Below are 56,291 nucleotides of genomic sequence, written 5' to 3' on the forward strand. Positions count from 1 at the left end.
CGACGGTCGACCGTCGTGGGATGACAGCCGAGCACGTTCGCCAGCGAGCAGACGTCGATCGGACCCCCCTCGGCAAGCGCTATCAGCAGAGCCTCACTGGAGTCGGAGTCCATGGTACTGTTACACAATAACATGGAACAACTGGATATAATCGTTTGGGAACTCACCGACCGTGACATGGCATGACGCGCTCACGCCCGGCGTGACGGTCTCGTCGTTCGCCGCTCGGAGGGTGTTCGTCTCGACCCGAGACGGCTACTCGCCTCTCCGGTTTCGAGTGATGTCGTACACTCCGTGCGGATCCCACCGCTGGCCGGTTACTTTCTGGAAGACGTATCGGCGCGCGTCGTCGATGAACAACTGTCTCGATTCTCTGCTCATAATTGCACTTGTTGCTCCGTACACTAAAATAGTTTCCTTCACGAACGTTATGGCGAATATTTGCACACGGTTCTCGTATCGCCTCGTGTCGTCTACCACTCTCACGGAGCGGCGGTCCGTCGCCGTCGTCACCGATCTCGCCGACGTCGGAGTACGCACCGCTCCTCGGATCGACCCGTCGTTCGTCGAGCCACTCTTCTGGAAGGTGACTATCCCGGCCCGTATCTGCGACTCGGTAGCGAGATATCGCCGTCGCACTCGACTCCCTCGCTCGGAATCGGCAGGACCTGCTGTGACGAGTAGAACGCCTCGACACCATCGTGACGAGGTTAGTCACGACCACCGTCACCAACGACGTCGGCAACGGCTCTTTCGCAGACAAAAGAAAGTGGAATATCCTCGCTCGGAATATCTCGCCCGCGACAGAACGTACCGTGTCGGTTTCGCTCATTCGACGCGCTGGCGAGCCACTCGGCGAGCGGGCCGCTGTCGCGTGTCCGGCCGCGAAACGTCGGTCATGGGCAAGAGAAGTGACCAGTGAGCGCGGTCCTGAGAACCGATGACCAACACATTCTGAACCTGCGAGTATACGACGACATACGTACGACCGTCGTGTTCTGACCTACGTTCGGCATCGGCTGTCGTCTCGGTTCGGTTCGGTTCGACGTCGCCCGCCCGACGATCACTCGACAGCGGAACGTGCTCGAAGAGTCGCTCAGACTCTTTCAGCACGCGGTAGCGCGGAGCCTCCTTTCTCAACGAGCGTCGAAGACGCAAGTAGGGAGGAGAGGAAGCGCGTTTCGCAACAGTCAACACCGCCCACGTCAATCTATGACATACTGCCGTCCTCGCACAAGCCGGGGTCGGGAGGAGCCACCAGTAAACTGGCTCCTGTGGTGCGATTCCAACGCACCCCGTACTCGGGAACGACGACCGCGAACGGGTGGAAGTTCCGTCCCCTGATTGGGGGGAGAGCGTGAGAACACCGGAAATTAAATCGGCGGGACAATCCACAAAACGGGTCCGGTAAGTACGAACCGCAGCAACAACTCCGGTTCGTTGCCCACTTTGGGGACGGTAATAGGAAGCCGGGCCGCGTCCATGCATGGGGTCGCGGGACACAATGTCGTTACGGGAAAGCCCCGTCCTCAAGGAGTGACCGACCGCCGCAAGGCGGGAGAGAGCGAGTAGGGCGGGGTAGTTTACTCGTCTGAACCGTCGCGCGGAACATCGAAATCGTAAAGAAGGTTACTAGGCAATTAGCTCCCACCGTAGACGTCCGTCGACCGAACAGGGTGTTTCAGCGTCGCTCGACGAGAGATGTCGATTCACGTCGGCGGCCACGTCGCCTGCGGTCGGAGACCACTGGGGGTATCTACGACGAGATGGTGTCACACACGGACGTCTCGAACGTCGTCTTGATCACGGTCGACTCGCTTCGAGCCGACGCCGTCGGCGCGTACGACGACGACCGACACACGCCGGTGATGGACGCTCTCGCTGCGCGTGGCACCGTGTTCGACCGAGCGTTCGCGACTGGTAACTGGACGCCCTTCTCGTTCCCCTCGATTCTCGCCTCGCAGCCGGTGTTCGCGGAGTCGGACCGGATCGGCATCGCCGAGACCCCGTCTCTCGCGTCGGTGCTGTCGGACGCCGGCGTCGCGACGGCCGGGTTCAACGCGTCGAACGGCTTTCTCACGTCGCACTGGGGGTACGACGAGGGGTTCGACGAGTTCGAACCGTTCGTCGCGAACGTCGGTTCCAACCTCTACAGTCGCTATCTCGCGACGCATCCGACGGTCGAAGCGTGGCTCCAGTTGCTGACCTCACCTGTTCGACGTGCTGGCTCGTGGCTCCGAGGGGAGACCGACGACCGACCGTTCCTGGATACGTCGAGGATGTTCGACGTCGAACACGCGGCGACGTCGTTCGTCGAGGAGACGGACTCCCCGTTCTTCCTCTGGGTCCACTACATGGACGTCCACACGCCGTACGTCCCCGCACCGCGGTACATCCGGGAGGTGTCCTCGGACATCTTCGGGACACACCGGATGCTCCACGCACACACGCGAACGGGTCTCGGACTGGAGGTCGGCGAGCGGACGCTCGCCGATCTCCGGACGCTCTATCAGGCGGCGGTCCGGCAGGTCGACGCGAGCGTCGGCCGCCTCCTCGAGACGTTCTCCGACGCCGGGGTCGAGGAGGAGACCGCGGTCGTCCTCGTCGGCGACCACGGCGAGGAGTTCCAGGAACACGGCCATCTCGCGCACTACCCGAAACTGTACGACGAACTGATCCGCGTGCCGTTCGTCGTCGACGTCCCGGACGTCGCCGGCCGTCGGGTCGGCGGGCAGGTCGGACTCGACGCGATCCCGCCGACGGTGGCCGACCTCCTCGGCGTCGATCCGCCGTCGGCGTGGTGGGGTGAGACGCTCGTTCCGACGGTCCGTGACGGCGAGTCACCGCCCGACGATCCCGTCGTCTCCGTCACCGTCCGCGACGAGGAGGTGACCGTCCAACCGATCCCGCGGTCGCTCGCCGACGGCGACCTGCTGGTGAGCGTCCGAGACCGAGAGTGGACGTACATCGAGAACGTCGACGCCGGCCAACGGGAACTGTATCGTCGCTCCTCGGATCCGACCCAACAGGAGAACCTCGTCGAGACGGCGGACGACAAAGCGAGACGTATCGTCGACCGCTTCGGCGATATCGTCGACGAACACGTCGACACGCTCCGACGGCAACAGACCGACACGAAGACTGACGGGGACGTGGACGACGTCGACGACACGCTCGAAGCCCGCCTCGAGGCGTTGGGGTATCGGTAGTCGTGCTCCGCGCCTACCTTCGGGGGCTCGTGAGTGGCCCGCTCGCGGTCCAACTGCGACGGTTCGCCATCGTCGGCGTCGTCACGGCAGGGATCCAGATGGTGCTGCTGTGGCTACTCGTCGACGTCGGCCGTCTGAACTACCTGTTCGGAGCGGTTCTCGCTATCGAGACGACGATCATCCTCTCGTACGTGTTCAACAACGCGTGGACCTTCCAGAACTTCCGGAACAGCGGGAGAGTCGAGTACGTGGTCGGACTGCTCAAGACGAACCTCGTCCGAGGGTCGGCGATACCGATCCAACTCGCCGTCCTGTTCGTGCTCGTCGAGTGGCAACACGTCTCGTATCTGGTGGCCAACGCGGTCGCGATCGGCGTCAGCGGCATCTATCGGTACGTCCTCGACTCGCGGTGGACGTGGGGGACGGCGTAGCGCCGACTGCGCGGCGACGTGCGAGCGTTCGCAAGAGCGGCGACAATCGAAGGGATGAATGTCTTGTAGGACAGCGATGCAGACGAGACGGTCGTCGACGCGGTGCTGGCGGCCGAACGCCGGTCCTGAGAACTGGCTCGTGATCACAACGATGAGCAACGCACTGGAACACCACGAAATCGAGCAGGCGAGACAACTCGCAGCGGACGCCGAACGGGTGATCGTCAAAGCGGGGACCAACTCGCTGACCGACGACCGATCGAACTTAGACGACGAGAAACTCGACAAACTCGTCGACGACATCGTCGGGCTTCTCGAGCGAGACAAGGACGTGATTCTCGTCTCGTCGGGGGCGGTCGGGGCGGGTAAGGGGCGCGTCGACCTGGTCGACGAGAACGTCGAGGAGGCGCAGGCGCTGTCGACCGTCGGACAGAGCTACCTGATGCAACGGTACACGGAGAGTTTCGCGCGCTACGACAGGAAGATCGCGCAGCTACTCCTGACCCAACACGACCTCAACAACCCCGAGCGCTTCACGAACGTCCGAAACACGATCGAGACGCTCCTCGAGTGGGACATCGTCCCGATCATCAACGAGAACGACGCCGTCGCCACCGAGGAGATCCGGATCGGCGACAACGACATGCTGTCGTCGTCGGTCGCGATCGACATCGACGTCGACCTGCTGGTCACGCTGACCGACGTCGGGGGCGTCTACACCGGGAACCCGAAAGAGGACCCGACGGCCGAGCGTATCGAAGCCGTCGGTCGCAACTACGACGAGGTGCAGACGATCACCGAGGACAGTTCGGCGGACACGTTCGGCGGCATTCGGACGAAAGTGCAGGGTGCTCGTGACGTCAGCGAACACGGTGTTCCAGCCATCATCGCCGAGTCCACGCAGGAGGGCGTCCTCGAGAAGGTCGCCGCCGGCGAGCCGGTGGGCACGTTGTTCATCCCGATAAACGGTGTCATCGATGACTGAGAAGACAGCCGAAACCAAGGTGACAGAGGCACAGCACGCGGCGCTCGGACTCGCACAGCTCTCCGAAGCGGAACGACGTCGGGGGCTGCTGTCGATCGCCGACGCGATCGACGAGCACCACGAGGAGATCCTCGAGGCCAACGAGCGAGACGTCACGGCGGGCGAGGAGCTGCTCGCAGCGGGCGAGTACAGTCAGGCGCTCGTCGACCGGCTGGAGCTCTCCGAATCGAAGCTCGACAGCATCTCCGAGATGGTCAGGAGCGTCGCCCACCAGGACGACCCACTCGAGAAGACGCTGGCCGCACGGCGACTCGACGAGGGGCTCGAGCTCTACAAGGTCGCCGTCCCCATCGGCGTCGTCGGCACCGTCTTCGAGTCGCGGCCCGACGCGCTGGTGCAGATCGCGGCGCTCTGTCTCAAATCCGGCAACGCCGTCATCCTGAAAGGTGGTAGCGAGGCGAGTCACTCCAATCGCGTCCTCTACGAACTCATCCGCGAGGCGACCGCCGAACTGCCCGACGGCTGGGCGCAGCTCGTCGAGGCACGCGAGGACGTCGACGCCCTGCTGGAGATGGACGACTCGATCGATCTCCTCATGCCACGAGGGAGCTCCGAGTTCGTCCGCTACATCCAGAACAACACGAGCATCCCCGTGCTCGGTCACACCGAGGGGATCTGTCACGTCTACGTCGACGAGGCGGCCGACCTCGAGATGGCGAGCGACGTCGCCTACGACGCGAAAGTGCAGTATCCGGCGGTCTGTAACGCCGTCGAGACGCTCCTGGTTCACGAAGACGTCGCCTCGGAGTTCCTCCCCGAGATCGCCGCGCGGTACGAACAGGCCGGCGTCGAACTGCGTGGCGACGACGCCACCCGCGAGCTCGTCGAGGAGGCGGAGGCGGCCACGGAGGACGACTGGTCGACGGAGTACGGCGACCTGATCCTCTCGATCAAAGTCGTCGACTCGCTGGAAGCCGCGCTCGATCACATCACCACCTACGGCTCGAAGCACACGGAGTCGATCGTGACCGACGACGACCAGCGGGCCAGCCGGTTCATGCGCAGCCTCGACTCTGCGAGCGTCTTCCACAACGCTTCGACGCGCTTCAGCGACGGCTACCGCTTCGGTCTCGGCGCCGAGGTCGGCATCAGCACCGGGAAGATTCACGCCCGCGGTCCGGTCGGTCTCGAGGGGTTGACGACTTACAAATACCACCTCGAGGGCGACGGCCACGTCGTCGCCTCCTACGCTGGTGACGACGCGAAGCCGTACCTCCACGAGGAGCTCGAGGCGGCGTGGACCCCCGGCGACCGCTCTGAGGAATAAACCGGCCGAGTTGGCCGAGACGACCGGTGGAGCCGGACCGCGTCCTACTGGAGTGGTTTCCGTCCTCTCGTCGCCCGATCACGTTCCTCGGCGTACGAGACGCGTGAGTCGATACCCGGCTAAGAGGAAGTGTCGAGCCAAGTATTGTCCCGATAGCGGCATTGATGCCGTCGACCCGCCGAGATAGCCGGTGTAGACGGGATCGAATCGCGTGGCACGCATCGGAAGCAGTCACTCGTCGACTCCTTCCTCCCGTCTACTGTGATTCTCGTCCGTTGGACGGCATCCAGGGCGACGCGACTCGTCTCGACTGTAGACTCTTTCACCTCCCGGGCTCTACCGTCGTCTCATGACCGACCTCCGTCTCGTCGTCGGACCACACGAACTAACTGCGACGTGGAGCGACTCGAACCCGACTACCCGGAATGCGGTCGCCGACGCGCTCCCGATTACAGCGGATGCGACCCGGTGGGGTGACGAACTCTACTTCGAGATCCCCGTCGACGTCGCTGCCGAAGCGACGCAGACGGTCGTTCCCGTCGGGTCGGTCGCTTACTGGCCGCCGGGGAACGCACTCTGCCTGTTCTGGGGACCCACGCCCGCGAGCGACGGTGACGAACCTCGCGCTGCCTCGCCGGTGACCGTCGTCGCCACCGTCGACGACGTCGAACCGCTAACGCAAATCGAAGACGGCGACGCGACCGTCTCTCTCGAGCTCGGCTGACCGAACGTCCCCTATCCGAAGCTCTCTCGTGAGGTACCCGGACGGCGTACCCATTCATTATGTCGAGCCACGAACCTCGTATCGGTCATGCTCCGAAAGCTACTCACGGCGGTCGCCCTCGTCGAACTGCTCGCACCGAAAGCACTGATCGAGACCGCAGAGCGAGTCGCACTCACGGATTCGGAGGGGTGTGAGTTGCGACCGTGGGTGGTTCCCGGTGCACGGTTCGAGGGTCTCGTCCTCCTCGCGTCGGTGTGGCGAAGTGACGCCTCGTACTCGCGGCTCAAGCGACTGCTCGGTTTCGTCGGCGTCGCAGCGCTGGTAGCCCCCCGGACCTACGTCGACACGGCAGCGCCGCTCGCGTACACCAGTGCGAGCGACTGTGACTGGCGGCCGTGGGTGTATCCCGGCACCCGCCTCGTCGGTTTGCTCTACGTGCTCGTCGCGCTAAACGAAGTCGCCTCTGCACGGCGAGCAGACGCCGACGAACCCTAACGGGACGGACGTCGCGACGTACGGTGTGGAGCCAGAACCGAGCGGTTCCGCCCGTACGAACTGCGTCCGTGAGGATCTCCTCCTCGACGGTCCAGAGCGCGCTCGTGAGGTGGTCCGTCGGGGTGATGCGGCGAGGGACAGCAGGATACGGAACCCGATCTCTCTCGCTTCGTCGCCCCGTCGGCGTTCGCTGCGAGGGTGACGAGGTCGTCGCGGTCGCCGCCCTTCCGTTCCGAGACGAGACGGAACAGCGGGACGAGAGCTCCCTCACACCGTGTCGGCGGGCTCGTGCTTCTCGGCCATGCGGGTCGCTTCGTTCCCGTACCGGTCTCGAGTTCCCGTCTCCTCGACGGCTTCGAGATCGTCGGTGGACACCTCCTCGGCGGCCGTCACCGACGACATGTCGAGCGCCTGTGGTGCGAGCTCGCGCCGGTAGACGCGGTCGCCCTCGAGCGTCGCATACTTGAGGATCACGAGGTCGCGGTTGTTGTAGCCACGTTCGACGAGCCACACTCGAACCGTCTCCGACTCCGAGGACATGTCTAACGACACGAACGGCACGCTGTTAGTGGTTCGGGCCCACAGACGGGTGTCGTGTGGGTTCTTGTTCGCAGGCCGCGACGACCGTCCTCACTCGCGGAGGACCACGACGGGACGGTCGGTCTCGTCGGCGACCGACTCGTAGGTTTTCCCGAAGACGCGCTGGGTAGTGGACTCTTCCGTCTCGCCCATGACGACGAGGTCGTGACTCTGAGCTGCTTCACCGATCTCGAAGGCTGGGTCGTCGGAGACGATGACGTTCGTATCGATCGCGAACTTCGAGAAGCCGGCGTCGACCAGTCTGTCGCGGAGCGACGAGAGGAGTGCCTCTTTCTCGTCTGTCTGCTCCGAATCGGTGACGTTCATGAGCGTCACATGGTGGATAACGTCTTCGTTCAGCGTCCCTACGAACTCTTCGACGGAGTCGGCGAACGTCTCGTCGCGGACGGCGATGAGCACGCGGCCGAGGTTGGTGATCGGGTTCGGAATCAACAACGCGTCCATATCTCGCTCCTCGGCGACGGTGGTCGGTGTTGTCTCGAGGTTCTCGTCCATCACCAACTCGACTTCGGCGGAGGCACCGTGTTGGACGAACTGGTGTGCAAGCGAGTAGAGGACGTAGTTGGCTTCGACAGTTTGACGCTGTCGCTCTTCGGCATCGATTTCTGCCGGAGTCTTGTAGAGTCCGAGGAGGGTCACCTTACACGACGTGAACCCGTTGACGAAGGACGAAGGAAGAGGATCGGGATTGGGGAACTCGATGGGGATCAAGAGTGTGGGTGCAGACATTGTGATCGTACCGACCAGAGGTACAGTGTCGAACGTAAAAACGACGACGGCCGTCGGGGTCCGAGCTCTGTCGTCGGTCGCTGTGAACCGCTGACGGACGCTGCACTGACTCACTGACTGATCGTCGCGTGCCCGTACTGGTGTCTCACCGCGACTGCCCGGTGACGAAACTGGAACGAATCTATCCAATTTAATCTGAACAATACCGTGCTACCTCGGATCGTGTCCGTTTTCGTGCCGCGTGTCGGGCCTCGTCGAACTGACTTCAGAGAGGACGAATTTCTTCGCGAAATTCGCGCCAGTTCGTGACTTTCGACGAGTCGATCTATCGTTTCATGAAACTGATGGTCTCGAACGACGAAGTGTCGAGGACTACACGGCAACTAGACCGATATCTGGGAGAGGAGGCGGTGTAGACGTGCAGATGGGAGACGGAACGTTCCCTCGACGGTCTCGGTCGTCTGTGTCGTCGACTTCTGGATGGGTTCAGAACTGTTTGGACTACAGATCGCATGGGAAGAGGTTTCTTTTAGTGGCCGAACTCGACTCGAGAGTCGGTCGATGTCTACTCAGTAGGCCGTCAGTTCGGGCGATCATTCACTAATCTTAATTAACAACTGGCGGTCTGAGCGGCAGACAGCGCTACGCTTGTAATGTATATTGAGATGATAGGTTCGCCGAGACAGCGAATCGAAGAGAGGTGGTTCTGCGTTCTCGCCGCTGAGAACTATTAACACGGCGTAGCGCGACCATCGTTCATGTTCAACTTCGGGGTGTATCACTGGCGTCGTCGACTGCGCCGACTGTTCGTCGCCCTCGTCGCGGTCGTCTTCGGCGGAGTCGCGTGGCGATTCGGTCACGACAGCTGGTTCGGACGCCTCGTCGCCCTCCTCTCGCTCGCGTGGGGGGTGGTCGCGGGCGGACGAACGCTTCGGTCGCTCCTCAGTCCGCCGCCGTGGCACGTCGACCGCCCGAAGTACGAGGCGTTGGCGGCAGTGCTTCCGCTCGGGGACGCCGACACGGTCGTCGACGTCGGGTGTGGGACGGGTCGGTCGCTCGTCGGGTTGGCTCCCGCGATCGCCTCCGACGCGACGGTCGTCGCACTCGACGTGTACGACGATCGAATCATCCTCGGGAACGGGCCGGCGCTCGCACGACGGAACGCGGCCACGGCCGGGTTGTCGGTGGTTCCCGTTCGTGGGGATGCAACTACCCTCCCGTTTCGCGACGGGTCGGTCGACGTGCTCACCGCCTGTCGCGTCCTCCACGACCTCCCCAGATCCGGCGCACGAGCGGCGCTCCGGGACGCACACCGGGTACTCGCTCCGAACGGACGGCTGGGCGTCCTCGAACTGCCGATCCCGCACGACGAGGGAGCCGATCCCGCACCGTACTGGCGAGAGTTACTCGTCGACGCCGGGTTCACCGTCACCGAGCAACGAACGTTCGGGACCGACTACCACGTGCTCGCGGCCACGCCGGATCAGAGGAGATAGGTCGCACCCCAATAGGCGGCGTAGCCCGCGAGCAGAAGTGCACCGGCAGGGCGATCGACCCGCCCCCGCGCCAACAGGGCGACGACGGCGACCAAAAGCACCAGCAGGAACGGCCAGTGGACGGAGACGACGCTCCCGCTGACGTCGATCGGTCGGACCAGCGCGATGACGCCCGCGTTCGCGGTGACGAAGAAGGCGATGCTCCCGACGACGTTGCCCACGCCGAGATGCGGGTTGCCCTGACGGACCGGTTCGACGGTGAGAAACAGCTCCTCCAGCGAGGCGACGAAGCTCACTACGGTTGCGCCGAACGCCAGCCCCGGGATGCCGAACGCCACGAGCAGGTCACGGGCACCGACGACGGCGAGCTCCGAACCGACCGTCATCCCGACGACCGCGAGTAGCGGGACGGCGACCGCGGCGAGACCCTCCAGGTCGAGGTCGTCGTCTTCGGCCGCCGCATCGAGACTCTCCGCCGCGAGGAACCGAGTCTCGGTGTCGCTCTCGAGCCAGTACACCACACCGACGAACGGAAGGAACGCCACCACGAGGAGTGCTCCGTCGAGTCGCGAGAGCAGTCCGTCCGCCGAGAGGACGATCATGAGCGTCGGCGACCCGAGCGTCAACAGCTGATAGACGCGGGGGACGGCGACCTCGAAGGGCCGCAGGAGTCCGGCGATCCCGACGGCCGCCCCGAGGACGAAAAGCGCCTCGCCGAACACCGTTCCGAGCGCCACGCCGGGCAGGCCGCCGGTGACTGCCGCCAGCCCGAGGATGGCGTTCTCGAGGTCCGTCCCCGCCAGCAGGACGGTGAGGAAGAACGCCGAGACGCCGAGCCCGAGTGCGGCCTCCGCGACGCTCTCGACGAACGTCTCGACGCTCTCGACGACGAGGACGACGCCGACGAGGAACACGACGAGCGCGACGAGCGTCGACGGAAGTTCGAGCACTATTGGATCACGTACACTCGGTGTTGACTGACAACGACTTAATCTATCGGGCTGTTCCCCGTCGGGAGAGGACGGTTCGTTCCCTGCTCACTCGCTCGACGTGTCGGTCTTGACGTCTCGCTCGGAGATTCGGTTCGACCGCCCGTCGCGACCGCGTTCGACCTCGGCGATAGCCGTCTCGAAGTGAGCGCCGGTCAGGTAGATTCGTTCGGGGTCGGTGTCGTCGCCGTCGACGTACTCGCGGACGGCGGCCGACGCCGCCTCCCGGCAGACGGCCTCGACGTCGGCCCCGACGAACCCTGCCGTTCGGTCGGCGAGCGCACCGAGGTCGACGTCGTCGGCGAGCGGGCGGTCGCGAGTGTGGACGCGGAAGATCTTCCGACGCGCGGCCGCGTCGGGCGCACCGACGTGGACGTGTTGGTCGAATCGACCGGGTCGTAACAGCGCGTCGTCGAGGAGGTCTCGGCGGTTGGTCGTGGCGATGACGACGACGTCCTCCAGCTCTTCGAGACCGTCGAGCTCCGTCAACAGTTGCGAGACGACGCGTTCGCCGACGCCGGCGTCGCTCCCTGCGCCGCCACGTTCGGCGGCGAGTGCGTCGATCTCGTCGAAGAACACCACCGTCGGGGCGTTCGCCCGCGCCTTCTCGAACACTTCGCGGACGCCCTTCTCGGACTCGCCGACGTACTTGTTCAGCAGTTCGGGCCCCTTGATCGAGATGAAGTTCGACTGCGCCTCGTTGGCGACCACCTTCGCGAGCAGCGTCTTTCCCGTCCCCGGCGGGCCGTACAGGAGCACGCCCGTCGCGGGCCGCATCGAGACGCGGTCGAACGCCTCGGGGTACTCCAGGGGCCACTGGACCGTCTCGCGGAGGCGGTCGACCGTCGTCTCGAGGCCGCCGACGTCCTCCCAGGTGACGTCCGGCACCTCGACGAACACCTCGCGGAGTGCAGAGGGGTCGGTGCTCCGGAGTGCCGCGTCGAAGTCCGCGCCCGTGACCTCCATGGCCGCCAGCGTGGCCTCGTCGACCGCCGCGTCGTCCGGGTCGACGCCGTTCCGGCGGAGAGTGTAGAGAACCGCCTCGCGGGTGAGGTTCTCGAGGTCCGCACCGACGAACCCGTGGGTCCGCTCGGCGAGCGCGTCGAGGTCGACGTCGTCGGCGAGCGGCATCGCCCGCGTGTGGATCCGGAGGATCTCTTCGCGGCCGTCGCGGTCCGGGACGCCGATCTCGATCTCGCGGTCGAACCGTCCGGGCCGCCGAAGCGCGGCGTCCACGGCGTCCGGGCGGTTCGTCGTCCCGACGACGACGATCCGGTTGTCGGCCACGACCCCGTCCATGAGCGACAGCAGCTGTCCGACCCCACCGCTCCGGTCGGCGGTGTCGCGACTGCCGGCGACGGCGTCGACTTCGTCGATGAAGACGATGGCGGGGCTGTTGGCGGCGGCGTTCTCGAACCGTTCCCTGAGACGTTCGCCGGTCTCACCCGGACGGTCCGAGGCGACGACCGCACCGGAGATCGTCTCGAAGTGGACGTCGGTCTCGTTGGCCAGCGCCCGCGAGAGCAACGTCTTCCCCGTCCCCGGCGGGCCGTACAGGAGCACCCCTCTCGGGGTCTCGGTTCCGAGCCGGCTGAACAGTTCGGGCACTCGCAACGGGAGTTCGACGGTCTCACGGAGCCGTGTGAGTTCGCTCTCCACGCCACCGACGTCGGCGAACGTGGCTGCCGTCGGTCCGCTCCCCGGGAGGTCGACGGTCGAGGGGAGTCCCTCCGCCGGCTCGGGTGCGACCGAGACCCGTGTCCAGTCGCGGATCACGACCTGGTCGCTCGGTTCCGTCGCGACGATCTCGACGGGGACGGTCCGTTCGACCGCTTGACTCGACCCACGCGATCGGAGCGTGACCGGCACGACCTGTCCCGCGAGGACCGCTCGACTCACGAGTTCGTCGCGCAACGAGAGGTCGAGATGCTCCCCTCCGGCGAATCCGTCCGGAAGCGCGACCGTCACGCTGTCGGCGGACTCCACCGTCACCGGTGTGACCGTCACCTGCTCGCTGACGTCGACGTTCGCCGTCCGTCGAAGGAGTTCGCTCGTTCGGATGCAGCCCGGTTCGACGTCGTCCGACGGGATGACCTGCGTGACCGCCGGCTCCTCGTCCGGTCCGCGGAGGACGAGGTAGCCGCCGCTGTCGACGCCGAGTTCTTCCAGTGTCCCACGGCCGAGTACGGAGAGGCCGTCGTCGGGGTCGAACGCCTCGAGTTGTCTGACAGTGAGTTCCATACGCTCCCTCTGCCGTACTGTCGTCTCCGTCCGCATAAACTCATGGGTGGTGCAACCATATAGCACACCCTCCCCTCTCCGAGAGCGACTTTCACCGAGTCGTTCCAGGAGGCCGGCCGAGTCGATACGGACGAGCCCTCGACCACAAAAAGCCGCCGTTCGAAACCGCCCGGCATATGTCAGTTTCGTTGGCAAAGTTATTTGTAAACTCGTCTGTCATTACCGACTGGTGCTCTCATGACACATGGTAACGGTGCGCGCGTAGCCGCCGAGGAACGGGAACGGCTCGTCGAACGGTTGGATATCGACGACTCCGTCGCCGACGAGGAGTTGACGCTGTCGACGCTGCGAGCGGCTGTCGACGGTGAGATCGACGACGAGTTCGCCTCCATGGGGGAGGCGATCCGGAGCGACCTCGAGGGGTCGCTCGACGTGACGCTCTTGGAGTCGGTCATGGCGGAGTTAGAGACGCAGATCGCTCGGCTTCCGGAGGTCCGGGAGGCGGGTATTCCCGACGGGGAGCGCGAGCCCGAACGGCTGTATCGTGAACTGATCGAACCGGCGTGGCGGATGTACGACCACCTCGTCGACGTCGGCTTCTTCGAGAGCGTGGACGCGAACGCACCGCGGTTCTCCTCGGAGCACGTCAGAAACACCAGCTACGGGCTGCTCGAAGCAGACCCACTCACGTCGGAACTCGAGTCGATCGGTTTCGACGACGCCGAACAGCTCCGGCTGGTGACGAGCGTGGTCAACAGCGACAAGGAGCTCGCACGGTGGGTTCCGACCGAGCAGATCCCTCGCGACGTCGAGTTCAATGTCGACTTCGTCCCGCCGCTCCACCAGCGAGCAGCGGGTGGGTCGCTGCTGTGGATCCGGACGCTCGACGTTCACCTGTGGCAGAAACAGGTGCTCATCACCGAGGAGATTCTCGACGACGGCTACTGGGACATCAAGGCGATGCTCGGTGGGTTGTATCTGCTGACGAGGGTAGCACGAGAGATCGGCGTCGGAGACGAGAGCGCTCTCACGGACGGACAGCTGATGGCGGCGCTGACGGGGAGTGCCGCGATCATGATCATCAACCAGCAGGAGATCTGTCGGGATATGTTCTACATCACCGAAGAGATGCGGGCACCACCGAAAGCGAGGTAATCCAAATGTCAATCGACCAAGACAGAGCGGTCCAGGCCGCACAGGACACAGTCGTACGGGAGACAGACAACGGCTATCGGGTTCTCGGCTCGCCCGACGAATCCGTCACACATCAGCACGACACCGACCGCATCCCCCGGTTCGACGTGACCCAGGAGATGCTGAGCAACTCCGGGCAGAACCCGGAGGCCTGGCTGATGTACGGCGGAAACTACGAACAACACCGGTACACGACCGCCGACGTCATCACGAAAGACAACGTCGACCAGCTCGAAGTCGAGTACGACCTGCGGGTCGGCGCGGGGTCGAGCATGGAGGGCTCTCCGGTCATCGTCCCCGGGGAACCGACGATCATGTACCAGTCGAACGGCCCGAACCACATCAAGGCCCTCGACACGACGACCGGGGACGTGCTGTGGAGCTACACGTACGCCGTCCCGTCGGACGTGGTGTTGTGCTGTGACGACAACAACCGCGGTCCCGCCGTCTACGAGGACAAGGTGTTCATGACGACTCTCGACTCGGGAGTCGTCGCGCTCGACCGCTACACCGGCGAGGAGGTGTGGTACGCCTCGACGGCCGACCACGAACGGGGCTACTCGGCGACGTGGGCACCCATCGTCTACGACGGGACGCTCTTCACGGGCAGTGCCGGCGGCGAGTACGGTGTGCGCGGGTTCCACACGGCGCTCGACGCCGAGACGGGTGAGGAGAAGTGGTTCACGCGGACCTGCCCGGAGGAGGAGTGGGTCGGCGACTCGATCAACCAGGCCGCCGGCACCAACTGGATGACCGCCACCTACGACGAGGAGCGCGACGTGCTCTACATGCCGGTGGGGAACCCCGGGCCGGACTTCGACGGCTCCGTCCGGCCGGGACCGAACCGCAACACCTGCGGGACGATGTGCATCGACGCCGAGACCGGAGAACGGCTCTGGTTCCACCAGGAGTCTCCCCACGACGTCTGGGACTACGACTCCGCGTCGCCGCGGATGCTCATTCGCGACCTCGAGTTCGAGCACCGCGACGAGATCCGAGACACCGTCGTCGACGCCGGCAAGACCGGGTGGGTGTACTCGGTAGACGCCGAGACCGGCCAGCTCATCACCCGCTCCGATCCGGGCGTCCAGCAGCTCAATATGTTCAGCATGATTCCGCACATCGACGACGGTCGTCGGGGGACGTTCATGCCCGGCGGGATGGGCGGTTGCGACTGGCATCCGGCGACGTACTGCAAGGAGACTGGGCTGGTGTACTACAAGATGCACAACAACGCCCAGGAGGCGTGGTGGCGCTTCGAGGAGTTCGAGGAAGGGCGCAAGTACTGGGGCGGGATCCTCGAAGACGAGACCGAAGCGATGCCCGACGACTACAACGGCCACATCAGTTCCATCTCCGCGTTCGATCCCGCGACCGGCAAGCGGGTGTGGCGTGACTGGATCGACAGCGACACCTACATCTGGGGTGGCACGATGTCGACCACGACGGGACTGATGTTCGCCGGCACCCAGAACGGTCAGTTCATCGCTTACGACGGCGAGACCGGCGACCACCTGTGGGAGTTCGACACCGGCGAGGCACCGATCTCGTCGAGCCCAGTCAGCTGGTACGACCCGAACACGGAGAAGCAGTACATCGCCATCCAACTCGGCGGCAGCGGGTGGCTCCGCCGCGGCAAGCGCGACGACCGACTCGTCGTGTTCTCGATGGCCGAGTAGGACGACCGTCGAAACCCCGACCACGTGTTCTTTCGACACCGCTCTCAGCCAGCCGACGAAACTGTCCGAGACGCGTCACGGCTCGTCCGCCTCGTCTATCGGTTCGAGCGCGTCCGTCGAACCACAGACGGGACAGGCGAGTACTCCCTTGGTCGGCGTCGCCGCCTCCCCGCGCGGAAACGTCGCTCCACAGTCGCGACAGCGGGTGTTCGATCGACTGCCCAGTGCCGTGTGTTGTGCCGGAATGCCCCGTATCCTCGTCTTCCCGCAGGCGGGACAGACGAGTCCGCTCCCGCCGTGGCTCTCGGCGGCACTCCGTGGGAACGTCGCTCCGCAGTCGAGACAGCTGGCGTCGATCTCCTTCGACATGCCATATGTTAGCTCCCCACGTCATTTTACTCCGTCGCCGGCGACCGTCTCTCTCTCTCTCTCTACCGTCTCTCGGACGCCGAGAACTCGACCGAGGACCGAGTAGCAGTGTGCTAACAGAGCACAAATTTATATTGTCTCTCGTCCTAACAGTTCGCTATGGCTCCGCCGAAGCTCCCCCGACAGACGCCTCGGACCGAAGACGAAGCGAGCGAGACCGTAGAGGACGGGACAGGAAGCCTCGAAGCGCAGTCGGCATCGGCGTCGACGATCGACGCCCTCGTCGAGGAGATGGTCGAGTCCACCGTGGCCGACCTCCGAGAGGAGATCGAAGCACTGGAACGGCAGATCGAAGCGGTAGACGACTTCGCCCGCATCAGCCTGAACGAACGGAAGGTGAAACAGAACGAGACGAGTCTCTCGGAGTTCTCGGATTCGCTCACGGCGTTCGCCGAGACGGCGTTCCACAACCTCAACATGCTCGAAGACCGATTGGACACCCAGGCACTCCTGCTCGCGGCGGTCGTCGAGTCGCTCGACGACGTCGATCTCGAGGAGGTGCGGCGCTACCAGCACGGCAATCGGGTTCTGAGCTCGACGCCCGAAGAACGGTTGGCCGGCGCGATCGACGCCGCCGCCGACACCCAGCCGATCGAGTCGATCGAGGGTATCGGTCCGACCTACGCCGAACGACTCGCCGAGGCGGGAATCGACTCGGCCACCGCTCTCGCCGACGCCGACCCAAAGGAGGTCGCGTCGATCGCCGAGGTCTCGACGGAGCAGGCGACAGAGTGGACCGATCGGGCGAGATAGAACTGTCCGCTGTCGGTTACGACGCTCACTCGCCACCGCAGGTGAGTCAGACTTCCCGCTGACCGACCACGTTCTGGAGGTACTCCGAGCGGCGTGCCTCGTAGACGACCTTGAGTTCGTCGCTGGTCGGTTTGGCGACGCAGGTCAACCGGATGTCCATCTCTTCGACCTCCTCGTCGGTGAGAAACAGGTTCATGTCCATCTCCAGTTCCCCGTCGACGACGTACGCACAGCAGTTCGCACAGGACCCGGCCCGGCACTCGAACGGCCAGGACAGCCCGGCGTTCTCGGCCGCGTCCAGGAGATACTCGTTCCGAGGGACCTCTATGACACCGTGGTGGGCCTCCTCGAGGTCGGCCGCGGCCGCCTTCTCGAACAGGTCCTCGTCGTTTCGACTCCAGCCGTTCCGTTCGAGGGCACCGTAGCTCAGATACTCTACGGTGGCCGTCTCGACCTCTCCCGGTTTGTCCAGACTCCGCTCACCGCCTCGTCCGGCTTTGATGTTCGGGAGGTCTCGGTCATCAGACATATGTTACCACTGGTCACGCTTCTATTTCAGTCTCACGGGTCTCCCACCCGAGCAGCGCGCCCGCAACCGAATCGAGATCACCGGTGTCGACGACCGCCGCGTCGGCGACGACTGCACCGCATCCCTCGCAGACCGACTCGGCGACGAGGTGGGGACGCTGACAACACGGGTCGACCCGTTCCGTCTCGGCGATGAGGGGTGCGCCGCAGGCGGGACAGCCGTCGAGACGGAGTCGGAGCGCCTGGAGCGTCGTCCGGCGACGGTCGCGGTCGTAGTCGGCCCAGTCGACGCGCTCGGCCAGCAGCTCTGCCCCGGCGACGTCTGCGGCGAGTGCGGCCGCCGACTCCCACCGGACGGACGTGTCGCCGTCGAGGACGAACGACGCGTCGCCGAGTCGTGACACCGACTCGGCGTCGAACGCCGCAGCGACGTCGGCTTCGCTCACACCCGTCGCGTGCCGCGTCGCCGCACGCTCGGACCACGTCTCGCCGAACTGCGGTGTCAAGGCCGGTCCCTCGTCGGTCGGCCGGAGCACGCCCGCAGTCACCAGTGGACGGTCGGCGTCTCTACTGGTGGTCGGAACTGCCGCGACTGGCTCCTTCCCGAAGAGACGGAGGAGCCACGGCGGGAAGTACCGTCTCGTGAGCGCCGGTGTCCCCGGGACGAGGTAGCCTCTGAGGTAGATGACGACGACGGCGACCACGAACGAGAGCACACCGAGCCACGGTGCTGCGATCAGTGTCACGACGACGGCTGCGACCGCGGCGATCGAGCCGTTCGCGACCGTACAGGGGATGCAGCGGTTCTCCCCGGTGTACTCTGCTCGGCGAAGTCGGTCGACTAGCTCGGAGTCGGTCATCGACCGACCATCCGGGCCGAGAACGATAAATGCTCGGGCGAAGTTGGGACGGCGAACGGCCCGATGCGGCGTTGATGGTGACCACTCGAGCCGTTCCGAAGAGAGGGGAAACGTTCAATAGTGTTCACATGTCCTATGCTACCATGTCACTCTTCGACGTGCTCGGGAGCAAACCACGGTTACGCATCATCCAGGAACTCTCGTCGGAGCCCCGATACGTGACCGAACTCGCCGAGACCGTCGGGATGGACGGGAAGAGTGCGGTCCACCACCTGGACGTCCTCGAGGAGTCGGGGATCGTCGAGAGCTACCGGACCAGTCGTCGAAAGTACTACCGACTCCGGCGGACGGTCGAACTTCGCGCGTCGCCGCCGCCGGAACGATCGTTCTGTCTCTACACGGGCGACGCCGAACGGACGGTCGACGACGACGTCTTCGCCGACTGACCCACATCCGTTCAGCCGGATCACCACGCGTCGGTCGGTCCTCCGAGGTCGGCCCGACAGCCGTGGCAGTACGTCTGTCCGGCCAGAGTCTCGGTTTCACAGACGCGGCAGACGTCGCTTCGCTCCCCCCGTCGGTTCCGGACTCCGCTCGCTAGGCTGAAGCCGGTGAGAGCGACGTAGCCGGCGAACAGCAGGACGTCGACGGCCGAGGGGGTCATGCCAGCCACCGTGCGTCGCTACGGACGCTACGTGTATGCATGGGAATGTCTCCCATAGAACCGACGTTCGACGGATTCCAGTTAACTCTTTCTCCGCCCGTCCTCCGAACGCCGGAGCGAGAGGAGAGACCGGTCTCCGACAGAGATCGACCGACGGGGATTATTACCCCGGACGACATACGCCAGGTATGCCGGAACTGCCGAACGACGAGTCCAACAGACAGCGCGTCGTGACCGACGGGTACTTCGAACGGGAGGTGCGCCTCTCACGCGAGATGACTGCTACGTTCCTCCGGGAACTCGCCGACCAACTCGAGGACGACAACGAGCTCACCGTCTCCGGCGACGACTGGGAGATCCCGTTTCGGTTCGGCGAACCGATCGAGGTCGAAGTGGAGTTCATCGGCGAGCGGAAACGCGAACTGGAGATCGAACTGGAGTTCGAGTGGGCGGAAGACGAGGGCCAGCTCAACGTCGAGTGATCCGCTGGCGAGTGGCTCCGACTTCTCTGTCACTCCAGACTCCACTACGGCTCACGTATAAACCATCCGTCGAAAGTTATATCTCCCTTGTGGTGTAGTACCAAACCACACATGGCAATCGACAGACGTGAGTTCCTCGCGGTCTCGGGGACCACGCTGGCGGCGGGGTGTACGGGGATGAACGCTTCCGACGGCACAGGGGAGTCGATCGACGGTGGTGCGACGGTCACAGACGCTTCGACGGGGACGGCGACCGCGTCGCCGGAGCCGACGCCGTCAGTGACGGACGTGTCGTTGCTCCTCAACTGGAAGCCGAGCGGTCTCCACGTCCCGTACTACGCCGCGGCCGCGCAGGGGTTCTACGAGGCGGAGGGACTGAACCTACAGAAGATCGAGGCCGGACAGGGCTCCGACTTCTCCGCGAAGCAGACGGGGCTGGGGAACACCGAGTTCGCCGTCACGAGCAGCGACCAGGTGCTCAACGTGAACAGCCGCGAGCTCTCGCCGCTTTCGGTCGGCGTCGTGATGCAGAAGAGTCCGGTCGTCGTGTTCAGCACCCGGAAGACGTTCGGGAGCGAACTGACCGATCCATCGCAGCTCGCAGGGAAGACCGTCGGCACCGGTCCGGGGATGGTGCGGCTGTTGACGGAGCTGTATCTGGAACAGACGGGGGTTCGCTCGAACGTCGAGATGGTCGACACGGGGTACGACACGGTCCAACAGCTGCTTGCCGGGAAGATCGACGCCGCGGGAGGCGTGTTCGGCGACGCCATCGCCGCACGAGCGCAGGGGGAGACGACCGACTCGTTGCAGGTCGCAGACCAGGTGCCGGCGTACGGGCACGTGGTCGCGACGAACGCCGACTTCGCCGACGAGCACCCCGAGACCGTCACGGCGTTCCTGCGGGCGACCGCACGCGGTGCCGTCTGGGGGCGGAACAACGTCGAGGCCGCGATGGACGCGCTCGTCGACGCGAACGGTGCGCTGGCCGAGTCGCGCGACCAACAGCGCGAGAAGTGGCTGACGATGGCCGACGACCACATGCTGTCCGACACCGTCCGGGAACAGGGGTGGGGCTGGAGCGAGGGAGAGCCGTGGCAGACGACCGCCGAGGCGCTCCGGAGCGCCGAGCAACTCGGTGGCCAGGTGAACGCCGCCGACGTCTGGACGAACGCTCACCTCGAGACCGAGTCGAAGTACATCGGCGCGTACGCCGACCTCGTGTCGAACTGAGCGATGGGGTCGACCGTCCCGACCCGAGCCGTCGAGTTCGTCGAACGGGGTGCCCCGGCGACTGTCGTGTTTGCGCTGGTCGTGGCTGGCTGGCAGACGGCCGTCGTCGTCTCCGACCTGCCCACGGTGATCCTCCCGGCGCCCGCGACGGTGCTCAGCGTCGGGATCGACGCGTGGCCCCGCCTGCTCGAGGCGACTGTCGTCTCCGCAGCCACCGCAGGGTTGGGTCTCTCAGCGGGCATCGCAGTCGGTCTCTCACTCGCGTTCCTGATGGTCGTCTCGCCCGGCGCACGTGCGATCGTCCAACCGTATCTCGTCGCACTCCGGATCGCACCACTGGTGGCCGTCGCGCCGCTCGTGTTCCTCTGGGCCGGGTCGGGGCTCGCCTCGCGGGCACTGCTGGTCACCACACTGACGGTGTTCCCGGTCGCGCTGGGCGGACTCGACGGACTTCGGTCGACACCGACCGCCTACCTCGAACTGATGCGATCGATCGACGCGAGTGCTACGGCGACGTTCCTGCACGTCCGAGTGCCGGCGGCACTCCCGAGCGTGCTCGCGGGCGTGAAGCTCGCGGCCGCGCTGAGCGTCGTCGGCACCGTCGTCGCGGAGTTCCTCACGCTCAGGGCTGGCCTCGGCTATCAGGTGTTCGCGGCAGCCGACGCGTTGGACACGGCACTGATGTTCGCAGCGCTGTTCGTACTCGTCGCACTCGGGCTCGTCTTTTACCTCGCGGCCGCCGGGCTCGAGCGACTGTTGAGCCGAGCGAGTGGGACCCGCTAGTCGAACGAGCAGGATCCGCTAGTCGAGCGGGATGCGACGTGCGACCGCCCGCTGGGCGACGACGACCGTCCCGTACAGTCCGAGACCGATCGCGACGAGCACCGTCAGCGCCGCCAGCATCACGTCCGGTTGTACGTTCTCGGAGCCGACGAGGATGAGATAGCCGAGCCCCCTCGTCGCGACGATCCACTCGGCGATCGTCGCGCCGACGACGGCGAGCGTCACGGACTGTTTCAGCCCGGCGAACACGTCGGGGAGCGCGTACGGAAGCTCGACGGCGAGAAACGAGCGGACGCGCCCCGCGTCGACCGACCGAAGCAGGTCGCGTTGGACCTCGGGCGCCCGCTGGAGGCCAGCCACCGTGTTGACGACCATCGGGAAGAACGTGACGAGTGCCACGAACAGGACGGCCGTCTCGAACCCCAACCCGACGTACAGCAGTAGCAACGGTGCGACCGCGACTTTCGGAAGCACTCGTGCCGCGACGAGATACGGGTGCAGTGCACGCCGGAGCAGGCGGTGCCACGAGATGGCAACCGCCAGCGTCGCGCCACCGACGATGCCGACCGCGCCGCCGACGAGCGTCTTCGCGAGTGTTGCGAGGGCGTTCGAGACGTACAACTCTGGGCGCGTGAGCAACCGTTCGGCGACCGTCACCGGCGACGGCAGCACGAACGACGGCACGACCCCCACGGCGGTCACCGTCCACCACCCGAGCAGACCGACGACCAGTGCGGCCGCCGGGAGGCCGACGTCGGCTCCGGACACGCGGTCGGCGACGCTCATCGCTCTCCGTGGAACAGTCGACGGACGGCGGCGACCTCCTCCTGGAACGCCGCGGACTCGAAGACCCCACGGTCGCGCGGTCGCGGCAGGTCGATGGATCGCTCCCACGCGATCTCCGCCGGCGGACCGTGGAGTCCGACACACCGATCGCCCAACAGCACCGCCTCCGGGATGGAGTGGGTCACGAACACGACGGTCTTCCGGTAGTTTCGCCAGATCCGGCAGATCTCGACGCTCATCTCCTCGCGGGTGAGTTCGTCGAGTTCGCCGAACGGCTCGTCCATCAGCAACACGTCTGCACCGAGGTGGATCGCACGGGCGATGGCGACCCGCTGTTTCATCCCCCCGGACAGCGTCGCGGGTCGCGCGTCGACGAACTCGTCGAGACCCACCGTCGCGAGCACCTCTCTCGCCCCCGCCTCGTCGGCCGGTTTGCCGGCCATCCGCCGCAGGAACGTGACGTTCTCGAGTGCGGTCTTCCACGGAAGGAGCGCGTGATCTTGGAACACGAACCCGACGCGACCGTCTCGACGGGCGGCCGCCGGCGACGCGCCGCCGACGCTGACGCTCCCCTCGGTCGGTTCCTCCAACCCACCGAGCGTCCGCAGCAACGTCGTCTTCCCGCAGCCGGAGGGGCCGATGACGGTGACGAACCCGCCGTCGTCGACGTCGAGCGAGAGGTCACGCAGCGCCGTCAGGTCGTCGAACTCGACGGTCAGCCCCTCGGATCGAATCATCTCGTCGCCTCCGACTGGAGTGCGGCCTCGAGGCGCTCCCACGCAGCGAGGGTCTGCCAGCCCCACCCCCGATCGCCGACCGACCGGTCGCGGGCGCGTTCGATCCGCCACTGCTCGCTCGCGACGTCGTCGTCGCTTCGGGCGGCCACTCGCCGTGCCGTCTGTTCGGGCTGCGTCCGAGCGGCCGTCGCCCCCGCGACGGTACTCATCAGCAACCGGTGGACGGTCGTCGGCTCCTCGCGGAGCGTGGCGGCCGTCGTCACGAGCGCGGGACCCGGAACCGGGAAGTGGTCCGCGACCGCCAGCGAGGAGACGTCGTAGCCCGCAGCCGCCAGTTCGCGTGCGTCGATCGGCATCCCGGTGGCGACGGCCGCGTCGCCGTCGACGAGCGCCTCCCGCTCTTCGCCGGCGACGGCGACTACCTCCACGTCGTCCAACAGACGTGACTGGGCGAGAAACAGCCGTGCCAGCCGACTCACCTCCGAATCCGGAGAGACCGCGAGACGCCGGCCGCGCAGCTGTTCGACGGTCGTGAACGGTTCACCCAGTCGCTCTGTCGTCGTGTAGAGCACGGCCATCGATCGTTGGTGGAGCAACGCGAGCGGGACGAACGACTCCTCAGCGTCGCGACAGAGGCTCGCGGCACCGACCACGGCGACATCCGCGTCGCCTGTACGCAGTTGCTCGATCGCGGACCCCGACCCACGCGCCGACTCGAGGGTGATCTCGACCCCGTCGCGCTCGGCGAAGTCGGCAGCCGCGATGAGCGGTGCGTGTAAACCGTTCGGCATCCAGTTCAGTGCCACGGTGAGCTCGGTCGGAGTGTCGGGTACCGACACGGTCGGGTCGACGTCGTCGAGCCAGTCGTTCGGCGGCGTGGCTCCGAGCGTTCTCCCGATCTCGTCGGCCCGTTCACACAGTCGACAGCTGTGGTGGCTGCGGATCCGAGTGGAGAGCGTCTCTCGGTCGGCCGCCGTCGTCCAGCCCTTCGGCGGTCGACCTCGGCTGTCGCGGGCGACTGTCGTGCTCTTCACGAGATCACGCGTCTCTAGCGTCGTGAGTGCCTCGATCGTGGCGTCTCGACCGAGTCCCGTGCCGACTCGGAGTTCGAGTCGGGTCGCCTCGTCCGACTCGACGTCGTCGCTCTCGCGTCGCCTGACCAGATACGCGAGTACTCGGGCAGCGTCGTCGTCGAGCCCGGTACGGAACGCCTCGAAGCGAGCGTCGCCGTCCGGCAGTACTGGATACTCGCGCCAGCGCATACCGGATTGAGCGAACGGGTGCTAATAAATACCATGGTGGGGAAAAGCGCGGTCGCGTCGTCGAGGGCTGACGGAACAGTGCGTGTCGGGACTGCGCTACTCGCCGTCGAGGGCGTCACCGCGACGGTCGATGCGGGTCGCCGGCAACCCCGCCCTGTCGGCGTGTTCGCGGACGGCGGCCTCGTCCTCGGCCCGGTAGTGACAGAACGTCCCGGTGACTCGACCGTCCTCGTCGGTCATCACCTCGGACTCGACCCACTCGATGTCGACGCCCTCTTCGCGAAGCGACGCGAGGACGTCGCCGGAGGTGTCCGCTGCGTCCGCCAGTTCGTCTCGCGTGATGGGGTCGTCGAGTTCTCTGAGTATCAGGAAGTCGTGGAGCTGTTGTGACGACATGCTTCGAGAGCTATGGACCCCCACGACTTGGGCGTTCGCCTCCGTGTAGCGTTGTCACGGTGTCGGAGACGCAGAGTGAGCGACGGACACCCACCGACTCGCCCGGAATCGGTACGCCACCGAACACGACCACTGCGACGATCCAGCGACCCGGTCGGTCCCTCCAGTTCGCCCGTACCGAACAGTTCCGGTAGCCGGTGAATCGGCATCTGCCCGGCTCCGTGTACAATAATTCAATGTATATCGCTACTCGTGTGCTAACATACATACAGGTCCACCGCATCCAACGATTCATGACACGTAAGCGAGTAGTCGTCGGTATCGCCCTGTTACTGTCACTTGTCGTCGCTTCGCCGGCTGCGTCCGCGGTCGCGGAGGACTTGGGGACTGGCGGCCCGGTCGATCGCGTCTCGGCCCAAGAAGAAGACGAGGCCGGCGAGGAGGGCGAAGAAGAGGAAGGCGGAATCGAGGGAGCTATCGAGGGCTTCATCGAGTCACAGGGCACTATCGGGGCGGTGGTCGTGTTGCTCGGCGGCGCCGTCCTGTTGACGGTGTCGACGGAGAAGCTCATCAGCTATCTCGCGCGCGCCTCGCTCAACCTGAAGATGTCGCTGTTCGCGTTGGCGATCGTCTTCACCGGCTTCGAGTTCGACGACACGATCCTCGCGCTCGTTCTCTCCGCCGGCGGTCTGGAGGAGGCGGCGCTCGGGTCGGCGCTCGGTACGGGGCTGGCGATCATCGGCGTGACGCTCGCGCTCGCGGCGCTCGTCGAACCGTTCCCGGTCGACCTGCCCAAGGACTACGTTGCCATCTTTGGCCTCGGACCGCTCGTCCTCGTTCCCTTCGTTCTACTCGGGACGCTGACGGCCGTTCACGGGATCGTCCTGACACTCTTTTTCGTCTTCGCGTTCGGCTACTTCATCGTCCGGGAGCGCCAGCGCGACGTGCCGGTGTTCCGGAACACGGAACTCGGACAGGAGCTCGAAGATCCGCGAACCGACGGCGGGATGGCCCGTCCCGGTACGCTCGAGGAGATTCCCGAGGATCGGGTCCTCGGTGATCTCGCGAACTCCGGGTTCGTGTGGATCGTCCTCTCGATCCTCGCGCTCGTCGGTATCGTCTTCGCGGCCATGCTCCTCGAGGGCGGCTCCGAAGTAGTGATCGAAGGGTTCGGCCTCTCCGGAACCGTCTTCGGGGCTACGATACTCACTCTGCTCCTCACCTTCGAGGACATCATACTGACGCTGGAGCCGGTCCGCCGGGGCTTTCCGGAGATCGGTGTCGGCAACGTCATCGGGAGCGTCCTGTTCTCTGTGACCGGCAACATCGGCGTGATTATGTTCCTCAGTGAGGTGAGCATCTCCGACTCGGTTCTCACCTTCCACCTGCCTTTCATGCTCGTCGTGACGGCGCTCGCCGCCTACTTTTTTTACGAAGGCAACATCAAGCGATGGCACGGTGTCTTGCTCGGCGGACTCTACGTCGCTTACTGGGTGATCGCACTCGTCGTGTTCAGCGGTGTTCCGGTCGGCGAGTAACGGTCCGGACTACGTCCCCCCTCTAAGCTCAATGTACTCTTAACGCTCCTTCCACGACCGGAGACGACTGCGCCAGTGTCGGAGTGTGCCACACCTCCGTCTGCGCGCCCCGAACGACAGACCTGACACGACAGGCTCTCCGCGTCGAGTGCTCGCCTCCGACCCTTTCTCGGTGGGCAGATCGGTCAGTCGTTAGTGCTGTGAACCTATCGGCCCTCCGTTGCGCTGGAACGCAACTGACGACCGTGTCTCCGAAACTATCTCGAATAGTATTGCAAAAGTATCACAATATAGTAGGCCAGATACTCTCTCGATATCAGTCGGTCGAACGGTACGAACCCGTCTGTGGTCACGTCGTTCCGTCGGAACTATGTGACTAGTTCTTCGTTGATATCTTTTGCAGCTGGTCACAGTAGCCGTATTGAAGGCCGGCGAAAACCGTGTATTGATGCCCTACCCAGTGTAGCATGCTGTTTTATGCGAAAAGACTAGTTTCACGCTGTATCCGCCGCCAACCAGTTCGGCTGTGAGAGTGTTGGTACCGGGACGAGGGGGAGACGACGACCCGGGCGTGTGCTATGGTATTGTAAAAATAATACAATACTATCTCTCGGGACCACGTCGAATGCTCGGTGAACGCCAGTCGCGCGTCGCGAGCATCGTGACGGCTGTCCCGAGCGACTCCAGCCGGTCGGACGACCGGAGCGCTTTCGTTGCTTTGGGCCCAACCGCTCGTATGGACGAGGGAAACGTCGTGATCGAGTGTCGTGACTGCACGTTCCGCGACACCTTCGCGAACTTGGGTCGTGCACGTGTCGCCCTCGACGACCACGAATCGGAGACGGGGCACGGAGTCGACTGGCACATCAATCACGTCGCCGACGGTGTCGAACGGGCGGGAGCAGACGCCGGAGTCTGTGGCGTCTCTGGCTGTACGAACACCGACTCGGCGCTCCTCGAGTGGCCGCCGTCAGACGACGAGTCGTAACGGTCAGTGTCGACGTTCCCGTCGCTCGAACCGTCCGAACGGTCGGGAGAGCGACGGTCCGTGAGTAGCACTCTGCGTTCGAGGCTGCATCGTGGGCATCCGTCGAGGGAATCCGGATACGGGTCGCTGCGACCGTACAGTCAGGCACGCTCCCCGGGTCTGTGCGCTCCGGCGTTCTTCGACGGTCGTTTACGCGCGTTATAATAAAGCCCCTCGACCGTCACACGGACTGTATGTACGTTCGTCTCCCCACGCTCTCTACGGACTTCCGATTCGCCTCCGGAGCAACGCTTTCGGATCGGGTTCCGACAGCGACCGACGCTGCCGCTGCGACGAGCCATCGAGTCCTGCAGTCCGCCGACCTCCCACTCCAGGTCGTCCCCGAGGGCCAGCAGCGTCTGCTGATCGGCGCAGGACTGATTCTGTGCTCGCTGGTTCTCTTCGCCGTGTGGGGTATCTGGACGTTCGGTGGTGGCAGCGGTGCGGACGACGCCGCCAGTGAGGGCGTCGCGACGGCCGACGTCGAGACCGCTGACAAGGCTCACACCACCGCAGAGCGTACAGCAGAACCATCGGGAGACGTCGAGCAGCCATCGGACACCGAGCAGCCACCGATGTCGCCGAGCGCCACCGAGACTGGTGGTGAGACCACCGGGTTCGAACGGGAGTCCGGAAACGTGTTCTCGTGGTCCAAGGCGGACGACGGCGACGACGCGCCAGTACGGGCTTCCGATGGCACCGACGACAGCGGTGAGCCGGCACAGACTGACGTGACCGGATCCATCGCCGAGAGCGAACCCGTCCCCGACGAGACAGATACCGTCGGGACGACGACGTCGTCGGTCGACGACGCCCCTTCGGTCGACTCCAACGAACACGCGCTAGACGACGCCCGGACTGCACTCGCCGACGGAGCCTACGAGACAGCCGTCGACGACGCCTATACCACTGCGTGTGAGGCGTTGCAGACACGCTACGGCGTCGATTCGGCGGAGTCGCCGCAGCTGTTCTACGACCGGTGTGCGTCGGCTCCAGCTATCGACGACGCGACGACCCGCCGTCTCGAGCAGCTAACTGACGTCCACGACCGAGCAGTGTACGGTTACAAGGCCGCTACGGAAGACGAGGCGGAACAGGCGCTGTCGCATGCGACGGCGATCGTCCGAGGTGGAACAGCGAACTCGTCCGCGACGTAACACCAGGACCACGCGTACTGTCCATTCTCTCTCGACTGGCCGTGTCCGAGATCGGTCCGAGACGATCTCGTCGCTCAGCAGCCCTGGAGACGGATCTGTCTCGTCGGAGAGTCACCTCTCGGCGTCCGATGTGCTCTCGGCTTCCCCGTCGGGGGGAAACAGGGCGGTCAGAATCTTCTGCTCGCCAGTACGGAGATGCTGGTGGAACGTCGACGCCGAGATGTCCCAAGACGCCGCGATCTCCTCTCCGGTAGTGTTCCGTGGCCAGTCGAAGTACCCCGAGTAAACTGCCGATTCGACCGCTGCCCGCTGGCGCTCGGTGAGTTCGTCGAGGACGTTCGGGTAGAGACGGTCTTCCGTGCTCTGCTCGCCCGACGTCTGTCGCTGCGCGAGTACCGTCGTGTCCGGATACGACTCTCGAACGACACCCACCAACGCCCGTACGTCGGCGTCGTCCGGCAGCTGAACGACCAATCGGTAGTCACCGTCTTCGATCCGTGCGGATTTGACCCGCCCGCCGCGCGCAGCGACGGCCGAGATGACAGGCGGCTTCGTCAGTTGCAGTTCGAACCGCTTGTCACTGCCCCGTTCGCTGATCACCGTCAGTGAATCCCAGGCCGAGATGTCGTCGACAGCCGCCCGCAGTTTCGCTATCCCGTGTTCGCTCGCTCCCCCGTAGACGAGGTACTTCTCGCCGCCGACCGGAATCGTTCGCTCGAACGTGATCGGTCGCGATTCGACGTCCGACGTCTCTTTCCGGTCGAAGACGTTCTGGATTCCGAACTCTATCTCGACGACAGTTTCACTCATCAACGTACGCTTGCGCTGGACGGCTGTGATAGCGTGACCGACGAGCTCTCCGAGCTTGCGGAGCGTCGTCCGCTCCTGATTCGCGAACGCGTCGGGGCGGTCGGAGTATACGTTCAGAACTCCGTAGAGGGCCCCCTCGTGACCGATCGGGATGACGGCCCACGAGTCGACCCCGGCTTCCGTCGCTCGTTCGTGCCAGACCCTGTACTCGGGGCTCTCTCGGAGATTTCGGACGGTCTGTATCGACTCCGACCGAATCGCTTCCGCGATCGGCGAGTTCTGGTCTCGGCCGGTACCGTATGCGATTCCCGACTCGTCGAACGGATCGTCGAAGCCAGCCGCTACACGAGGGATCACTTCCTGATGTCGTTGGTCGATTGTCCCGAACCATGCACACGAGTAAGCGGACGCCTCTGCGAGGCGAACGCACGTTGTCGCCTCGATATCCTCGCGGTTCGTCTGTTCGATGACGTTACTGGTGATAGTACGGGCCACTTCGTACAGCTCGTTCGAGATGGTCAACTGGTCGATGTATCGCTGCTGTTCGAGCTTCGTGCTCACCCACTTGCTGAAGAGTTCGACAAACGTCACTTCCCAGTCTGTGAACGCGTCGTCCCGAGAATTCAGACTGTAGAAACAGAACGTGCCGTAGGATTCACCCTCAACCACGACCGGGGACCCGAGATAACACGAAATTCCCCACTCGGTGTTGCCTACCCGGTCGGCCAGTTCGGGGGCGTCGGTCTCGACATCGTTGAGGACGAGTGTCTCATTCGTCTCGACGACCCGCTCGCAGTTCGTGGCCGCTAACGGAACCGTCTCTCCGGCACGGAGGTCAGCCTCCGTCGGTGCATCGACGAACTCGAAGTGGTACTCGTCGTCGTCGATCCGTGAGAGGGTTGCGTACTCGGTGCCGACCTCCTCGCGCACGATTCCCAGCAGCGAGTCGATCTGCTCGGCGAGCGACAACGAGCTATCCGCGATGACTTCGTAGGCAGAGTGGAGTGCGTGCTCGCGCTCTCGGAGCACGCTTTCCCGCCGAACGCGGTCGGTAACGTCTCTCGCCTGTACCGTCACCCCGGACTCTGAGGGGTAGACCTCCACCACTAACCAGGCGTCACTCGGCTGGTGACGAAAATCGAACTCCACCGACTGTTGAGTCTCCAGCGCGCGGTCGCAGTTCTCGCGTAGGACCGACACCGCACCCGGGAACGCATCCCAAACGAACTCCCCACGGAGATCGTCGTCGTCACGCTGAAACAGCTGTTCTGCCTGCTCGTTGAGGAACGTGATCTTCCACTCTCGGTCGAGGGCGAAGACAGCGTCGCTGATCCGTGCAAAAGCGTCTGCGTCCGTACTGTCGTCGAAGGAGGCGTCCGTCCCGTTTTGGTCGCCCATCACTCGCCAAGAGATAGCACACAGGCATTAGTATTTGGGACTCGCTGGAACGGCGGTTCCGACGGACGAGCGACTCGGGAGTGTCCCGAACGTTCATCCGTCCCCTGGACGCTCTCGTTAGACGGGAGCTCCGTTCGAACTCTCGGCAGCGGTCCACACGACTGTCACGACGTCCCCGGCCAGGGGAACGCTACGCTCTGCTCATCTGGCGATTCGATCGACCCGTACCGGTGTCAGCAGAACGCGTCTTCCAGCGGCGGGACGACCTGCTTCTTTCGAGACATCACGCCCGGCAGGAACGCTTCTCGATCCGAGAACGTCGTGTCCAACCCCTCTTCGACGGTGGCGATCTCCGGACCGACGACGAGCGCCGTCGAGTCCTCCTCGAGGAGGTCAGTCACGAGCAACAGAAACACTGCGTAGTCGCGTTCCGTGGCGATCTCCTCCATCGCTTCGAGGACGACGTCTCGCTGGTCCAACACGACCGAGGGCTCGACCGTCTCGATCTGCCCGATCCCGACCGTCTTGGAGTCGAACTCGAACTCTTTGAAATCGCTGAGGACCATCTCCCGTGGGCTCTTCTCGCCGATCTTGCTCTTGTGCGTCAGGAGTTCCTTCCCGTACGTTTCGTAGTCTACGTCGGCGATCTCGGCGAGTCGCGTGGCGACGGTCCGGTCTCGTTCGGTCGTCGTGGGGGACCGAAGCACGACGGTGTCGCTGAGCAACCCACTGAGTAAGAGACCCGCCGTCTGCGGGCTGATCGTCTCGCCGGCGTCGTCGAACAACTGCGTGAGGATGGTCGCCGTCGACCCGACTGGCTCGTTTCGGAACAGAATCGGACTGCTGGTTTCGACGTCACCGATGCGGTGATGGTCGACGATCTCGACGATCTCCGCCTCTCGGGCGCCGGTCACCGTTTGGCTGTACTCGTTGTGATCGACGAGTATCAACTGCTCCCCTGTTGCATCCTCGAGCAGTTCGGGCGTGTCGACGTCCCACCGGTCCAAGACGAACGCCGTCTCCGGGTTGACGTCACCCGCTCGGGCGGCGACTGCATCCGTCCCTTGCTCCTGCTTCAGCCGTGCGTACGCCAGCGCAGAGCAGATGGTATCCGTGTCGGGCTGTTGGTGACCGATGACGTAGATCGGTTTGGACATGGTCGTGCCAAGGCGACCTCGGTTCAAGAGTACTCTCTTTTCTCCGCGTCTGGTACGATCGGCTGTGACTCCCGAAGATGCCGACTGGAACGACGGTTCGGATTTCACCAGGTGGAACCCCACGACGTCGGTCGCGGGTAACTTGTCGGGATCGCGGCCACCCGAACTGGATCGCTGGCAGATCTGACCTCGTGGAACGATCGGTGCACGAGCAGTCTCTCGACTTTCACGATAACTCCTACTACCACCGAGTGCTTCGGGGCTCCTCCCGGGAGCGGTACGAGGGAACGGATCCCCCGTCGCCGAGACTATTCGTAGGGGGTATCGTATCCACCCGGAAGAGCAGAGACGCCCGACGACCCACAGGGTTCGAGTCGCATGGTGAACGTTGACGAGCGTCGACGAACGTCGACGATGACCCCTCTCAAACGTCGCTCGAACTGTCGTACAGCTCGCCGAACTCCTGCTCGCCACGAATCAGTTCGTCGATGCCTTCGGTGAGCGTCACCTCACCGAACACGGTCGCTCGATAGTACGTGTACAGTCCATCTTGCCCGCGTTCGGTTCGCTGTCGTTTCTCGGCGAGGCCGACGTCGACGAGTTTGTTGAGGTGGTAGTTGTTGAGGTGGTAGTGGAGGGTGCTGTCGTCGATATCGAGCGCAGCTTCGAGTTCCTTCGGACTCATGGCGCCGCCGTGGACGAGCCGATAGAGGATCTCGTAGCGCGTCCGGTTGCCGACGGCTGCGTGCATCGCGAGGTACTCGTCGAGAGTCAGTACGCTCCCTTCTGGGAGGAGATCCGCTGGGTCGTCCGGAGCCCTATCGTCGACCCCTCGTCCGTGGTTCGTCGCCATCGTGGTCGCGAGTACGGGTGCACAACTCTTAGGGCTTCTCGAGTCAGCAACTCTCAAAAACACCGCTCTTTAAACATTGGCGACGAGCACGGTTGCGTATGATTGTGGACATCACGCGCGATCTCGTCGTCGAGCAGTTGGGCGACGTAAGTTACCCACGACTGAAGTCGTGGGCTTTCTCCCGCACGGGGTTTCGGCCCACGCTTCAATGAATGTCGTCGGCGGGTTGCATGACAGCAGGTCGGTCACACGGAGGAGTTTCCTGCGTGGTTTTTCCGACCCGTAGTCTGCGTCCGAAGCCATCTCACACCGCTTTAATTGTCGGTGGACTCCCCTTGCTTCATCGGCAGGGAATCTGCCGAGAGAGGCGCGGTGTCATTCGTCCCCGACGTTCGACAGTCAGACGACGGTCGGAACGGTCTGTTCGGGGCCTACCTACGGAGGCCCTTACTCCGAGACGCGTTTGGCCTCGAAGCAATACCAACACCAACGAATCAATGTCACATAAATCATATCGAACCCGGCACACACAGACCGCATTGTTTGGGAATCACTGTGTCGGTTTCCTCCCACGACTAAAGTCGTGGGCTTCCACCTTGGAGTTCCTGTGAAGTACGACCGGTTCCTCTTTTATCTGATGGGGCCGTACAAATCGTTCAACCTCAACTACGTGCTCAGCGAAGAGGAGCGCCAGGAGTTCGACGTAGAGGATCTCCCGGGACCGTTGCGTCGTCTCTTCCAGAACAAAGACGAGATCGACGAGGCGCAAGCACTCTTGCGGCGAGTGCAAGGGGAACTCCGGGTGACACCGGGAGTGAACGCGTTTCTGGCTCTCGACGTGGACGTAGATACTTCCGACGTGGATGCAGCGACCCAGAGTATCGAGTACACGAGATGCAGTAACGCGACCGCGTTTGTGCTCCCGTTTCTCGGCCACAACTTCGGCGTCGGAGAGGAGGCTGGAAGCATCCTCGAGGCACTCTCCGAAACACACGGGGACCGGTTGCTCTTCGTCCACGAGAACGACGTGACGAGTGCGATGATTCGGTCGGCACGGGTCCGGTGGGATCTACGGGTCGAGACGTACGACACGGAGGCACAACTCGTCGAGAAACTCCGATTCTTCGCGGGTAGTATCATGCAGCAGGAACGCCGAGGCGAACTGAGTCGTCTGGATTGACTGACCACCCTCGTCGGGGAGCGTCCCGCAGTCACGTTTTGCGTCCCCAGAGTGTCGCCCGAGACAGCTTTCGAGGGTACTCGACCCCGAGAGCTCTAGGTTGCGTTCTCGAACCCGAAGAACTCGCTTGCATTTTCGTACAACACGTCCGGGTACTGGTCGGGGAACGTCTCCCGAACCCCGTCGAACGCTGCCTCGTAGGACTGTGGTCGAATAGGGTAGTCGGTTCCGAACATGATCCGGTCGCCGTACGATCTGAGCCGATCGACCGACAGGTCGACGTCACGGAGACCGATCAGATCGTGTGTCTCCTCGCCCAACGCGACCGCCGTATCGAAGTAGAGCTCGTACTCGGCGGCGAGATCGAGGAACGCCTCCGTCTCGAAGAGTCCGAGATGTGGAACGCAGACGCGAAGGTTCGGATAGCGCTCGAGGACGCCCTCCAGTGGAACCGCTCCCAGATCTTCTTCTCCTCGATAGAAGGGGTGGGTAGAGGCGTGAATCACGAGCGGTGCGTCGCGGTCGACGAGCGTCTCGTACACCGGGTCGAGTCGGGCGTCGTCGGCACGGAACCCCTGTACTGGACAGTGGATCTTGACACCGTGCAACCCTCGGTCGAAGAGTTCACGCACGACTCGCGCTGGCGCGTCGTCCGCCGCGTGGACTGTCCCGAGTCCGACGGCCCCGTCCGTCCGAGACTGCCAGTCGGCGGCGAACTCGTTCAACGAAGCTGCGATCCCGGGTCGGTGGGCGTACGGAAAGAACACGAACCCGTCCGTCCGCCGGGCCGTCCGTTCGACGACAGTCGCTGGCGACGGCGTCGGAATCGTCCAGTCGGTCTGCTCGGTGAACCACTCGCTGATCGCGTTCAGTAAGCCGGTGGGCAAGACGTGGACGTGGGCGTCGATAACTGGACAGTCGGGAACCGAGTCGCCTCCGTCGGCCGACGAGGGTGGTGCGTCTCGTTCGGACGTCATCTCTCGTCCGACCGTTCGGAGGCAGTCGAGTTCAATCTTGACCCGATCGGTTTCGGGCATCACCCAGTGTTCTGTCGCTCACTTTCGGGACGAAGGGCTGCGTGACCGGACGTACGGAGGTCCTTCGCTCCTGCGAGATCCTCAGCCGTCGAGGAGACCCGAGGGAGCGATCACGTCGACGTCTTTCTGCTCGAGGTGATCCAAGACGTTCTTGAAGTCTGCAGGCGAGGTTTCGTACTCCTCCCCATCACCGATGGAGTGCCAGGTCACGACGGCCAGCTGGTTGAACTCCTCGGCGATGTTGAGAATCCGGCGTGTCCCCTGTGGGTCTTTGCCCATGACCCGCGAGATGGCGTGCATGTTACTCGGCTGCTGGGCGTTGTTGGGGCAGGCACCGAACATGAACCCCGTCTCGTGATACTGTTCGACGATATTCAGCGTCGTCTTGCTCACCCGGTTGTAGGGGGCGACGAAGTGACGCGCGCCTTTCGGGAACCCCTTGAGATCGAGATAGTTGTACGCCTGTTGGATGATCCGTCGTTGCTTCGCCTCCGAGTACGCGGGCAACGGTTCGGACACCTGCGGGTGGGCCATCATATCCCAGCCGGCGTCGCGCATCTCGCGCATCTGACCCGTAGTCAAGTTCCCCTCGCTGTTGATCGCGTCGGGGATGATCGCGACACCGCCCGGCCACCCTCGCTTCTGCAGCTCCTCGAACGCGATCTCGTACTGAGACGTGACGGCGTCGTCGAACTGCAGGATGACCTTCCCTTTGTCAGGTTTCGGGATCTTCCGGAGGTCGTCGACGTGGACGTCGATGGGCTTGCCCTCGGGAGTTAACACCATCAACCGGAGTTCCTGGACGCCTTTGAGAACCGGCTTCCCGGTCTTCCCCGTGTAGCCCAGATCGATGCGGACCCAGTCGTTGAGCTCCTTGGGGATGAAGCGCTTGCTGACCAGCATGTCGCTACGTGCCGGTGCGATGAGCTCGGCGGCGATCTTTCCTCGGACGGGTTTCTCGAGTTTGACTGCGAGCGACAGGTCGTGGTTCCGGAGGTCGAGTCCGTTCGGGAACGACTTGTAGATGCCGGCGACGTCCCCGTTCTTGTTGGTCATGTGGACCGACTGCGTGCCGGCGTACACGTCCTGCGTGTCGGCTTCGATCGTCCCGCCAACTGTTCCCCAACGCGTCTCGTTCGTTCCGACGTCCTCGAAGTCGTCGACGACCTCACCACGGGTGAACGACTGCTCCTGTTGCTGCGTGGACGTCTCCGTCCCCGTCGTGGCTGTTTCGTTGGCCGCTGTCGTCGACGTGGACGTTCCGTTCGCCTCTGTCTGGTCGGTCTCTCCTAGACAACCAGCCACGCCGGCGACACCAACTGTACCAACGGATGCGAGGACACTGCGTCGGGTCGATGAGTCGTTCATTGCGCTCGATTGGTTCCATCTCTCTGGAGACATATTAGAATGGTGCTAGTAAGCGACACTTACCAACTCTCTAAAAGCCACGGGTCACCCGACCCGTGGTCGTTTACGGAGACTCCCTCCCGCTTGGCTCGCCCGCAGCGGACGGAACACGAGCGACGGTGAACGTTCGAATCACAGCCAAACGACTTACCCGACGAGAGCGCGAAAGCCCGAAAGCGGACGACCGACGACGCGGTACACGGAGCGCGTCAGGTCGTAAAGCGGACGACCGACGACGCGGTACACGGAGCGCGTCAGGTCGTCATCGACCACGCGAGGCGATGCGTCGCACCGCTGCAACGCCCCCTGTGCGTAGTGATCCGGAACGGAGTAAACCCCATGTCAACAACAGTCTGCACCGAGTGTGGAGAGGCGGTTCCCGCCGCTCGGTACTGCGAAGCGTGTCACACACCGCTGACAGAGAACGTCGTCCCCCCGCCGGAAGAGTACGAGCGCGACTTCACGACGCGAATGAGCGACGCCGCGGTCGAAGCGACGCACGACAGCGTCTCGTTCGATACGCTGCAGTCGGACCACGACAGCTACGACCGTCCACTCGGTGGGTATCTCTTCGCGTCCGAACGACCGGCGGCTGTCTGCGAGCTCTCGTCCGTAGAGCTCTCTGCGGAGTCGGCGTACACCTCGAAGCTCGCGACGCCGTTCCTGACAGACGGCCACCTCGTCGTCACTCGCGACCGACTGGTAGCAGTGTTGCCTCGAGAGGGAGAGACACAGCTGTTCGACGTTTCGATGGCCGACGTCGTCGACGTCGAGGCCGAATCGAAGCTGCTCGGTGGGGCGCTGGTCGTGTCGCTGGCGAACGGCTTCACCGTGACGTACGACCTCGATGCGGGTGGCGAACTGCTGACCGAGTTGACCGACGGTGTCCAGAGGCTGGCAGCACGAGACGACTCGACCGAGTCGCGGGCCGCGAAGTTCGTGCAGACGATCGACGACGAGATCGCCGCAGCGACCGATGCAGAGACGGCCCTCCGTAACGTGGCAGACCGATTCGCGGCCCGAGACGAGGTGACCGCGTTCGACCACGCCGTCGCGAGCGCCGACTCGATCGACGAGTTGCTGGATGCGATCGCTGACTCCAGAGACCCCCGTGATCCACCAGCCAGCCAGCAGCGTCCGGAGCCAACTGCGAACTTACCCACACCGAGTGCGGGTCCGGCGGCGGGCACCCTCCGAACGCGCGTCTCCGGGGCGCTCCGAAACGCCGACCCCCAGGAAGTGGGCAAGTACACCTTGGCCGCGACGTTAGGTCTCGGTACGTACGCGATCTCGGCACCGTTCTCGACGACGCTCGGGCTCGCTGCACTCGCCGCTGGCGGCACTGCCACCGGACTCTACGCGACTGCGAACCCCGAGTCGGTCGTCGCCCAAGCCGAGCCGATGGAGCTCGTGATGAGTATGAACCACCGCGGCCAGCACGTCCGTCGCAGTCCGATCGCTGGCACCGCGAACGTCGGTCGTCTCCTGGGTGCGGCAGAGTATCTCGGCGACCTGGAATACGAGACGGCGTACGCGCAGTGGCTCGTCGAGGCCGACGTCGACACCGTCGTCCGAGCCGCAGAAGTGGCTCAGCGCCACGCGGAACGGAACCCGGAGTTCGGAACCGAACGAGAGGCGTCGCTGCTCGGTGCTATCGGTGGCCTCGCCTACGGCTATACGGGGGACGACGGCGACCTGGAGTCGTTCTTCGACGAGGACGTCACGGAAATCGACGGGGACGTCACGGAAGTCGACGAGGAGTGAAGACCCGTCGCAACCAAGCGGCTGCGCTGATCGTCGATCGCGTCGTGGCGAAACGGTCCCCGCTCACGACGTGACGGTGGGACGTATCGTGAGCTTCGACTGACTACTGGTGAGGGTACGCTTGCGTGCCACCCGTCGAGTTGCGGGCGACGAGCGTCGCAACGGCGGACCGACGTCCGTCCGTGACGCTGGTCGCTTCCTCGTAGTGGAGTACGGTCAGATCCAAACACGCCCGCAGCAGGTCGTTCGACCGGAACCGATAGCGATCGTCGCTCGGGCCTCGTTCGGCGGGAGGATCGGCACGCAAGTGGTGCTCGTAGAGGAGAATCCCACCCGGTGTGAGTGCCTCCTTGAGGTCGGGCAACAGATCGAGTGCGTGAAAGAACGTCACCACGATCACGTCGTAGTAGTCCGTCGGCAGCGGATACGTCTCGAGGTCGGCCTGGATCCAGTTCACGGTGAGCGACTGCCGGGTGGCGTGATCCCGCGCCTGTCTGAGTGCCTCGTCGGAGATGTCGACGGCGTCGACGTCGTACCCGTGCTCGGCGAGAAAACGGGCGTTCCGTCCCGTGCCGGTTGCGACGTCGAGTGCACGTCCGTCTGGGAGCTGGTCGATCCACTCGGACAGGAGCGACGTCGGCGTCGTCGGGAGGCTGAAATCGGCGTCTCGGTAGCGCTCGTTCCACCGTCTGCGGTCGTTTCCCATGGTCGACGTTCGGAACCTACCCCGAAGAAGATGTGGCCCAGCCTTCCGTCGTCTGTGTCTCCTGCAGGGTGCCGTCGCGTCGGCACCGCAAGTCCCGCCTGGTCAACTGCGAGAGCGTGTCGTGGAACCCGCTCTGTCCCGAGTCTCTCTCCTCCCCTCCCCCGCCCCTCCGGCTCTTGCGATTAGACGGTGTAGAGAGCCCGTCACTCCCAGAACTTCGGTACCGTCGCGTCGATCTGATTCCCTTCTTCGTGGATACTGTCGGAGACGATCACGCGACGGTCGCCGTCCATCGACAGCGGCCCCATGACGTTCGAAAGCAGGATCTCTTTGGTTTGGGTCCGGTAGAGTTCGTACCACTCGGCCCCGTCGACGCTCGCGAGCACGACCGAATCACGCCCAGTGTCCATGCGGGAGTAACCGAACGGCATGAGACAGAGCTCGCGCCCGTCGTCTTCCCGAATGTGCCACCGGCGACGGGCGTACATCTCCATCGTGTCGTCGGTCGGGTCGCTCTTGATCTGCACGTACGGGTGGACGAGTTCGTCCACTCCCGTCGGTGCGTCATTCGGTCCCTCCCGCTTCCAGCGGATGATCCCCTCCGGATCTCCGTCGGTACCGAAGCAGACAGAGTTCTCGAAGGCGGCGATCTGGGTTATCATGGGTGCGTCCCCTCGGTCGCCGATCGCCTCCCACGAGCTGCCGAGGTCGTCGCTCCAGTACAGCTGTGTGTTGCGGTTGTCACCGACAGCCACCCAGATCCGTTCGGCGTGGGGGTCGTACTCGACGTCGTGGACGTGGAGGTTCGGCGCGTCGGTCGTCACCAGAGGCGCTTCGAGGATCCGCTCGAACGACTCTCCACCGTCGGTCGAGAGAATCACCTCGTTCGCGTGCCGGCCCGCTTCGAAATCCGAGGGGGCGTACGACGCGAGGACGACGATGTCCTCGTAGGTGACCTGGTTCAGGCTGGTCGGGAGGCGGCCGTAGTCGAACTGGTACAGTTTCTCTGCCCCGGAGAGATCGTCGTGGAGGCGATAGATTCGCCCTCCGACATCGCCGTGCCCACCGACTGCGACGATGACGTTTCCGCTGTCGGGGACGACGACCGCTTTGATGTTGTTGTCCTCGTAGTCCTCGAAGGAGTACAGCGCCTCGGTCGTCTGCCACCAGTCGTCGCTCACCATCACTTCGCTGTCGCCACGGCCGTACAGGCGTCCGTCCTGATCGATCCAGGTGGGGTACCCGTTCGAGAACGTGTCGCGAACGTCGAGCTGGTAGTCCGTCAGCGCATAGCTTCCGGGCTCCATCTCCGGCTCGTCCGGTTGCTCGGTGGTCGTCGGCTCCTGTCGGGTCGCCGTCGGCGGGGGCGTCTCGGAGGCTGTCTCCGTCTCGGTGCTGGCTGTCTCGGCCGAGGTATTGGCGTTACAGCCCGCCAACGCCAGACTCGCGCCGGTTGCCGCAAGTGTCACAAACCGTCGTCTCGTCGATGAATCGTGAAATTTCATTGTCGTTTGTTCGTATCTACCGGTCTCGCTCCGAGGTTAAAAATATCATCGAATTAACTACTACTTGCGAGGACGTCGGAGAACCAGATAAGTTCCGACTCCTGAACTGAACCCAGGGATCAAGGGGCACAGCCAGCACCTCGCCAGTGGGCAAACCGTAACCCTCCCAAACGAGCGAAGCGTGAACTCGTGGGAACTTCGGTTACGAGAGGGGTAGACGTCACCAGCGGCTACGTCCTCTCAGTTCGGTTCGGGCGCACGCAGTGCCAGGAGGACCCCGACGAAGGCGACCCCTCCGGCGACGAGGAACGCCGGACCGTAGCCTGCACGGTCGATGATGGTACCGGCGGCGATGGGTGCGACGAACGCGCCGAACAGGCCGACGCTCGTCAGCAGCGAGACGGCTGTGGCCCCGACTGCCGGTGGGACGAGCTCGGCGACGTACGAGAAGAGCAGTCCGGTGACGAGTTGGATGGCGAAGCCGACGACGACGACCGCCCCGCCGACGAGTCCGAGCCGCGAGGCGAACGCGAAAGCGACGACGGCGGGTGTGGCGACGACGAACGACGCCACCACGACGGGGCGGCGTCTGCCGCCGAACACGCGGTCGGAGACCACGCCGCTGCTCGATCGGCCGATCGCTCCGATCGCCGGGAACAGCGCGGTCAGGAGGCCGCTCGCCGCCAGCGAGATGCCGAACCCGTCGACGAGGTAGCTCGGTAGCCACGTGTTGACGAAGAGATACAGCGAGTAGGCGAGAAAACAGAGCACACAGACGATCCAGACCGCTTGGCTGGTGAACAGTCCGCGGAGCGCCGTCCAGTCGGGTGCAGTCGCGTCGACGCCGGGGACGTGGCGACGAGTCGCGAGCAGGAAGACGGCGACACCGACGACGCCGAGGGCTGCGTACAGCGGGAGGATCGCGGGCCAGCTGGCGACGTTCGCGACGAGCGGACTGCCGAACTGACCGAGTGCGAACCCGACTGGTGCACTCGCAGTGAACACGCCGACTGCGGTCGCCCGAGAGCGAGGTGCGACGGCGCTGCCGACGACGTTCGCGCCCGCGTTCCAGAAGATGACGTACGCGATCCCGCCGAGCACGCGCGAAGCGAGCAACCAGAGATACGCGCCGGCGGTGGCCGCGTACCATCCCCAGACACCGGCACCGACGAGTGCGACGGTCCCGAAGCCGACCACTCGGCGCACCGAAAACCGATCGAGGACGATACCGGCGGGGACGCTGGTGACGACCGCGGTCGCGTACATGACGCTGACGAGCCAGCCTGCCGTACTCGCCGTGAGCCCGAGCGATTCTTGGATCAGCGGCAGTACGCTCGCCGGCGCGATCTCGTAGGCTGCGGCCGCCGTCGAAAGTATGAAAAATCCGGTGAGTAGCCCCAGCGTCTCGCGTCGAGAGCCACCTGTGTGCGGTCGGTCGGTCACGGTCTCTGTTCGCGATTCTCGGAGCCGTACTAAACCGTTTGCTGTTTCTTCGCATGGCACTACCGAAAGCGAGCGCTCTCGCCGCGTCGGAGGTCACCGAACAGCGACGACGGCTGCGATCACTCCGTCGCCGAGCGACGCCCGACTGCGACGCCGAACTCGCTCAGTAGTGGGGGGTTGGCGTCTCGGGTGGGGTCCGTTTGTGTTCGCTCTGCTCGCACATCTCGACGATGTACTCGACGTCGTCGAGCGAGGCGTCTGCGAGTCGGGCGGTCGCCGTCGCCGGGACACCGCCGTCGACGTGGAGTGCGAGGATGGCGTCGAGCGTGTCGTAGTCGACCCCGAACTCCTCCTCGTCCGTGTCGTAGTCGACCATCCCACCGGTGGGCGTCTTCTGGACCAGACCCTCGTCGACGCCGAGGTACGCGGCGACTTGGCGGACCTGCTGCTTGTAGAGATTACCCAGCGGGTTACAGTCCACGCCACCGTCGCCGTACTTCGTCACGTATCCGGTTGCGAGCTCGGCCCGGTTCCCCGTTCCGAGGACGAGCTTGTCCTCGTAGTTGGCGACGAGGTAGTTGAGCGTCATCCGAACGCGAGCGCTCGTGTTCCCGACGTAGCGTCCCTCCCAGTCCCCCTCAGACTCGTCGTCGGACTCTGCGTCGTAGGCGTCGAGCACCGCGTCGACGATGGGGTCGATCTCGAGGACGTCGTACGTGATGCCGAGATCCTCTGCCACCTGCTCGGCGTCGCTCATGTTCGCGTCCTCGTTGACCTCTTTCGGGAGGAGGATGCCGTGCACCGAGTCGGCCCCGAGCGCCTCGACGGCGAGGTGAGCGATCGTCGTGCTGTCGATGCCACCGGAGAGGGCGACGAGTGCGCCCTCGACGTCGGCCGCGTCGACTTGCGCTCGGACGAACTCGGCGAGATGGTCGACCTGCGCTTCGATCTCGTCCGCCGAAAAGCGGAGGTCGAGCGGCTCGATCTCGTCCTGCGTCTGCTCGTAGAGCTGCGGCATGAGTGACAATCGTTCGCCGCTTGACGCTGAAAAATAGCACGAAGTCGAACCGATATCAGACGGTACAGACCGTGATCTGAGTTCTTGCTTGCCCGTACCACAAGCTATAACATTCCGAACTCGGAGCGTGGTCTTCGAGAGCATCGTCGTCTCGATGGAGCAGGTGCGGCTGCCTCGGGAACGGTCTCTCCGAGACCTGACTCCGTAGTCGATACTCCCTCAGACTCGACTCGGTCCGAGGCGTGGACAGCGACGGCTCTCCCGACGACGATCGTGGGAGAGAGGACGCCGTCGTACGCTCAGGTACCTCCAGTGGTGACAGCGGCGCTCTCTGATCGTATCCGGTCTCGCGACGGCTACCCGACGACTACGACAGATGCCGGTGCACGACGCACTACCGTTTCGACAACTGCCCCGCAAGGTATCCGGAGCGAGAGAGAGCGTGTGAGACGTCCGACCACGACCGTGTCGCTGTCGTGGCGACGATGGCGCCGACCGTCCGGTTCGGTCTGCGAAGCTGGGTCAGATCACGTCGTCGGGGTCGTGGATCTGCTGCATTCGTCGGGCCTCTGTCGCATACTGCTCTTCGAGCTCCGGGTCGTCGACCGTCCCGAGATTGTCCGGATCGGCGGTGACGGCGGCTGTCGTGTCGCGGACGTCGCTGAAGGACGTGAGAGCCCGTTCTTTCCGGTAGTACTGCTCGCCGTCGAGCGTCGCGTAGGTGAGGATGATGAGGTTCTGCTCGTCGTCGGAGTACGTTCGCTCGACGAGCCAGACACGAACGCCGTCGGTCGTCGGTTCGGATGACATCGGTGGACGTTCGCAGGCAAGTGACAAAGGGCTACCGCGGGGGCCAGTGGAAGGGGAGAAAACGGCCTCGCTCTCCCCAACAGTGACCAACGGGTCGAAGCGGCCAGTATCGACGTCCAGACGACGTGACTGTCACTCGTACTCGTCCGTCACGTCGATCAGGTCGACCACGCCCGATGGAACCCGGTAGGCGGCCACGACCGATCGATCGGCAGTTGGCTCGTCCGTCGTCTTGTCGACAGCGTAGCCGACGTACGTACACGCCTCGTCGGTGAACTCGACGACGGAGTACCCCCAGTTGTGTCCGTCGAAGAACTCGATGTGTGGGTTCATCAGCGGGACGAGCCACGAGAGCAGCGGTTCGGTGAGTCGTTTGCGCCACCCGCGCGTGAGGTGGAGCGCCTCCGCGACGTTCAGTGACGTGACGGCGGGAGTCATGAACTCGACGCCGATACGGTCACCCTGCGCGACGCCCTCACCACCCGTCACGCGGCCGGGATACGACGCCTGCTGGTAGGCGGCAACGTAGCTGTGCATGTCGCCGGTCAACGTCACGAAGTTGTCGACGGCTGCCGCCGCGACCGCCTCGGTGATGCGCTGCCGTTCGCGCGTATATCCGTCCCACCCACCCTGTACCGGATAGAGCGAGAACGGGCCCGATCCGATACGGAACGGGACTGTTAGCACCTCGTCGGCCCACACTGTCCACCTCGTCTCCGACTCGGTGAGTGTCTCGACGAGCCACTCGCGTTGTTCGTCGCCGAGCATCGTTCGACCGGGTGGTTCGCGGTGCGGGCCGACGTTGTCGGGGGTGGGGATCGCCTCGCGCGGCGGGTCCCGGAAGAGGCGTTCGTCGGTCAGTGCCAGCGTCACGAGGTCACCGAACTCGAAGGTGCGCCAGAGGCGGAATCGCTCCTGAAGTGCGTCCCCGTTCGGGTCGTACTCGACGCGCGCTGGCATGTACTCCCACCACGCGTGCATCGCGTCGGCGATCAGTTCGGTCATGAACGCCGGGTCGTCGCCGCGTGGATGATCGCCCGCCGGAGCGTTCGTCCGTCGGTCCCAGTAGACGTCGTTGACCATCTCGTGGTCGTCCCAGCCGGCGATGAGGGTGTGTGACTCCAGGGCCTCCTGGAGGAACCGGTCGCTGCGATAGGTGCGATAGAGATACCGGTAGTCCGCGAGAGACCAGACGCGGTCGTGGCCGCTCGGCAGTGACTTCTCCCGGTCAGCGTAGTCGTACGACCCGAGCCCTTTGAACTGTCCGTTGTCGGACTCGTAAATAAAATCGCCCACGTGGACGAGGAAGTCGACGTCTTCGTCGGCGACGTGATGAAACGCGGGAAAGTACCCGTTGAGGTAGTTCTGGCACGCGAGCACCGCAAACCGAATCGAATCGGGGGTGGCGTCCGAGTCGGGAAGCGTCCGACAGCGACCACGGCGGGAGGCGACTCCGCGATAGACGAACCGGTAGTAGTAGCTCTCGGCGGCGTCGAGATGCCCCGCAAGATCGATCTTCACGGTGTAATCGTGTGCCCGGATCTGGTCGGCGTCGGTGACAGCGCCCTCGTAGACGAGGTCGGTCATCGCTTCGTCGTGGGCGACTTGCACGCCCAGCGGTTCGGCGGGATCGAAGACGCTCGGGGCGATTCGCGTCCAGAGGATCACCCCGTCCGGAGTCGGCCCCCCACTCGCGACTGACTGGGGGAACGTCTGATCGGGGTCACTATCCGCGTCGGTCGTGAACACGTCTGTCTCGGGCACCGTGACCGGACTGGACGCGAGATAGATGTCGTGTGAGTCGAGCTCCGAGAGCAGTTCCGAATGGTCGTTCGGTCCACGGCTTGGTTCGTCCCGCCCATGGACACCTCCACCAGACATGGAGTACGCGTTCGTGCCGCTGGTGCTTCGGAGTTCTGGTCCGCCTCGAGTACGCTGCGACGACCGGCGTCTTCTGAAGCGGTTATGACGCTTGAGCACCGAGGAACAGCTATGCAGTGGCGCGACCAGCCGACGAGCACGTTCAGAACCGAGCGTGGAGAGTCTCGGGACCGACACCGGAAGGGGTCGACGGCGTGACCGACGACTCCCTCCCGGCGGAACAGCTCTCGCCGCTCGCAGCACTCGTCGATCAGGTACTCGCCCAGGTCGGCTACGAGGTGGAAGTCGCCATCGACGCCGTCGACGACGCGGTCCCCGGCTATGGGGGCCTGTTCGACCCTGCGACCACCCCGGCAGAACTGCGTGGCGCGCTCGAACAGCTGTTGGCGTCGAACCTCAGCCAGCCGCCGGTGTCTGAACCGGCGGGCGAGCGCTTCGTCCTCTACGTCGACGGGAGTTCACGTGGTAACCCTGGCCCTGCGGGTGCGGGCGCTGTCATCGTCGACGCCGAGGAGACGCAACTCGCCCGCCTCGGTCGTCCCGTCGGCTCTCGGACGGGGAACAACACCGCCGAGTACGCCGCTCTCCAGCTTGGACTCTCCGAACTGGTGGCTCGCTACGAGCCACACCGTCTGGAGGTACGCATCGACTCGATGACGGTCATCCGGGACGTCTGGGGTGACGACGACCCGACGGAGCCGGGGGTCGAACCCTACAGCGAGGCCGTTGCGGCGGCGCTGGCGAACGTCCCGACTCACGAGTACACGCATCTGGCCGACAGCGACCCGAACCCCGCCGACGCGCTGGCGACCGTAGGCGCCGATATCGCGGCGTTCGGCCCCGGGTGATGGCACATCCTCCGGGTGGCTACGATCGTCCCTGTGAGTCCGGTGGTACGTTCTGAAACTCGGCTAATTATTCCATAGTTTTATACGTGTATAGAATAAAGCAACGAACGGCGTCGCAAGACGCACTGTCATCCATCGGGGCACCCATCTGACATACGCCCCCACCACTCCACGACCGGCGCTTTTCTCGCCGGTCGGTGTCCGATCGGAGAGCCTCGGCTTCGTCTCTCTCCGTCGGCCCGGGTTCGGAACTGCAGCTCCCGCTCTGCGTGTGTGGACCTAGCTCACTTCCGTGAGCAAGTGTTAGACTCCCCTATGAGCAAGGAGGTAGCGACACGCGACGCGGCGATCGAGATCACGGAAACGTTCGCCGACAGCGAGTGTGTAGGGCGCTTCGGTGAGCTCACCGAGATCACAGAACGCGACACCGCCTGGCTTGTTGAGTTCCAGACCCACACTCTCTCTGAGACGTATACGCATCAGATTCGGATCACCAAATCCGTCGGAAACGTCGTCACACACGATCGCTCGAGTCGGTTCGAGTGACGGCTCGTAGGTGTAGAGCTCACGAGACAGTGGCCCTCTCGGAGCCGTGCTGCGTCCGCTCGGCGATCACGACAGCGCACGACGGTCGGAGCCCGGGCACATGGGACGGTGTTGTCCAACTCGGTCCTCTCTCGTACGCCCCGTCGACCTTTTAAATAAATCGAAAAATATGCTGGTTCTCCCTCGAATAGACTGATTGCCGACGAAGACGTTATTAACGTTGGTTTGTCGAGTCGAAGACGCTATCTTCAGCGCGTGGGTTCGGTAGCCGCGCTCGCGTTCGGGACGCCGAACGCGGTCGCGAGGAGTATCAAGTACGTCCCCGTTCCGTATCGGAAGCAGAGCGTTCGTTTCCGCTCTCCGGAGAGCGACGTGTTCCTCACACACGTCTCCGAGCTCCCGACAGTACAAGCCCGTCTTTCGCGATACAACCGGAGTCACGACATCGAATCTGTTCTCTCACCGCAACTCCGGGAGAAACTCGAGCGAACCCCGGCCGGGACGCTAGACCTCACCGTCGACACGACCGGCGAACGGGTCTCAACCGTCACACAGGGTCAGTTCGGTCGCGAGATTCATGGCTGGCGACCGACTGCCGAAGAGGTGGCAGCGCTCGCGACGTTTGGAGAGATCATCCACGTTCCGACGGTGAGCTCGACGAAGGTCGGGCTGAGTCGCGTCAGCGTCTCGGACGTCGCGAAAATCGCCTCACTCGACTTCGTCCTCGAAGTCGGACACGACCCCGAGATCAGATTGGCCGTCAACGAGAGTGCCGGGGGTTCGCCGCGGTCGGAGTCTCGTCCCACCCCTGCCGATCTCAGATCGTCCCGTCATATGGACTTCGACTCCGTCGTCTGGGACTTGACGTCACGGACACAGATCGGCATCGTCGGTGGCGGCTATACGGGCGAGACGGACTGGGGGACGCCGTGGGCAGAGTCGATCGGAATCGACGCCGACAAAGCCACGGACTTCATCGGTGACGACTGGACGACGGGGACGACTCACGGGACGACTGTCACGGATACGATCGCAAACATGCTCGCCGATGGCAGCCATCACTCGAAGCTGTTTGTCCCACTGCAGGTGTACGAACCCGACTATGGGTTAGTGAAGGGGAGCGTGATGCGGAAGGCCATCGAGTACGCGTTGGTGAACGAGATCGCTGTCCTGAACATCTCGGTCGAGACAGCAGAACACGAACGTCGCTGTCCGGGCACTGTCTGTGAAGCGCTCTGTGCATACACGACTGCCGGCTATCTCGCCGTCGTCGCCGCGGGGAACGACGCACGTGAGACACGGGTCTGTCATCCCGCAACGTCGCACTTCAGTCTCACCGTCGGGGGCTACGCACGAGAGTGTACTGGTGGCTACCACCGACACGCGAACTCGAACTACGGGCAGATCACGTACGCCGACGAAGCAGCGAACACCGTGTTCTGTCCGTGGTGCTACCAGGCTGCTGGCGCAGACGAGTTCAAGCCGAACGTCTATGCGTGCTATCGGTTCGATACTGATGCAGGGACGTCGATCGGTGGGACGTCGTTTTCGGCGCCGATCGTCGCTGCTGCCGGCGCGATTCGTCACGCAGCGCGTGGTGCCGACCCCTTCGACGACAAACTCGCCGACTTCGCGAGTATGAACGAGAAACTGATCTGCGACGCAGACGCGTCCCGCCACGGCGGCGTCCTCCACGTCCCCAGTCTGATCTGACGAAGCTCGTGACCGAAGAGAGTTCCGCTCGCTCTGTATAGTAACGAGTGCACGTCATCACGCACCCGACCGCACGCTGTCGTGCGGTCGGGGGAGTGGACAGTTGCACGAGCTACTATAGTCGCGAGCAGTGGAGCGGACGGCGACCGCCGTCCGACTCGTTCGTCGATATCCGGCCTCGAGTGAAACCCTTATCACGCCGACAGCCAAACGGGACATATGAATTACGATACCGTCGTCTTCGACAACGACGGTGTTCTCGTCGGTCGGACGCGTTTCGACGTTCTCCGAGAGGCGACCGAAGACACGTTTGCACAGTTCGGTGTGACCGATCCGACCGCCGAGCACGTCGAAGAGATGACTATCGGTGCGACGCCGAGTGACGTCGCGACCGTGAGTGACGCCTACGACTTCGATCCGGAACAGTTCTGGCGCACTCGCGACAGTACACTGTCTGCGGCACAGCAGAGCGAAGCCCGCGAAGGCCGGAAGACTCCCTACGACGACGTCGACACGCTGGCGGATCTCGACGTCGCGATGGGAATCGTCAGCTCGAACCAACACGAGACCGTCGAGTTCCTCCTCGACCACTTCGAGCTCACGGGGCTGTTCGACACTGCGTACGGCCGCGAGGCGACGATCGAGAGTCTCACGCTCCGAAAGCCGAACCCCCACTACCTCGATCGGGCGCTCGCCGACCTCGATGCGGAGTCTGCGCTGTACGTCGGTGACAACGAATCCGACGTCAAGGCGGCCGAAAACGCCGGCATCGACTCGGCCTTCATTCGTCGTCCCCACCGCAGTGACTGGGAACTCAACGTGTGGCCCACCTGGGATATCGACTCGTTGGACGACCTCCACGATATCTGTGGGTGAGGAGGGTCACTCACTCATCGTGTCCCGCTCGCGTCGGCCGAGACAGTAGTCTCCAAGGCGACTGCCGGCCAGACGCGCCAGACGGCAACTCCCAGCGCGAAGAGCCACCAGCCGAGCAAGCCGAGTAGGTTCAGTGAACTGTTGCCGGCGTTCACCGCCGTACCACCGACGACGCCGACCGCTTCCGCGAGCACGAGCCCCCGAAACGCACTGTTCGGGCTGGCCGCGAGAAGTACGGGAACGCTCTCGGTGGGGAAGAGACCCGATGCGAGGCCGGCTATCAGCGTCGTGTCGATACCGACGACGAACGCTGCAGTGAGTGCGGTCGCGAGCGCGAACGCCGTCCGGAGCGTGCGCGCCGCAGCCGACACGGCCAGTGCGACAGCGAGCGTCACGAGCGTGAACCCTGCCGAGAGGACGACGAAGCGGACGAACCGCAAGCCGGAGTCGGCGGCTTGATTCTGGGCGAAGAACGACGGCTGGTCTGCAGTGAGCGTCGGGACGAGTAAGCCAGCAGCGAACAGCGACACGACGACGAGACCGACGAGGACGATCGCCCGTCCGAGGTAGACGCCGCCGACGTAAGCGATGCGACTCACGTCGAAGGTCCGAAGCATATCGAGCTCACCAGTGAGTCTGTCGTCGAGAACCGACCGGTAGCCGAACGCGAACGCCAACAGCGGAATCAACAGCTCAGCGAACGTCAGCAGGTCGAGCGTCAGCGGGACGAACCCCCCACTGCCGCCCGTTCCCGCCCACGCGACACCGAGGATACTCACGAGATACACGCAGGCGAGTGCGACGAGCGCGGGCGTCCTGACGACCGTTCGGAGCTCACGCGTCGCGACGACGAACAGATCGCTCGCGACCGCAGAGACGTCGACGGCGGTCTCGCGTGCGCTCACGAGTTCGTCACCTCCGACGATCCTCCCGCTCGGACTGTCGATCCGAGGTCCTCCCCTCGAACCGTCGCGAGGAACGCCTCGACGAGCGTCTCGCTCCCGGTCGACGCGAGCACGTCGGTCGGCGTCCCGGAGAGCACTATCTCACCGCGGTCGAGCAGTACCACGACGTCGGCGTACTTCTCGACTGCGTCGAGATTGTGTGACGTGACGACGATGCCCGTTCTGTCGTCCGCGATCGTCCGAAGGACGCCGAACAGCCGTTCGACCATCGCCGGGTCGAGCCCGCTTCCGGGTTCGTCGAGGACGAGGACCGACGGGTGACCGAGGATCGCTTGACCGACTCCGAGCAGGCGGGTCATCCCCCCGGACAGCGACCCGACGCTGCGTCCGGCGACGTCGGCCAGTCCCACCCGTTCGAGCGTCTCCGTGACGTCGGCGGCTACCGTCGCCTCGTCGACGAACCGCGCGTAGAACTCGAGTGTGTCGCGAGCGGAGAACCCCTGCCGGAACGACGGCCGCTGTGGCAGGTAGCCGACGGCCCGTCGATCGGTCGCCGCATCCGGCGTAGACGCGACGGCGACCGTCCCCCGGTCGGGAGCGCGAACTCCGGCGAGCGCCTCCATCAGTGTCGACTTCCCCGACCCGTTCGGACCGATGACGACCACCAGTTGACCACGCTCGACCGTGAGTGAGACGTCCTCGAGTACGGAGACGTCGCCGAACGACCGAGCGAGACCGGTCGCCCGCAGCGCGACCGACGTCTCCGAGTCGGTGGCCGACTGACTGTTTCTCGACGACTGCGACCGGCCCGAAATCACAGGGCGCTTCTCGGTCATGCCGTGGTACCTGCTGTCGCGTTCGCTCGCACGGCGGCGACGCGTTCCGGGTGAAACGGCTCCGTCCGTGGCGCAGTATCGATCACGCCCGACTGTCGGAGCCCGGAGACGACGTCGCGGACGCGTCGAAGGATCGCTGCCGTCGGCGACTGGGCGAGCGTCGTCCCTCCCGACGTACCGAGTCGACTGTCGACCGTCCCCGTCGGCTCGTACGCTCGGTCGTAGATGCCGTTCTCGTCACTGTCTGTCATCGGAAGCGGCCCCCAGTAGTTACCCGTGTCGCGATAAGTCCACGTGCGGAGGGGGCCGAGTTGTGAGTCGACCGGTCTGTCGTTGTCGACAACGTCGTTGCGAAGGACCCAGTTCGCCGGGAGGATCTCGTTCGTTCTGATGCCGAGGTCGTTGCCGACGATGACATTGTCCACGAACACGTTCTGATCTCCTGTCACTTTCAGTCCGTTCTGGTTGCGTACCATGGTGTTGTTGGCGTACAAGGAGTTGCCGCCCGCCGAGACGATGCCGACGGTGCTGTCGCGGACGTCGTTGTGTACGACGACGTTCTCCAGCGGCCGTCCCATCACGATTATGCCCGTCTGCGTGTCGCGAGCGTCGTTGTGCGCGACGAGCGTCCGAGAGGTGTACATCTCGTGGACCCCGTAGCGGCCGCCCTCCATCCGATTGTGGCGAACGATACTGCCATCTGCCCGGTGCGTGTAGACGCCGTCGCGGCCGTCACGGAACGTCGAGTCTTGGACGACGCTCCGCCCGTTGATGAGAATCGTCCCCATGAACCCCTCGCTCGGTCTCGGTGCGCCGTCGACAGTCACGTTGTCGATCACGCTCCGATTACTCTCACGGACGATGATGCCGCTCGCGCCGGTCTCGATGTGGACGTTCGAGACCACGGCGTCGGTCGAACCGTCGAGTACGACCGCTGCATCACCGTACCCGTAGGCGAGTTGGACGTTCGTGTCCCAGCTCGCAGATCTGTTTTTCTCTCCGGGGCCACGACTTCCGACGTCACCGACGCCGGCGACTCGGAGGTCCTGAATCGCCACGTCGTCGGCACGCACGTGAACGACGCTTCCGTTTCCGTCACCGCGGAGGACGGTTCCGTCGCCCGCTCCCGCGATCGTGAGTGGCTTCGTCACGACGAGTTCGCTCGTCTCGTACCGGCCCGCCGGCAGGTAGACCGTCGTGTTCGGTGGTGCCGCGGCGATTGCGGCCGACACGTTCGGGGCGTCCGCTCCGACGGTGACCGAGCGGGGTCTCTCGAGGAGGCTCCGAGACGAAGTCACGGTTTGGTTCGCCCAGGTCTGGTGTGAGGTGATACTCTTGTCGAAGTGGGTCAACCGGCGTTCCAGTGGCGCGTCGGAACGGCTCTTCAGCGTCCCCCAGTCGACGACGTCGCCACCGTGGGATTCGGCGAACTGCTCGGCGTCGGTACGGTCGGAGAACGGCAGTACGGCAGGCCCAGACGGCACCTGTGCCTCGCTGCCGACGACGAAGACGGCGCTGTCGGCGGCGACCCATCCGACTGCCCGTCCCGCTTTCGGGACGACGAAGCCGTCGTCGGTGAGCGTCGGCGTCACCGTCGAGAAGTCCGACACGTACACCGCCAGCGGCGTCCCGAACTGTCGCTCGGTACTCGGATCGACGAGCTCCGACGCAGCCATCTCTACGCCGTAGTAGCCGACGACGTAGCGGTAATCGGAGTAAAACACCTCTGCCTGTGGAATGACGAACCCCTCTTGCAGCGAACGCTGGATGTCGACGCCGGTTCCGCCGGCGTCGACCGTCTCCTCGAACGGGACTGGTCGCAGCTCTTCGCCGCCGACCGGTGTCAATAGGAACGAGACCGCCGACAGCAGCAGTACTGCCGTGAGTACTCCACTCACCCAGCGAGTCCCGGTCGGTGTCAGCAGTGCCATCTTACCGCTTTCCCAGGCCAGCGACGACCTCTGGGGTGACCTCGTCGTGCGTCACCAGGTCACCGCCGTGTTCGGATCGAAACGACTCCGCGTCAGCTTCGTCGCTGAACCCGACGAGATCCTTCCCCATCGCTCCTTCGACGTCAGAGCCGGCGACGTAGGTGACGTCCTCGACGGGGGCGAACGCCTCCCGCTGCGGGTGTGTCGAGATGAGTGTGCTCCCTCGCTCTTCGGCGAGCTCGTACTCGACGCTCGAGTAGTCGATGACGTAGAACGCCGTCTTCTCCCACCCTTGGTTCTCGCGTTCGAAGTCGTACTGATAGGCCTCCCACGTACTGTCGAAGCGCGCCGGGTTGTCGTGTCCCTCGGGACGCTGCTCGGCGTAGAAGATCTCCGCAGTCGGCCCCGGATGTTGGCTGACGACCATCCCACAGACGTCGCACGTGGCGTCCGCTGGAAGCGTGATGGCTGCCGGAGCTTCGGTGTCGCCGTCTCCCCCGCTACCGAGACAGCCCGTGATGGAGAAGAGTCCAACGGTCGCACCTACAACCAACGCCCGTCGCCGACTGCAATCTCTCGTCGCAGAACGCCAGTCTCGCGGAGCCATATCGTGAGTAGGGCGTTTGGGGAACAAATACCGTCTGGTTTACGCATCGAACGTCCCCAACCCGTCGGTTCGGGGGAGCTCTCGCAGTAAGTTGTTCGTTACCCACGACGTTCTGGAACCCGAACGTGGGAGACGCCCCGACCTGACCCGACTCACGGGCGGCCGAGAACGGCGTCGAATCGGAGACTCGATGGGGACCGCGAGAACACGTTCGAGAGTGTGTGTAGTAACGTTGTCACATCCCAGCGTGTCGGTGCTGCCGTCTCGTCGTCTTCCTGCGCCCAATCGCCAACTCCGGAGATACACTGGATGGAATGTGGTGAGTGCCTCTGACGTACGGCTCGCCTACGCGCGGATGTGCGTAGTTGTGGGACGCGTCTGAACTATCGATCTGTACTCTTTTAACGCCGTCGGCCGCTAAAAGTCCACTATTACTATAGTAACGAGTGCACGCCGTCACACGCCCGACCGGCCGCCGTCGTGCGGTCGGGTGTGGAGACAGGTGCACGAGCGACGATAGCGACCGAAGACGGAGAACGGACTCTCTCGTCCTGCCGTCCGTGCGCCCCCAAGATGCAGCATACGCGACTCAGATTCGCGTGAGAGGACACTGACGAGGTTGGATGGACAAACTGGTTTGGAGATAACTGCCGTCAAAACTAGCAAAACAATCAAAAACAGCCAACGCATACAATATAAAATCCATAACACTCGTTATATTGTCCCTACAGAAACCTGCGGCAGCCGCCTCCTCAGTTACGTCTCTCGGTCGCGGCGTCGATCGCGGCTTCCAAGTCCGCGATGATCTCGGCGGGGTCTTCGATCCCGACGGAGAGACGGACGAGATCGTCGGTGACGCCGGAGGCTTCCTTCTCGGCTTCGGTTAGCTGTTGGTGCGTGGTGCTGGCAGGGTGGATGATGAGCGTCTTTGCGTCGCCGACGTTGGCGAGCATACTCGCCAACTCCGTCGATTCGACCGTCTTCTGAGCGGCTTCGTAGCCGCCTTCGACGCCGAAAGTGATCATGCCGCCGTAGCCGCCTTCGAGGTACTGGCTCGCGTTGTCGTGTGTTGGATGCGACGAGAGGCCGGGGTAGGTGACCCACGACACGTCCGCGTGGGCTTCGAGGAATTCGGCGACTGCCATCGCGTTCTCGCAGTGGCGTTCCATCCGGAGTGGCAGCGTCTCGAGGCCTTGGATGGTCTGCCAGGCGTCGAACGGCGACTGTTGGTTGCCGAGGTCACGAAGGCCACGAGCGATCGCAGCGTAGGTAAACGCCGCCTCGCCAAACGTGTCTGCGAAGTTCACGCCGTGGTACGCCGGGTTGTCCTGTGCGAGCTCGGGATACTTGTCGGCGTAGTCCTCCCACGGGAAGGAGCCACCGTCGACGACAACCCCGCCGACGGTCGTGCCGGACCCGTGGAGCCACTTGGTGGTCGAGTTCCAGACCAGATCGGCACCGTGTTCGAGCGGGCGACACAGGGCGGGAGTGGCGAACGTGTTGTCGACGAGGAGAGGCGCGCCGTGCTCGTGGGCGATATCTGCGATCCGTTGGATGTCCGGGGTGTCGAGTGCGGGGTTACCGATCGTCTCGAGGTGGACGTACGCAGTCTCGTCGTCGATAGCGTCCGCGTACGCGTCGTAGTCTAACGTGTCTACGAACCGCGTCGTGACGCCACGACGCTCGACTGAGTGCGTCAAGTAGGTGTACGTCCCGCCGTACAGGGAGGACGCACTGACGATGTTGTCGCCGGCCGCCGCAAGAAGGAACGTCGTGAGATCGAGCGCAGCCATGCCGGACGCCGTCACGGCAGCCCCGACGCCACCCTCGAGCGTCGCCAACCGCTCTTGGAGCGTCTCGAGGGTCGGGTTCATCAGTCGGGAGTAGATGTACCCCGGTTCCTCGAGTGCGAACTGTGCGGCTGCGTCTGCAGAGTCCTCGAAGACGTACGACGTCGTCTGATAGAGAGGCGGTGCTCGGGCCCCGGTCGCGGGATCGGGTTCTTGCCCAGCGTGAAGGGAGTCTGTCGAGATCGACCGGTCGGTGGTATCGTCGCGCATAGTGATTCGATTGCACGCGGACATATGACGATACGTATGTCCGGTGAATCTTGCCGTCAGCGAGGACACAGAGGTGGCAACGCTCATCCTCCCCGCGACCTTTTGATTGCGCGTCGCTGCGGATCTCAAATCACATAGTTCGAGGTGGAAGCCCACGACTTTAGTCGTGGGTAACTTACATCTGGTACCCCAAGAGGTTCCAGTACGCGAGCAGCGCCGCGAAGACGAGACCGGCGACGCCCACGACGGTGTACTGGACTCGAACC

Annotated in this window: 54 protein-coding genes (2 of these 54 only partly in view); 23 read left to right on the forward strand and 31 right to left on the reverse strand. The window is 64.2% G+C overall.

What is annotated here, in order from left to right; translation table 11 throughout:
- Positions 1–113, reverse strand: partial view of a hypothetical protein gene (locus EOHIBHHM_RS24430; protein WP_497259492.1) — the 5' portion only. It extends 103 nt beyond the left edge of the window; the window shows 113 of its 216 coding nt (coding positions 1–113); the start codon lies at positions 111–113; the stop codon falls past the left edge of the window.
- 142 nt (positions 114–255) lie between these two features.
- Positions 256–381, reverse strand: coding sequence for a hypothetical protein (locus tag EOHIBHHM_RS24435; protein WP_497259494.1), 126 nt, complete (start codon positions 379–381; stop codon positions 256–258).
- A gap of 1,385 nt (positions 382–1,766) precedes the next feature.
- Between EOHIBHHM_RS24435 and EOHIBHHM_RS24440 the strand changes: the two genes are divergently transcribed.
- From EOHIBHHM_RS24440 to EOHIBHHM_RS24465, 6 genes are all read left to right on the forward strand, one after another.
- Positions 1,767–3,209, forward strand: coding sequence for a sulfatase (locus EOHIBHHM_RS24440; protein ID WP_497259496.1), 1,443 nt, complete (start codon positions 1,767–1,769; stop codon positions 3,207–3,209).
- Between the two features lie 2 nt (positions 3,210–3,211).
- Positions 3,212–3,640 carry a GtrA family protein gene (locus tag EOHIBHHM_RS24445; RefSeq protein WP_497259498.1) on the forward strand — a complete coding sequence of 143 codons (429 nt, stop codon included), beginning with the start codon at positions 3,212–3,214 and terminating at the stop codon, positions 3,638–3,640.
- 151 nt (positions 3,641–3,791) lie between these two features.
- Positions 3,792–4,625, forward strand: coding sequence for a glutamate 5-kinase (proB, locus tag EOHIBHHM_RS24450; protein ID WP_497259500.1), 834 nt, complete (start codon positions 3,792–3,794; stop codon positions 4,623–4,625).
- Positions 4,618–5,952 carry a glutamate-5-semialdehyde dehydrogenase gene (locus EOHIBHHM_RS24455; protein ID WP_497259502.1) on the forward strand — a complete coding sequence of 445 codons (1,335 nt, stop codon included), beginning with the start codon at positions 4,618–4,620 and terminating at the stop codon, positions 5,950–5,952. Before proB ends, EOHIBHHM_RS24455 begins: the two co-directional genes overlap by 8 nt.
- Positions 5,953–6,301: 349 nt before the next feature.
- Complete coding sequence (locus EOHIBHHM_RS24460; protein ID WP_497259504.1) at positions 6,302–6,676, forward strand: cyclophilin-like fold protein; 375 nt, start codon at positions 6,302–6,304, stop codon at positions 6,674–6,676.
- A gap of 87 nt (positions 6,677–6,763) precedes the next feature.
- Entirely contained in the window at positions 6,764–7,171 is a 408-nt protein-coding gene (locus EOHIBHHM_RS24465) for a hypothetical protein (RefSeq protein WP_497259506.1), read from the forward strand.
- A 267-nt stretch (positions 7,172–7,438) separates the two neighbouring features.
- Here EOHIBHHM_RS24465 and EOHIBHHM_RS24470 read toward each other — a convergent pair whose 3' ends face one another.
- Both EOHIBHHM_RS24470 and EOHIBHHM_RS24475 read right to left on the reverse strand, forming a co-directional pair.
- Complete coding sequence (locus EOHIBHHM_RS24470; protein WP_497259508.1) at positions 7,439–7,711, reverse strand: DUF7967 family protein; 273 nt, start codon at positions 7,709–7,711, stop codon at positions 7,439–7,441.
- A 90-nt stretch (positions 7,712–7,801) separates the two neighbouring features.
- The gene (locus tag EOHIBHHM_RS24475) at positions 7,802–8,410 is read right to left on the reverse strand and encodes a universal stress protein (protein ID WP_497259510.1); all 609 of its coding nucleotides are present in this window, start codon (positions 8,408–8,410) and stop codon (positions 7,802–7,804) included.
- Between the two features lie 848 nt (positions 8,411–9,258).
- Here EOHIBHHM_RS24475 and EOHIBHHM_RS24480 point away from each other — a divergent pair.
- A complete protein-coding gene (locus EOHIBHHM_RS24480; protein WP_497259512.1) occupies positions 9,259–9,996 on the forward strand; it encodes a class I SAM-dependent methyltransferase in 738 nt (245 codons plus the stop codon).
- On the opposite strand, the gene EOHIBHHM_RS24485 is transcribed toward EOHIBHHM_RS24480, so the two are convergent.
- A complete protein-coding gene (locus tag EOHIBHHM_RS24485) occupies positions 9,984–10,946 on the reverse strand; it encodes a sodium:calcium antiporter (protein ID WP_497259514.1) in 963 nt (320 codons plus the stop codon). The genes EOHIBHHM_RS24480 and EOHIBHHM_RS24485 overlap by 13 nt on opposite strands.
- A gap of 87 nt (positions 10,947–11,033) precedes the next feature.
- Positions 11,034–13,226: an AAA family ATPase gene (locus tag EOHIBHHM_RS24490; protein WP_497259516.1), complete on the reverse strand. Its 2,193-nt coding sequence runs from the start codon at positions 13,224–13,226 to the stop codon at positions 11,034–11,036.
- A 237-nt stretch (positions 13,227–13,463) separates the two neighbouring features.
- Between EOHIBHHM_RS24490 and EOHIBHHM_RS24495 the strand changes: the two genes are divergently transcribed.
- Positions 13,464–14,381, forward strand: a complete 918-nt coding sequence (locus tag EOHIBHHM_RS24495) for a hypothetical protein (protein ID WP_497259518.1) — start codon at positions 13,464–13,466, stop codon at positions 14,379–14,381.
- Positions 14,382–14,386: 5 nt separating this feature from the next.
- Entirely contained in the window at positions 14,387–16,099 is a 1,713-nt protein-coding gene (locus EOHIBHHM_RS24500) for a pyrroloquinoline quinone-dependent dehydrogenase (RefSeq protein WP_497259520.1), read from the forward strand.
- Positions 16,100–16,174: 75 nt separating this feature from the next.
- On the opposite strand, the gene EOHIBHHM_RS24505 is transcribed toward EOHIBHHM_RS24500, so the two are convergent.
- Positions 16,175–16,468: a hypothetical protein gene (locus EOHIBHHM_RS24505; protein WP_497259522.1), complete on the reverse strand. Its 294-nt coding sequence runs from the start codon at positions 16,466–16,468 to the stop codon at positions 16,175–16,177.
- A gap of 159 nt (positions 16,469–16,627) precedes the next feature.
- On the opposite strand from EOHIBHHM_RS24505, the gene EOHIBHHM_RS24510 reads away from it, so the two are divergent.
- The gene (locus EOHIBHHM_RS24510; protein WP_497259524.1) at positions 16,628–17,281 is read left to right on the forward strand and encodes a helix-hairpin-helix domain-containing protein; all 654 of its coding nucleotides are present in this window, start codon (positions 16,628–16,630) and stop codon (positions 17,279–17,281) included.
- A gap of 46 nt (positions 17,282–17,327) precedes the next feature.
- On the opposite strand, the gene fer is transcribed toward EOHIBHHM_RS24510, so the two are convergent.
- Both fer and EOHIBHHM_RS24520 read right to left on the reverse strand, forming a co-directional pair.
- Positions 17,328–17,810: a ferredoxin Fer gene (gene fer, locus EOHIBHHM_RS24515; protein ID WP_497259526.1), complete on the reverse strand. Its 483-nt coding sequence runs from the start codon at positions 17,808–17,810 to the stop codon at positions 17,328–17,330.
- A gap of 13 nt (positions 17,811–17,823) precedes the next feature.
- Positions 17,824–18,669, reverse strand: coding sequence for a DUF8054 domain-containing protein (locus tag EOHIBHHM_RS24520; RefSeq protein ID WP_497259528.1), 846 nt, complete (start codon positions 18,667–18,669; stop codon positions 17,824–17,826).
- 143 nt (positions 18,670–18,812) lie between these two features.
- Between EOHIBHHM_RS24520 and EOHIBHHM_RS24525 the strand changes: the two genes are divergently transcribed.
- Positions 18,813–19,115 carry an ArsR/SmtB family transcription factor gene (locus EOHIBHHM_RS24525; RefSeq protein ID WP_497259530.1) on the forward strand — a complete coding sequence of 101 codons (303 nt, stop codon included), beginning with the start codon at positions 18,813–18,815 and terminating at the stop codon, positions 19,113–19,115.
- A 20-nt stretch (positions 19,116–19,135) separates the two neighbouring features.
- Here EOHIBHHM_RS24525 and EOHIBHHM_RS24530 read toward each other — a convergent pair whose 3' ends face one another.
- On the reverse strand, positions 19,136–19,333 hold the full coding sequence (locus EOHIBHHM_RS24530) for a hypothetical protein (protein ID WP_497259532.1): 198 nt from the start codon (positions 19,331–19,333) through the stop codon (positions 19,136–19,138).
- A gap of 188 nt (positions 19,334–19,521) precedes the next feature.
- Here EOHIBHHM_RS24530 and EOHIBHHM_RS24535 point away from each other — a divergent pair, with 188 nt between their 5' ends.
- From EOHIBHHM_RS24535 to EOHIBHHM_RS24545, 3 genes are all read left to right on the forward strand, one after another.
- Entirely contained in the window at positions 19,522–19,815 is a 294-nt protein-coding gene (locus EOHIBHHM_RS24535) for an amphi-Trp domain-containing protein (RefSeq protein ID WP_497259534.1), read from the forward strand.
- Between the two features lie 111 nt (positions 19,816–19,926).
- Positions 19,927–21,048: an ABC transporter substrate-binding protein gene (locus tag EOHIBHHM_RS24540; RefSeq protein ID WP_497259536.1), complete on the forward strand. Its 1,122-nt coding sequence runs from the start codon at positions 19,927–19,929 to the stop codon at positions 21,046–21,048.
- A 3-nt stretch (positions 21,049–21,051) separates the two neighbouring features.
- Positions 21,052–21,831, forward strand: a complete 780-nt coding sequence (locus EOHIBHHM_RS24545) for an ABC transporter permease (RefSeq protein WP_497259538.1) — start codon at positions 21,052–21,054, stop codon at positions 21,829–21,831.
- Positions 21,832–21,849: 18 nt separating this feature from the next.
- On the opposite strand, the gene EOHIBHHM_RS24550 is transcribed toward EOHIBHHM_RS24545, so the two are convergent.
- The 4 genes from EOHIBHHM_RS24550 to EOHIBHHM_RS24565 all read right to left on the reverse strand — a co-directional run bounded on the left by EOHIBHHM_RS24550 (position 21,850) and on the right by EOHIBHHM_RS24565 (position 25,012).
- The gene (locus tag EOHIBHHM_RS24550) at positions 21,850–22,617 is read right to left on the reverse strand and encodes an ABC transporter permease (protein ID WP_497259540.1); all 768 of its coding nucleotides are present in this window, start codon (positions 22,615–22,617) and stop codon (positions 21,850–21,852) included.
- Positions 22,614–23,354 carry an ABC transporter ATP-binding protein gene (locus tag EOHIBHHM_RS24555; RefSeq protein ID WP_497259542.1) on the reverse strand — a complete coding sequence of 247 codons (741 nt, stop codon included), beginning with the start codon at positions 23,352–23,354 and terminating at the stop codon, positions 22,614–22,616. The genes EOHIBHHM_RS24550 and EOHIBHHM_RS24555 overlap by 4 nt, the downstream gene beginning before the upstream one ends.
- Positions 23,351–24,616: an ABC transporter substrate-binding protein gene (locus tag EOHIBHHM_RS24560; RefSeq protein ID WP_497259544.1), complete on the reverse strand. Its 1,266-nt coding sequence runs from the start codon at positions 24,614–24,616 to the stop codon at positions 23,351–23,353. The genes EOHIBHHM_RS24555 and EOHIBHHM_RS24560 overlap by 4 nt, the downstream gene beginning before the upstream one ends.
- A gap of 96 nt (positions 24,617–24,712) precedes the next feature.
- Entirely contained in the window at positions 24,713–25,012 is a 300-nt protein-coding gene (locus tag EOHIBHHM_RS24565; RefSeq protein ID WP_497259546.1) for a DUF4242 domain-containing protein, read from the reverse strand.
- 293 nt (positions 25,013–25,305) lie between these two features.
- Between EOHIBHHM_RS24565 and EOHIBHHM_RS24570 the strand changes: the two genes are divergently transcribed.
- The 3 genes from EOHIBHHM_RS24570 (at position 25,306) to EOHIBHHM_RS24580 (ending at position 28,734) form a co-directional block, all read left to right on the forward strand.
- Positions 25,306–26,550, forward strand: coding sequence for a sodium:calcium antiporter (locus EOHIBHHM_RS24570; protein WP_497259548.1), 1,245 nt, complete (start codon positions 25,306–25,308; stop codon positions 26,548–26,550).
- A gap of 736 nt (positions 26,551–27,286) precedes the next feature.
- Positions 27,287–27,538, forward strand: coding sequence for a DUF7542 family protein (locus EOHIBHHM_RS24575; RefSeq protein ID WP_497259550.1), 252 nt, complete (start codon positions 27,287–27,289; stop codon positions 27,536–27,538).
- A gap of 233 nt (positions 27,539–27,771) precedes the next feature.
- Positions 27,772–28,734 (forward strand): hypothetical protein, encoded by a 963-nt coding sequence (locus EOHIBHHM_RS24580; protein ID WP_497259552.1) that lies wholly within the window; start codon positions 27,772–27,774, stop codon positions 28,732–28,734.
- 111 nt (positions 28,735–28,845) lie between these two features.
- On the opposite strand, the gene EOHIBHHM_RS24585 is transcribed toward EOHIBHHM_RS24580, so the two are convergent.
- The 3 genes from EOHIBHHM_RS24585 to EOHIBHHM_RS24595 all read right to left on the reverse strand — a co-directional run bounded on the left by EOHIBHHM_RS24585 (position 28,846) and on the right by EOHIBHHM_RS24595 (position 32,952).
- On the reverse strand, positions 28,846–30,942 hold the full coding sequence (locus EOHIBHHM_RS24585; RefSeq protein ID WP_497259554.1) for a bacterio-opsin activator domain-containing protein: 2,097 nt from the start codon (positions 30,940–30,942) through the stop codon (positions 28,846–28,848).
- A 233-nt stretch (positions 30,943–31,175) separates the two neighbouring features.
- The gene (locus EOHIBHHM_RS24590; protein ID WP_497259556.1) at positions 31,176–32,099 is read right to left on the reverse strand and encodes a manganese-dependent inorganic pyrophosphatase; all 924 of its coding nucleotides are present in this window, start codon (positions 32,097–32,099) and stop codon (positions 31,176–31,178) included.
- Between the two features lie 424 nt (positions 32,100–32,523).
- Positions 32,524–32,952: a winged helix-turn-helix domain-containing protein gene (locus tag EOHIBHHM_RS24595; RefSeq protein WP_497259558.1), complete on the reverse strand. Its 429-nt coding sequence runs from the start codon at positions 32,950–32,952 to the stop codon at positions 32,524–32,526.
- A gap of 637 nt (positions 32,953–33,589) precedes the next feature.
- Here EOHIBHHM_RS24595 and EOHIBHHM_RS24600 point away from each other — a divergent pair.
- The gene (locus EOHIBHHM_RS24600; RefSeq protein WP_497259789.1) at positions 33,590–34,132 is read left to right on the forward strand and encodes a DUF7509 family protein; all 543 of its coding nucleotides are present in this window, start codon (positions 33,590–33,592) and stop codon (positions 34,130–34,132) included.
- A 95-nt stretch (positions 34,133–34,227) separates the two neighbouring features.
- On the opposite strand, the gene EOHIBHHM_RS24605 is transcribed toward EOHIBHHM_RS24600, so the two are convergent.
- Positions 34,228–35,109, reverse strand: a complete 882-nt coding sequence (locus EOHIBHHM_RS24605) for an amidohydrolase family protein (RefSeq protein WP_497259560.1) — start codon at positions 35,107–35,109, stop codon at positions 34,228–34,230.
- A gap of 141 nt (positions 35,110–35,250) precedes the next feature.
- Positions 35,251–36,474, reverse strand: a complete 1,224-nt coding sequence (locus EOHIBHHM_RS24610) for a polysaccharide deacetylase family protein (RefSeq protein ID WP_497259562.1) — start codon at positions 36,472–36,474, stop codon at positions 35,251–35,253.
- Between the two features lie 441 nt (positions 36,475–36,915).
- Here EOHIBHHM_RS24610 and EOHIBHHM_RS24615 point away from each other — a divergent pair, with 441 nt between their 5' ends.
- Positions 36,916–38,340, forward strand: coding sequence for a hypothetical protein (locus tag EOHIBHHM_RS24615; protein WP_497259564.1), 1,425 nt, complete (start codon positions 36,916–36,918; stop codon positions 38,338–38,340).
- A 103-nt stretch (positions 38,341–38,443) separates the two neighbouring features.
- Here the strand turns inward: EOHIBHHM_RS24615 and EOHIBHHM_RS24620 are convergent, their stop codons facing one another.
- The 6 genes from EOHIBHHM_RS24620 to EOHIBHHM_RS24645 all read right to left on the reverse strand — a co-directional run bounded on the left by EOHIBHHM_RS24620 (position 38,444) and on the right by EOHIBHHM_RS24645 (position 45,703).
- Entirely contained in the window at positions 38,444–39,046 is a 603-nt protein-coding gene (locus EOHIBHHM_RS24620; protein WP_497259566.1) for a class I SAM-dependent methyltransferase, read from the reverse strand.
- 203 nt (positions 39,047–39,249) lie between these two features.
- The gene (locus tag EOHIBHHM_RS24625; RefSeq protein WP_497259568.1) at positions 39,250–40,515 is read right to left on the reverse strand and encodes a beta propeller repeat protein; all 1,266 of its coding nucleotides are present in this window, start codon (positions 40,513–40,515) and stop codon (positions 39,250–39,252) included.
- Positions 40,516–40,791: 276 nt separating this feature from the next.
- On the reverse strand, positions 40,792–41,994 hold the full coding sequence (locus tag EOHIBHHM_RS24630; protein WP_497259570.1) for an MFS transporter: 1,203 nt from the start codon (positions 41,992–41,994) through the stop codon (positions 40,792–40,794).
- A gap of 163 nt (positions 41,995–42,157) precedes the next feature.
- Positions 42,158–43,012, reverse strand: a complete 855-nt coding sequence (locus EOHIBHHM_RS24635) for an NAD+ synthase (RefSeq protein WP_497259572.1) — start codon at positions 43,010–43,012, stop codon at positions 42,158–42,160.
- A 522-nt stretch (positions 43,013–43,534) separates the two neighbouring features.
- Positions 43,535–43,822, reverse strand: a complete 288-nt coding sequence (locus EOHIBHHM_RS24640; RefSeq protein ID WP_497259574.1) for a DUF7967 family protein — start codon at positions 43,820–43,822, stop codon at positions 43,535–43,537.
- A gap of 132 nt (positions 43,823–43,954) precedes the next feature.
- Positions 43,955–45,703: an alkaline phosphatase D family protein gene (locus EOHIBHHM_RS24645; RefSeq protein WP_497259576.1), complete on the reverse strand. Its 1,749-nt coding sequence runs from the start codon at positions 45,701–45,703 to the stop codon at positions 43,955–43,957.
- A 194-nt stretch (positions 45,704–45,897) separates the two neighbouring features.
- Between EOHIBHHM_RS24645 and EOHIBHHM_RS24650 the strand changes: the two genes are divergently transcribed.
- The 4 genes from EOHIBHHM_RS24650 to EOHIBHHM_RS24665 all read left to right on the forward strand — a co-directional run bounded on the left by EOHIBHHM_RS24650 (position 45,898) and on the right by EOHIBHHM_RS24665 (position 49,686).
- Positions 45,898–46,551: a ribonuclease HI family protein gene (locus EOHIBHHM_RS24650; RefSeq protein ID WP_497259791.1), complete on the forward strand. Its 654-nt coding sequence runs from the start codon at positions 45,898–45,900 to the stop codon at positions 46,549–46,551.
- Between the two features lie 315 nt (positions 46,552–46,866).
- Positions 46,867–47,097 (forward strand): hypothetical protein, encoded by a 231-nt coding sequence (locus EOHIBHHM_RS24655; protein WP_497259578.1) that lies wholly within the window; start codon positions 46,867–46,869, stop codon positions 47,095–47,097.
- Positions 47,098–47,352: 255 nt separating this feature from the next.
- Positions 47,353–48,810 carry a S8/S53 family peptidase gene (locus EOHIBHHM_RS24660; RefSeq protein WP_497259580.1) on the forward strand — a complete coding sequence of 486 codons (1,458 nt, stop codon included), beginning with the start codon at positions 47,353–47,355 and terminating at the stop codon, positions 48,808–48,810.
- Between the two features lie 219 nt (positions 48,811–49,029).
- The gene (locus tag EOHIBHHM_RS24665; protein ID WP_497259582.1) at positions 49,030–49,686 is read left to right on the forward strand and encodes an HAD family hydrolase; all 657 of its coding nucleotides are present in this window, start codon (positions 49,030–49,032) and stop codon (positions 49,684–49,686) included.
- Between the two features lie 14 nt (positions 49,687–49,700).
- Here the strand turns inward: EOHIBHHM_RS24665 and EOHIBHHM_RS24670 are convergent, their stop codons facing one another.
- From EOHIBHHM_RS24670 to EOHIBHHM_RS24695, 6 genes are all read right to left on the reverse strand, one after another.
- Positions 49,701–50,591: an ABC transporter permease subunit gene (locus tag EOHIBHHM_RS24670; RefSeq protein ID WP_497259584.1), complete on the reverse strand. Its 891-nt coding sequence runs from the start codon at positions 50,589–50,591 to the stop codon at positions 49,701–49,703.
- Positions 50,588–51,427, reverse strand: a complete 840-nt coding sequence (locus EOHIBHHM_RS24675) for an ABC transporter ATP-binding protein (RefSeq protein ID WP_497259586.1) — start codon at positions 51,425–51,427, stop codon at positions 50,588–50,590. The genes EOHIBHHM_RS24670 and EOHIBHHM_RS24675 overlap by 4 nt, the downstream gene beginning before the upstream one ends.
- Positions 51,424–53,358 (reverse strand): NosD domain-containing protein, encoded by a 1,935-nt coding sequence (locus tag EOHIBHHM_RS24680; protein WP_497259588.1) that lies wholly within the window; start codon positions 53,356–53,358, stop codon positions 51,424–51,426. Before EOHIBHHM_RS24680 ends, EOHIBHHM_RS24675 begins: the two co-directional genes overlap by 4 nt.
- 1 nt (position 53,359) lies before the next feature.
- Entirely contained in the window at positions 53,360–53,965 is a 606-nt protein-coding gene (locus tag EOHIBHHM_RS24685; RefSeq protein WP_497259590.1) for a nitrous oxide reductase accessory protein NosL, read from the reverse strand.
- Between the two features lie 752 nt (positions 53,966–54,717).
- Positions 54,718–56,025 (reverse strand): O-acetylhomoserine aminocarboxypropyltransferase/cysteine synthase family protein, encoded by a 1,308-nt coding sequence (locus EOHIBHHM_RS24690; RefSeq protein WP_497259592.1) that lies wholly within the window; start codon positions 56,023–56,025, stop codon positions 54,718–54,720.
- A gap of 175 nt (positions 56,026–56,200) precedes the next feature.
- Positions 56,201–56,291 carry the final stretch of a serine hydrolase domain-containing protein gene (locus tag EOHIBHHM_RS24695; RefSeq protein WP_497259594.1) on the reverse strand. Its footprint extends 1,898 nt past the window's final position, so the window shows 91 of its 1,989 coding nt (coding positions 1,899–1,989); its start codon lies off the right edge, out of view; it ends in the stop codon at positions 56,201–56,203.

The organism is Halogranum roseipondis, from assembly GCF_059695585.1.

What these genes read in the sequence shown, in the direction of transcription:
- EOHIBHHM_RS24435 (WP_497259494.1), bottom strand. Translation starts at nt 381, where the DNA reads ATGAGCAGAGAATCGAGACAGTTGTTCATCGACGACGCGCGCCGATAC.
- EOHIBHHM_RS24440 (WP_497259496.1), top strand. Translation starts at nt 1,767, where the DNA reads ATGGTGTCACACACGGACGTCTCGAACGTCGTCTTGATCACGGTCGAC.
- proB (WP_497259500.1), top strand. Translation starts at nt 3,792, where the DNA reads ATGAGCAACGCACTGGAACACCACGAAATCGAGCAGGCGAGACAACTC.
- EOHIBHHM_RS24455 (WP_497259502.1), top strand. Translation starts at nt 4,618, where the DNA reads ATGACTGAGAAGACAGCCGAAACCAAGGTGACAGAGGCACAGCACGCG.
- EOHIBHHM_RS24460 (WP_497259504.1), top strand. Translation starts at nt 6,302, where the DNA reads ATGACCGACCTCCGTCTCGTCGTCGGACCACACGAACTAACTGCGACG.
- EOHIBHHM_RS24465 (WP_497259506.1), top strand. Translation starts at nt 6,764, where the DNA reads ATGCTCCGAAAGCTACTCACGGCGGTCGCCCTCGTCGAACTGCTCGCA.
- EOHIBHHM_RS24470 (WP_497259508.1), bottom strand. Translation starts at nt 7,711, where the DNA reads ATGTCCTCGGAGTCGGAGACGGTTCGAGTGTGGCTCGTCGAACGTGGC.
- EOHIBHHM_RS24480 (WP_497259512.1), top strand. Translation starts at nt 9,259, where the DNA reads ATGTTCAACTTCGGGGTGTATCACTGGCGTCGTCGACTGCGCCGACTG.
- EOHIBHHM_RS24490 (WP_497259516.1), bottom strand. Translation starts at nt 13,226, where the DNA reads ATGGAACTCACTGTCAGACAACTCGAGGCGTTCGACCCCGACGACGGC.
- EOHIBHHM_RS24495 (WP_497259518.1), top strand. Translation starts at nt 13,464, where the DNA reads ATGACACATGGTAACGGTGCGCGCGTAGCCGCCGAGGAACGGGAACGG.
- EOHIBHHM_RS24500 (WP_497259520.1), top strand. Translation starts at nt 14,387, where the DNA reads ATGTCAATCGACCAAGACAGAGCGGTCCAGGCCGCACAGGACACAGTC.
- EOHIBHHM_RS24505 (WP_497259522.1), bottom strand. Translation starts at nt 16,468, where the DNA reads ATGTCGAAGGAGATCGACGCCAGCTGTCTCGACTGCGGAGCGACGTTC.
- EOHIBHHM_RS24510 (WP_497259524.1), top strand. Translation starts at nt 16,628, where the DNA reads ATGGCTCCGCCGAAGCTCCCCCGACAGACGCCTCGGACCGAAGACGAA.
- fer (WP_497259526.1), bottom strand. Translation starts at nt 17,810, where the DNA reads ATGTCTGATGACCGAGACCTCCCGAACATCAAAGCCGGACGAGGCGGT.
- EOHIBHHM_RS24520 (WP_497259528.1), bottom strand. Translation starts at nt 18,669, where the DNA reads ATGACCGACTCCGAGCTAGTCGACCGACTTCGCCGAGCAGAGTACACC.
- EOHIBHHM_RS24525 (WP_497259530.1), top strand. Translation starts at nt 18,813, where the DNA reads ATGTCACTCTTCGACGTGCTCGGGAGCAAACCACGGTTACGCATCATC.
- EOHIBHHM_RS24530 (WP_497259532.1), bottom strand. Translation starts at nt 19,333, where the DNA reads ATGACCCCCTCGGCCGTCGACGTCCTGCTGTTCGCCGGCTACGTCGCT.
- EOHIBHHM_RS24535 (WP_497259534.1), top strand. Translation starts at nt 19,522, where the DNA reads ATGCCGGAACTGCCGAACGACGAGTCCAACAGACAGCGCGTCGTGACC.
- EOHIBHHM_RS24540 (WP_497259536.1), top strand. Translation starts at nt 19,927, where the DNA reads ATGGCAATCGACAGACGTGAGTTCCTCGCGGTCTCGGGGACCACGCTG.
- EOHIBHHM_RS24545 (WP_497259538.1), top strand. Translation starts at nt 21,052, where the DNA reads ATGGGGTCGACCGTCCCGACCCGAGCCGTCGAGTTCGTCGAACGGGGT.
- EOHIBHHM_RS24550 (WP_497259540.1), bottom strand. Translation starts at nt 22,617, where the DNA reads ATGAGCGTCGCCGACCGCGTGTCCGGAGCCGACGTCGGCCTCCCGGCG.
- EOHIBHHM_RS24555 (WP_497259542.1), bottom strand. Translation starts at nt 23,354, where the DNA reads ATGATTCGATCCGAGGGGCTGACCGTCGAGTTCGACGACCTGACGGCG.
- EOHIBHHM_RS24560 (WP_497259544.1), bottom strand. Translation starts at nt 24,616, where the DNA reads ATGCGCTGGCGCGAGTATCCAGTACTGCCGGACGGCGACGCTCGCTTC.
- EOHIBHHM_RS24565 (WP_497259546.1), bottom strand. Translation starts at nt 25,012, where the DNA reads ATGTCGTCACAACAGCTCCACGACTTCCTGATACTCAGAGAACTCGAC.
- EOHIBHHM_RS24570 (WP_497259548.1), top strand. Translation starts at nt 25,306, where the DNA reads ATGACACGTAAGCGAGTAGTCGTCGGTATCGCCCTGTTACTGTCACTT.
- EOHIBHHM_RS24575 (WP_497259550.1), top strand. Translation starts at nt 27,287, where the DNA reads ATGGACGAGGGAAACGTCGTGATCGAGTGTCGTGACTGCACGTTCCGC.
- EOHIBHHM_RS24580 (WP_497259552.1), top strand. Translation starts at nt 27,772, where the DNA reads ATGTACGTTCGTCTCCCCACGCTCTCTACGGACTTCCGATTCGCCTCC.
- EOHIBHHM_RS24585 (WP_497259554.1), bottom strand. Translation starts at nt 30,942, where the DNA reads ATGGGCGACCAAAACGGGACGGACGCCTCCTTCGACGACAGTACGGAC.
- EOHIBHHM_RS24590 (WP_497259556.1), bottom strand. Translation starts at nt 32,099, where the DNA reads ATGTCCAAACCGATCTACGTCATCGGTCACCAACAGCCCGACACGGAT.
- EOHIBHHM_RS24595 (WP_497259558.1), bottom strand. Translation starts at nt 32,952, where the DNA reads ATGGCGACGAACCACGGACGAGGGGTCGACGATAGGGCTCCGGACGAC.
- EOHIBHHM_RS24600 (WP_497259789.1), top strand. Translation starts at nt 33,590, where the DNA reads ATGGGGCCGTACAAATCGTTCAACCTCAACTACGTGCTCAGCGAAGAG.
- EOHIBHHM_RS24605 (WP_497259560.1), bottom strand. Translation starts at nt 35,109, where the DNA reads ATGACGTCCGAACGAGACGCACCACCCTCGTCGGCCGACGGAGGCGAC.
- EOHIBHHM_RS24615 (WP_497259564.1), top strand. Translation starts at nt 36,916, where the DNA reads ATGTCAACAACAGTCTGCACCGAGTGTGGAGAGGCGGTTCCCGCCGCT.
- EOHIBHHM_RS24620 (WP_497259566.1), bottom strand. Translation starts at nt 39,046, where the DNA reads ATGGGAAACGACCGCAGACGGTGGAACGAGCGCTACCGAGACGCCGAT.
- EOHIBHHM_RS24635 (WP_497259572.1), bottom strand. Translation starts at nt 43,012, where the DNA reads ATGCCGCAGCTCTACGAGCAGACGCAGGACGAGATCGAGCCGCTCGAC.
- EOHIBHHM_RS24640 (WP_497259574.1), bottom strand. Translation starts at nt 43,822, where the DNA reads ATGTCATCCGAACCGACGACCGACGGCGTTCGTGTCTGGCTCGTCGAG.
- EOHIBHHM_RS24645 (WP_497259576.1), bottom strand. Translation starts at nt 45,703, where the DNA reads ATGTCTGGTGGAGGTGTCCATGGGCGGGACGAACCAAGCCGTGGACCG.
- EOHIBHHM_RS24655 (WP_497259578.1), top strand. Translation starts at nt 46,867, where the DNA reads ATGAGCAAGGAGGTAGCGACACGCGACGCGGCGATCGAGATCACGGAA.
- EOHIBHHM_RS24665 (WP_497259582.1), top strand. Translation starts at nt 49,030, where the DNA reads ATGAATTACGATACCGTCGTCTTCGACAACGACGGTGTTCTCGTCGGT.
- EOHIBHHM_RS24675 (WP_497259586.1), bottom strand. Translation starts at nt 51,427, where the DNA reads ATGACCGAGAAGCGCCCTGTGATTTCGGGCCGGTCGCAGTCGTCGAGA.
- EOHIBHHM_RS24680 (WP_497259588.1), bottom strand. Translation starts at nt 53,358, where the DNA reads ATGGCACTGCTGACACCGACCGGGACTCGCTGGGTGAGTGGAGTACTC.
- EOHIBHHM_RS24685 (WP_497259590.1), bottom strand. Translation starts at nt 53,965, where the DNA reads ATGGCTCCGCGAGACTGGCGTTCTGCGACGAGAGATTGCAGTCGGCGA.
- EOHIBHHM_RS24690 (WP_497259592.1), bottom strand. Translation starts at nt 56,025, where the DNA reads ATGCGCGACGATACCACCGACCGGTCGATCTCGACAGACTCCCTTCAC.